This is a genomic window from Rhizobium sp. GW821-FHT14E12, assembly GCF_058803745.1.
Map to the genome: position 1 here is coordinate 1,617,325 of NZ_JBXAPH010000001.1, position 54,983 is coordinate 1,672,307.

Sequence of the window (54,983 nt, forward strand, 5' to 3'; positions counted from 1 at the left end):
GTGACATCGCCATGCGCCGTGACGCTTTCGGCGCTGATGGTTGAGCCGTCGGCACTGAGATCTCCGGCCGAGAGCAGAGTACCGACGGTGATATTACCCGAAGACGCCAACGAAACATCGCCGCTTGTCGTCTGGACGATGTTGTCATTGGCGGCCGCTGTTCTGGCGAAGTCGACGCCGGAAACAATAGTGCCGGCCTTGATGCTCGCGCCGGAGATGTCGACGTTACCGCCGCCAAGCACTTGACGAGTAACATCCACGCCTGGGGCAGCCGTGCCAGAAAGAGTGACGTCCTTCTGGCCGGTGATCGCATCGGCGGCGACCGACGCGCCACTGATATCAATGACGCCGGCTGCCTGTATGGTCGGCGCCGCGACGGCACCGTTCACTGACACAGTCAAATCCCCGGCGCGGCCGAGAACGATATTGCCACCCGAGGCATTGGTAGCGTCAAAATCGATGCCGGCGACGAGGGTCTGGGCAGACAGGCTCTGGCCGGTGATCAGTACATTGCCGGCGCCGAGGATCTGACCACTAACGGTGGTTGCGCCATCGAGCGTTACGGCGCCATGGGCAGTAACGTTGCCGGCGGTGATGGTTGCACCATCGGCGTTGAGGCTGCCGGCCGACAGCAACGTACCGGCCGTCAGGCTGCCCGCGGAGATCAGCGAAAGATTGCCGCTTGTCGTCAGGACAATGTTGCCGTTGGCCGTGGCTGTTCTTGCAAAATCGACGCCGGACACGACGGCGCCGGCCTTGATGTTGGAGCCGGAGATGCTGACGTCATTTGCACCGAGAATCTGACCGTCAACTGCGGTGGTCCCGGACAATGCAATATTCTTGTGGCCGAAAATGGTGCCGGCAGAGATATTCCCGGCCTTTACGTCGATGGAACCGGCTGCCTGGATGGTCGGCGCAGCGAGAGCGCCGTTGACCGATACCGTCAGGTCACCGGCGCGATTGCCTGCAATCGTCGTGGCCTGGCCGAGAACGATATTGCCCCCTGTCCCATTCGTCGCATCGAAATCGAGGCCGGCGACGACCGTCTTGGCCGACAGGCTCTGGCCGGTGATCAGGACATTGCCAGCGCCAAGGATTTGGCCACTGACATCCACGCGACCGCTTGCAGTCGTCGTGCTCGAGGCGCCCTTAAGCGTCAGATCACCATGCGACGAGACATTGCCGGCGGTGATCGTTACGCCACTGGCATCCAGATTGCTCGCAGACAGGAGTGTGCCCGCGCTGAGCAAGCCTGAGGCGGCGAGCCTCAGATTGCCGGTTGCCGTTGTCGTCGAGCCAAGGATAATGCGCCCTCCCGCCGCATCGGTGGCGGCGATGTCGACGCCGGAGACGATGGCGTCGGCCGCGATAGTTGGGCCGGAGACGCTGACATTACCGGCCCCGAGGATCTGGCCGGTAACGGTCGTGGCGCCGGAAAGCGCGATGTTCTTATGACCGGTGATGGTATCGGCGGTGATCGTCTGGCCGACGGCATTGATCGCACCGGCCGCAAGCACGGTTCCGGCTCGTATGCCACCGGCGCCATCATTGACAGTGAGATCGCCGCTACTCGCCACCACAATATTGCCGCCAGCCGCCTTGGTCGCTGCAAAGTCGACGCCGGACGCAAGAAGATCGGCACTGACACCATTGGCGTTGCCGTTGATGGTGATGTCGCCGGCACTGAGCAATTGGTTGGCGACACTGACGCCGCCAGCGATGCCGACATTGCCGTGACCTGTCAGAGTGTTTGCCTGTAGCAAAGCTGCCCGAGCATTCAGATCACCAGCCGACAGCAGCGTGCCGACGACGATATTGCCCGCCGTGGCGGTCAAATTGAGCGTGCCGGCTGGACCGACAGCGAGGGTGCCGCCGGCCGTGTTGGTGGCGGCGAAGTCGACGCCGGAGGCGATGGCGCCTGCCTGAATGGCAGTCCCGGAGATCAGGATGTTGCCAGCACCGAGCACTTGACCACTCACGTTGGTCGATGCGTTGACAGCGATCGCCCCGTGCGACGTGATATTGCTTGATGTCAGCGAGGCTGCGGTCACCGTCAGGTCACGGGCCGACTGGATGCTCCCAACCGTCATATTGCCGGTCGCACTGGTGCTGAGGCTTCCCGCCGACAGCAGATTGCCGGTGGCTATATTGCCACCCGTTGCTGTCAGGCTGAGATTCCCGGCGGAGCCCGCGACAATCGCAGGCGATTGCGCTGAGAGCACGACATTGCCATTGGGATCGGCGCTGGTGGCGGCGATATTGATGCCTGAGACGACCATGCCGGAAGAGATCGACCGGCCGGTGGCGCTGACATTGCCTTGCGCCAGTACGTTACCGACAACCGCGATACCCAGCCCGGCGCTGAGTGCGATGTTGCTATTGCTCAGCAGTAAAGCGGCCGAGATCGAGCCGGATGTTGCGATCAGATTGAGATCGCCGGTACTATGGGCAGCACCAGCAATCGCGATATCGCCGGAACTGGTAGAAAGCGTCGCCGCACCATTGCCCGCCGTCACGCTGCCGGCAGCAATCCCGCCGCCCGAACTCATCTGCACGCTCATGCCGCTGTTGACGTCACTGGCAACGCTGAGCAACCCACTACCGCTTGCAAGCACGACATCGCTGTCGGCCGCGACCGACTGCAGGGTGATACCCTGATCGGCCTGGACGGTGACCTTCTGTTTGGAGGTTACCTTGGCGGCTGTCACCTTTTGCTTCGAGGTGATGGTCACACCCTGGCTGCCCGAGGCATTACCGATCGAGATCTTGCCGTCTGCCGATAGCGACAGCTCGCCGGCGTTGGCGGCCATATCGCCGCTCATCTTGACGCCGGCGCCCTTCTCAGTAACGACGATCTTGATGCGGTCGGCCTGCATGGCGCCGAGAGCCGAGCCGTCGATGGCGTATTCCGGTGTGCCGGACGTGGCGGTCAACGCGGTCGCCTCGCCGGTGGCATAGTCATATTTGCTGGCGCCGCCGGTCAACCGCAGGGTCTTGCCGTAGATCGGCGCATTGACGTGAATATTGCGGGCAACGACATCGAACAGGTCGACGGCACCGGGAGCAGCCGCGAAGTTCCCACCCGCCCCTTCGAAGGTGACATCGCCGCCATTGACGGTGAAGCCGGTCAGGCTGCCATCAGATCCGATATTGGGAACGCCGGTCGTCAGCGTCGCATGCGGCGTATTGATGAAGCCGCAGCCTGCACATGAGATTCCGTTGGGGTTCGCTATGATGACGTCGGCGCGGCCACCAAAGACTTCGGTCGGACCGTTGAGCGCTGAGCGATTGCCGCTGGTGACTTCGTTGAGGATGACGGAGGCCGGGCTGGAATTATTAAGATTCGGGTTACCAGGCGTGGCGCCGCCGAGATTGGAGGTGCCAACTTCGCCTTTGAAGTTGTTGAGGATCAGGCCCTGCGTGCCGACATTAAAATTATCATATTTGTTGTGAGACAGGCCCGACGAATTCGGCGTGACGATGTCGATCAGCGGTACGCCGTTCGGTGCAGCACCGACGCCCGGCTGATTGGCGACAGGTGCGGTGGTGCTTGCGGAGACGGACTGGGCGTTGGCAATCGCCGGCTGCAATATCAGGAGGCTGCTCAGCGTCAGGGCAAGCACCTTGTGAGCAAGGCGCGCTAGCCGATGAACAAGGTTGCCTACCGGCGACTGCAAGGCGATCCGCTTTTTGAACGATCTGCCAGACCACTGCCCCGTATATTTGCCCACGATACGCTCGCCCTTCTGAGGTCGGGCTACGTCCGCGGCTCTCGCCGGAACATGTAGCCTACATCTCACCTCGCCCAGGCCGCGTCATGCGGCTCATATTATTGAATTTTCTTGATCGACTTGGTGGCGAACGTCAATCTCTACACGGATACAGAGAGCGAACTTGGGGATGTTCGCGTGAGTTTGGTAAAGACCGTGTGAATTTTACACCCATTGCTATCGGCAATACGGCGAGAACACGTATTGCGGATAGTTCGCCGCAAGCACTTCAAGTCTTGCGGCGCCGTGGTCGTGCAGCGAGCCGGCTAACAGCAGACGCGTCGACGCCTCCAGCTGCGATCACCGATCGACCGAGCATTATCTTCCGGCTCGTTGCACGCCTTCACTGCAATGTCGTTTGCGATGCTCACTATGGCCAAAGCCGATGCTCTTACCGCTCTCGACGCTATTTCTTTGTCAGCAACCACTGCTTGACCTTGCTTGTGAACGAGTCTGACAGTCGCTGCGCCATCACGTCGGGTGATCCGGAGGTTTGCATGGCGTTAACAGCCACGGCGACAATGACGCCGTACCCGCTGCCTCGCATGGAAAGATCTTCACCGTGGATGTTCTGGGCCTCAGCGATCAACTCGCCGGTCCGGGCATTTTCCAGCCTTACCGTTCCGTCGATGCTGCTATCGTGGCCACCAATGACGCGAGCCTTCTTGGTCGTGACATCGAAGACATGCAGAGTGACGACCAAGCGGCCCGGAACGGGTCCGCCCGGCAGGCCGACCAGATCCTTCGTCATAGTAGCTTTAAGAACGCGAGTAGCATCCGCAAGCTGTTGCGACGCGAGCTTCTGATCCCTCTCCGGGAATGCGGTCAGATCCGGCGTCGTCTCGATACGGATCTCCCGCACCGAGGTCTGCTGCAGCGCGGCTATTAACCGGGGGTCGGTTGTGACGCAGGACGCCACCGCGAATGCTGGAACCAGTATTGTACAGAGGCGAAACCCCATTGAGATTCGTTTGAAGATGCTTTGCATGATTATCCTATTCCCTAATAACCCAATCACCATTTTATTGATGTGCTGACGAACAGAAGCCCGGAGCCATGCCGGTCAACCGTGCCGCCCAATATGTCCGAATAGCCGATATCGAAATTTACGTGTCCGCCGGCAAGCTTGGCGCCAGCCGTCCAGCCAAGCATGTCGCCGCCATCGATGCGATAGCGCGCTTGGCGTGCGATCCGGCCGTAGTCGAGGCCGACATAGGGCCGGAACTCGCCGAAGATCCTCGCAAGCTCTGCGTTGTCGGCGAACGGCTGCGTACGCCAGACCAGGTCGTTGCGGACGAAGAAGCCGTTATTGCCGTAAAGCATGGTCTCGCGCGTGCCACGAACCGACGAATAGCCGCCAAGCGAGATCTGCTCGGCCCCGAACAGATTGTCGGGGGAATATTGTCCAGTGACGATCGAATTAACCTCGAAGCGCTGTTCGGCAAGCTCGAACGGCCGCGTCACGGTGATCGTGCCGCTGAACTTGGAGAAGCGAGGATCGGCGTCGCCTGCCCCGGCATCGCCAGGTGCAACGGCGTCGAAGAGATTAAGTCCCTGGCTGTAGGAGAGGTCGAAGACCCAAAGACCTCCCAGCATGCGGCGGGAATGGGAAATGCCGAGATCCCCGGCCGTATATTTGCGGCTGCCGACCTCTATTCTACTGCCGAGCAGGAAATTGTTGGTTTCCTTGTAGGTCAGGCCAGTGTTGAGGGTGGTGATCGAATCCTTGTCACGGAAGATCACCCGGTCGGCGCCGATACCGACCTGCTTGGAATTGCCTGATGTGTCCAGTGTCCCGAAATTACCCGGAACCGAACTGTCATAGCCGTACCAGGAGCCATTCAGCGAGTATGTCCAGTAGCCGTAGGGCACACTGACATTGCCGGAATAGCTGTTGCTCTTGCCGACGCCGTCGTTCCGCCAGGGGTAGTCCGGGCCGCTATGCTCGTAGGAAAAGTTCCATTGATCGTTGATACCGAACAGATTGTCATAGCCGACCGAGGCCGAGGACTTGGAATATCCCGTCTGTTCCTGGCCGAGATTGCTGTTGCCGAAGGAGAGATGCCAGGGGTGGTCCGGCTTGTTCTCGATGTTGAGGATCGATGTGCCGTCCGTCTTTCCCGGCAGCATCGCCGTCTTGGCGTTGTTGGACGACAGGCGGTTGATCTGGTCCAAACCCTGTTCGATATCGCGCAGATTGGTGATGTGACCCTTCATACCGGGAAAGGCAGTCGCCAGCACACCGGAACCGGGGGCCGGCTTGCCGTTGATGTAAATATCGGACAACGTGCCTTCGACGGCCACCAGGCGCAGCACCTTCGTTCCGGCGATATCCTGGGCCGGCACGTAGACGCGCGACGTGACAAAGCCCTTATCGAGGTAGAGGTGCGTCAGGTCGCGCAATAGCGAGTTGATCTCGCCAACGCCAACGCAACGGTTCGCATAAGGTGCAGTCACCGTGTCGATAGCGGTGGCCGAAAACTGCTTCACCCCCTCGACCTCGACATGGGTGATGGCGAAGCACGTACCAGCTTTCTGACCGCCAGATGCGGCCGGTTGCTGAGCCTCGGTCTGAGCCGGCTTCGGGGTCATCCGGCCCAAGGTCTCCAGGCGCTGCTGCTCGGCCGCTTGCGCCTGCCGGCGGGCGAAGTCGTCATTCGGCGTCTGGGCGGCTGCAGGCGATATCGCAAAAATTACCGCCAACAGTGCGCTGGCGGTCAGAACGATATTGTGGCGAGGGGCAGCTGGGCGCCGGGCTGACGTCATAAGCCTGTCTGCTTTCGCGTCAGTTGGAGGCAGACTTCTGCAGCGCATCCAGTGCCGCCGACAGACCCTTCAGTGAGAACTTGATGTTGACCTTCTGGCCATTCATCATCTGCACATGACCAACCCCATCCGCCGCCTTGGCAAGCGCTGAGATCGTCTTGGTGTCCAGCTTCTGCTGTGACCAGCAGCCGGCCTGGTTGCAGTTGCGGTAGGCAAGCTGAACCACAGATTTGTCGCCCGCATCGATGCTAAGTCCGGCCGGCAGGTACATATTGAGTGGCACGAGCGTCGTCAGCACGAGATCACTTGCCGCCGGCTTCCCGCCCTTTTGCGTGGGAGTTGCAGGCGCCTTGGCGATTGCCAGGGTCAGGATGTTGACGTCCTTCTCACCCTGTTTGACAGTCGCGATCTGCGCCACTTCGCAATTGGCGGTAGCCGAACCATCGGCTGCCTTGCCATCGACGCAGCGATAATACCAATCGTCAAACTTCTGCACGCGGGCCTGCGGAGCCGGCTGTTGCTGTTCGTTTGCTGTCGCATTGGTACTCTGCTGGGTACCTGCGCCCGCGGTCGCCCCCGACTGATCTTCAGCTATTGCCAGTGATGCGAACAACATTGAGGAGAGAAAAACTGCGGATGCCAGAGTCTTGACTGCAAACGTCGCATTGGCGGTCGTCATGAAAAACTTCCCAAAGTCAAAGCCGTATGCTTGCGCAAGGTAGCCCTTGCCCATTCGGCAGATCATCAAAATTCATGAAAAAACACCTCACGAGGTGTGGCCGATCATGGGCCTGATCGGCTCAATACCACCTTTCAAGAAAAATACAGCGAAAAGTAGCACTGCTATGGGTGATCTGCATGCTCGTTTTTGGAGGCGCGTGTAGATTATGCAACACCTGCGTTTATTAATTAAAATTGTCACCTTGAACGGATCAGAACCCGCGACCACTCCGTTGGCAACAGCCTAAAATCCCGTGTCTTCACCTTGATCGCATCCAGATGCAGATAAGGGCTATTCAGCCTCTTCAGCACCGTAACAGGCACCTTGTTCAATCGCCGCTTCGCGCCCTCATATCGGCCGTTCATGCCTTATCCGCAAGCTCCTGAAAGCGGCTACTCTGCTATGGAGCGGCTACGTCATTAGCCGGGTGGAGTGACGCGGCACAATGGCGGCCACTCAAACATCGTAATCAGGCACCCACGTTCGCTTGCCCTTCTGGAAGACAGGCTACTAAAATCGCACTACTAACGGCGGCAAACGAAGATTCGGCGGACACCCGAAGCCCCCCACGCACCGTGACAAACATGCTTGCGATTGAGTACTAATCTCTCATGCACCGTGGAGCGCGGTGCCGGTTTATCCCGCTGTTGGGGAGCAACTGCCACCAGAATTCTCACTCGTGGGCGACGCCGTTATGCCATCGGCCTTGTTCGCGAATGTGAGATCGACCGATTGTGGCGGCCTTGACCCAAGCGATGCGGTGAAGCTGCCGCGCAACGCTGCCAAGGACGGCATGGTTGATACGCGGCGCGGCAAGACCGGCGTTCCGGTATGGATACCGCTTCCCTCCCCGCTCGTCGAAATTATGGAGGCTGCACCAAAACATGACGCCGTGACGCTTTGCGCCAACAGTCGCGGCAAGCCATGGACCTATAGCGGTTTTTCTTCGAACTGGGACAAGCTGAAGGACAAGTATCTGGAGCAGGGAATTATCCAACCGGGCCTGACGCTGAAGGGCTTGCGGCATACCGTCGCCTCCATCCTCGCCGAACTTGGCTACAACGATCGGACCATAGCGGACATGCTCGGGCAGAAAACCGAGGTGATGGCGCGGCGCTATTCCAAGCGAGCCAACAGGACACGGAAAATGAAAGGCGTCGTCGCCGACTTCGAGCAGGAAGTGAACAGACGAAAAACGGAAGTTGTCAAACTCGGCAAATAAATCTGTCAAACTCGACTATTTAAGAAAGAATGCGAATATGGAAAAATATAAGCGCAGCAATGGCTTAGAGTGGTGCCCAGAGCCGGAATCGAACCAGCGACACGCGGATTTTCAATCCGCTGCTCTACCAACTGAGCTATCTGGGCATCCGTGCTTCGCGCAAATCAGAAGGCCTTGGAAGGCCCTGGGCGGTTGGTTCACCCCGGAAGCGAGCGGGGTTATAGCATCTTGTTCGTCCATGTCCAGCCGCAAATGACTCTTTTTTGACAGGAAATGGATTTTTGGCAATTTGCAAACAAAATGAATGGCTTCGCCGGGCCGAACATCGAAATGGCGGTGGGACTATTCCTCTTCGGGATAGTCCGCCTTGGTCTGATCCTCGGCAACGGGAATGGCATAGGAGCCGTTCAGCCATCGTGACAGATCGGCCGAGCGGCAGCGATCCGAGCAGAACGGGTAGTGCTCGCGCACCGAAGGCCGGCCGCACTCCACGCAAGGCCGCGTCTTGCGCAGCGGCTCGATCTTTGCGCCGACTTTGATCTTGTCGTCATCCGCCATGACAATCACCCTTCCTGCCAGGTGGCATGAACGTCGAAACCCTCTCCCGCCAGAAGCAGCATGGTTTCATAAAGTGGCAATCCGACGACATTGGTGTAGGAGCCAATCAGTTTCTGCACGAAGGAGCCGGCCAGCCCCTGGATGCCGTAGGCACCCGCCTTGCCGCGCCATTGGCCGGAGGCGAGGTACATGTCGATGTCCCTGGCCGACAGCCGCTTGAAGCGAACCTTGGTCTCGACGACCTTCTGACGCAGCTTGCGGTCCGGCGTGATCAGGCAGACGCCGGTATAGACGACATGGCTGCGGCCGGAGAGCAGGTGCAGCGCCGAAGACGCCTCGTCGACGAACTCCGCCTTCGGGAGAATCCGACGGCCAACGGCGACGACCGTGTCGGCGGCAAGGATATAGCTTCCCTGCCAGGCGACATCGCCCTTCACCGCGGCAAAGGCCGCCTCGCCCTTTTCCGCCGAAAGCCTGCGCGCCAGCGATCGCGGGTGCTCCGACTTCTTCGGAGCCTCATCGATATCCATCGGCATCAGGCGCGCTGCTTCGATCCCTGCCTGATGCAGGAGGTCGACGCGGCGCGGCGATCCGGAGGCCAGTATCAGCTTGTGTTTCAGCGCCATAAAACCTCGACCTGTCAGGCGGGAGACGGACAGCCGGCTCGAAAACGAGCAGCGACTACTTGAAACGGTAGGTGATGCGGCCCTTGGTCAGGTCGTAAGGGGTCATTTCCACCAGCACCTTGTCGCCGGCGAGAACGCGGATGCGGTTCTTGCGCATGCGGCCAGCAGTGTGGGCGATGATCTCGTGCTCGTTTTCCAGCTTCACACGGAAGGTCGCGTTCGGCAACAATTCGGTGACGACACCCGGAAATTCTAGGACTTCTTCTTTCGGCATTAAAGCTTCTTTTCCTGTAGGGTTGAGGCCGGCGCCCGTGGCAAAATGCGGGGTCGCCGGAAATTTGCGCGGAAACTACACAATCGACGCGGTTTTGTGAACCACGTTGATAAGGCTTTCTGCATTTGTTTCACGCGGCACCTTAAAGGGAGCCGCGATGTTCCACCAGCCTGCTTTCGATCAGGCCCTGAAGATAATCCCGGACATCGCGGTAGGCATCGAGAATCTGCTCGCGCGTATCGCCGATCGCCGAGGGGTCCATGGTCGGCCAATAGATGACCTCGATGGCATTGGCCCGCGTCAATTCCAGAGCCGCGTGATGCGCCTCGGGAGAGAGCGTGATGATGAGATCGAAGAAATCATCCTCCAGATCCTCCAGCGTCTGCGGCTGCCGACGTCCGAGCGACAGGCCGATCTCCTCGAGAACGACATCGACAAAGGAATTGCGTTCGCCGGCCCGCACGCCCGCCGAAGCGATATAGGTGCCCTGCGGCAGCATTCCGCGCGCAATCACTTCCGCCATCGGCGAACGGATGGCATTCAGCCCGCACATGAAGAGGATGGCGCCCGGCGCCTTTACGCTATGGTCGATGGCCTCTCGTTGCTCCATCGCCGTCACCCACGCCAATAGAGCACGCAGACGAGGGTAAAGAGCCGCCGCGCCGTGTCGAAATCCACGGTGATCTTGCCCTGCAGCCGCTCCATCAGCGTCCGCGACCCCTCATTGTGGATGCCGCGGCGACCCATGTCGATCGCCTCGATGCGGCTGGGGGTGGCCGAGCGGATCGCCTCGTAATAGCTTTCGCAGATCATGAAGTAATCCTTCACGATGCGGCGAAACGGCGTCAGCGACAGGATATGGGCGGCAACGACCGTCCCCTCCTCGGTGCGGATATCGAAAACCAGCTTCTGGTCGACCAGCGACAGGTTCAGCAGATAGGGTCCGCCGGCATGTCCCGCAGGCTCAAAGCTGTTTTCCTCGATCAGGTCGAAAATGGCGACGGCGCGCTCATGCTCGACATCAGGCGTCGAACGGCCGATCGTGTCGTCCAGGACCACATCGCTCAGCCGGAAGACGCCATCAACCATGCCTTACCCCTCGAGATTGAGGCGGATCGCAACCGACCGCGCATGAGCATCGAGCCCTTCTGCTTCCGCCAGCGCGATCGCCGCCGGACCAAGCGCACGAAGCTGCTCCGGCCCGAGCCGCAGAATCGAGGTGCGCTTGACGAAATCGAGCACCGACAGGCCGGACGAGAACCGGGCGGAGCGGGCCGTCGGCAGCACATGATTGGAGCCGCCAACATAATCGCCGATCACTTCCGGCGTATGACGGCCGATGAAGATGGCGCCGGCATTGCGGATGCCCGACAGCAGAGCATCGGGATGGTCGACCGCGAGCTCGACATGCTCGGCGGCGATGCGGTTGGCAAGCGGAACGGCTTGGCTCAGATCCGACACCAGAATGATGGCGCCGAAATCCCGCCAGCTTGCCGCCGCCGTCTTCGCCCGGCTCAGCCGCTTCAGCTGCCGCTCGACGGCGCCTTCGACGGCCTTGCCGAACTCGGCGTCATCGGTGATCAGGATCGACTGCGCGCCCTCGTCATGCTCGGCCTGCGCGAGCAGATCGGCGGCCAGCCAGTCCGGATCATTGTGCTTGTCGGCAATGACCAGCACCTCGGAGGGGCCGGCGATCATGTCGATGCCGACAGTGCCGAAGACATGGCGCTTGGCAGCGGCGACATAGGCATTGCCGGGGCCGGTGATCTTGTAGACCGGGGCAATCGTCTCCGTGCCATAGGCCAGCGCTGCAATCGCCTGCGCGCCGCCGATGCGGTAGATCTCTTCGACGCCGGCCATGCGGGCTGCGGCCAGCACCGCCGGATTGATCGAACCACCCATGGTCGGCACCGTGATGACGACACGCTCGACGCCGGCGACCTTGGCCGGCACGGCATTCATCAGCACCGAGCTTGGATAGCTCGCCGTGCCGCCGGGCACATAGAGACCGACGGCTTCGATCGCCGTCCAGCGCGAGCCGAGGCCGACGCCGAGATCATCCTCGTAGATATCGTCCTTCGGCAATTGCCGGCGATGATGCGATTCGATGCGGGTGGCCGCGACCTTCAGCGCGCCCAGCACTTCAGCGGGGACGGCGGCAACCGCCGCGTCGATCTCCGCTTCGGTGACGCGCATCGGCGTCGTGGCAAAATCGATGCCTTCGAATTTCCGGGAATAATCCGCCAGAGCCGCGTCGCCCCGCACCCTGACATCGTCGATGATGGCGCGCACGACGGCATTCACGTCCTCGGACACTTCCCGCTTGGTCGTGAGAAAAGCGGCGAACTGCTCCTCGAACCCTTCCGACGCCTGATCCAGCCAGATAGCCACGCTGATAATCCTTTTACATCGAGGCCGCCGCCGGCGGCCGAAACTCGTTTTCCGTCCGGCCTAGAGCGCTTCGTCCGGATGACTGGGCTTATTAGCCGTTTCCCACGCGCCGCCGATATCCGCAAGCTGAACTTCGATACATTCGACATCGAGCGCGATGGTCGCCTTGCCGGCAAGCGTCAGCTCGATGGTGCCGTCAGGCCCGTCGCCCTTCTGGTCGAAGCGGATGGCGAGCAGCGATAGCACCTCGTCGCGCCGGCGCCGGTCGACGCCGCTGGAGCGCACCGCCAGCACCCGCTTGAACACCAGCGCGGCGCGACGTCGCTCGAAGGTCTTGCTCTTCTGATCCAACAGGTCCCAGACGAAACGATTGGCCGCGAGCGAAAACTGCTTGAGCTTCGGCGCATAGGACATGTCGCCGACCTTGAAGACGCTATCCTGCATCTGCGCGGAAATGACGCCCAGGTCTTCTGTGTCGAGTGCCATTAGCTTGAGATTGGTCATGCGCCTGATATCCCTGATCGCCCACGGAATGCCGATAGCGGCATTTCCTCGTGATGGAAATAGGGTGCGGCCACGAAAGACGCAACCGGAGAAAACTAGCTTCTCCGGTCCGCTCACGGCAATAGCGAGGATTAGTCGCTGATACGCTCGACGATCGCGCCGCAACGCGTCAGCTTGTCTTCCAGCCGCTCGAAGCCACGATCGAGGTGATAGATGCGCGACACCAGCGTTTCGCCCTCGGCGGCAAGGCCGGCGATAACAAGCGAAACCGACGCGCGAAGGTCCGTCGCCATGACCGGCGCGCCCTTCAGCCGCTCGACGCCCTCGATCTTGGCCGTCTGGCCGGAAAGCGAGATTTTTGCGCCGAGGCGGGCGAGTTCCTGCACATGCATGAAGCGGTTTTCGAAGATGGTCTCGGTGATATGCGAGGTGCCGGTCGAGCGCGTCATCAGCGCCATGAACTGCGCCTGCAGGTCGGTCGGGAAGCCCGGGAAGGGATCGGTGACGACGTCGACCGGCTGGATGCCGCCGCCATTGCGGCGGATGCGGATGCCGTTATTGGTGGCCGAGATATCGGCACCGGCGCAGCGCAGGCTGTCCAGCGCCGTGTCGAGCAGCACCATGTCGGTGTTTTCCAGCGTGACATCGCCACCGGCCATGGCAACGGCCATGGCATAGGTGCCGGTCTCGATGCGATCCGGCAGGACGCGATGACGCGCGCCGGAGAGCGAGGTGACGCCTTCGATGGTGATCGTGCTGGTGCCGGCGCCGGAAATCTTGGCACCCATGGCGATCAGGCAGTTGGCGAGATCGACGACCTCAGGCTCGCGCGCCGCATTGCCGATGACCGTCGTGCCGCGGGCAAGGGTCGCCGCCATCATCATCACATGCGTCGCGCCGACCGAAACCTTCGGGAAATCATAGCGCGCGCCGATCAGGCCGCCCTTGGGCGCGGTGGCATTGATATAGCCGCCGTCGATTTCCATGTTGGCGCCGAGCGCCGTCAGGCCCTCGATGAACAGATCGACCGGACGCGTGCCGATGGCGCAGCCGCCGGGCAGCGACACGCGCGCCTGGCCTTCGCGGGCAAGCAGCGGCCCGATGACCCAGAAGCTGGCACGCATCTTGGCAACCAGCTCGTAAGGCGCGGTGGTGTCGACGATCGTGCGGCAGGTGAAATGGATGGTGCGGGAATAGGCGTCTTCCTGGCGCTCGCGCCGGCCGTTGACGGCAACGTCGACGCCGTGATTGCCGAGAATGCGCTGCAGCAGCTCGACATCGGCCAGATGCGGCACATTCTCGAGCGTCAGCGTATCGCTGGTCAGCAGCGAAGCGATCATCAAAGGCAGAGCCGCATTCTTGGCGCCGGAGATCGGAATGATACCGTTAAGCTCGTTGCCGCCGACAATCCTGATACGATCCATATATGATTACGGGCCGAGCCCGCCTTTCCTGAAGTTCCATGCCACCTGGGAAAAGGCGCTCTTTAGACGAAATAGATTAAAGCTTCAATTCGTTTGATGGCTGTTTGATGATGGGCGACATGAATCATTACGATTCGTCCATTTTTGCGGCGGAGTCTTTCTCCGGCACGGTATTTGCGGCCGGCAGCCCATCGGTCTCGTCCGCTTGGCCTGCGCGGCGCGCCCGCACCTGCTGCTTGCGGCGGCCAAGATTTTCGCGCAGCTTCTGCGCCGCCCGCTCCCGCCGCCGATCCGCCTCTGTAACCGGTGCCGCAACCACGCCCTCGCCCGCCTCGCCAGCCGGCAAACCGCCTTGCGAGATCGGCTTCTCATCCATTTTCGTCTTATCCGCACCCATGCACTTCCCATAGCCGAAATCCCCCGACTTCAAAAGGCCGACGCATTTTTTCCCGCGATCTTTTCACCGAAGTTGAATTTTGCGGCTTGCACTCGGCCCCGACCTATGGCAATAGCCGCCTCGCCCAATACGGCGCGCCAGACGCGCCACGGTTTGCTGCTATAGCTCAGGGGTAGAGCACTCCCTTGGTAAGGGAGAGGCCGAGAGTTCAAATCTCTCTAGCAGCACCAGTTTTCTTGGGTTTTTAGCGATCATCGAAGAGAACAAAGTGCATACTAATGCAAGGTTTTGCATAGTCGTGCGGCATAGAATTGGCACAACCTGCTCACTGATCGTTCGCGATCGCCGGCCTGAAAATCATACCGGCAGCTGGGAAGCACCACTTAGTCCCTCCTTATCATCAAGGATTGAATTTGTTTCTGCGCCTTACCGGCGTCGCATTTCATGGTGCAGGCCGATGCAAGAGTCATCGCTTTTACTGTCTGCCAGGAAAATAACCTAAGGTTTCCCGTTGACAGGAAACTACAACTCACTTGTGATGGCGCCTTCATTCGCGAGATGGGTCATGCGCATCATTCTAAATTCTGACGTTATATTTTCAAAGGATCTGCGCCGCACGGGTCTGCCTGGTCACGTCATCGAATTCCTTCAGAAATGCGCAGCCGCCAATATTGAAGTAGTTATTCCAGAGACAACGTTAATTGAGTTTGAAAAAGAGCAAGCCAAGGCACGCGCCACGAAAATTGCTGACATCGAAAAGGCTGCCGCACTTTTAAAATCAAACGGCATAAAAGTTGAAGAATTCAGTGCAAATGAGGTCGTTCCGGAGCCGAAATTAATATCTCTTTTGGACAAGATCGAGGACCTAAAATACACAACCGTAGAAGCATCCCTTGCTGAATATAAAACCGCTTTACGAAAGGCTTGCCTAAGAGAACCTCCCCATCCGCCAGACACTAAGTCCGACGAAATGCGAGATCTATTGATTTGGGAGACTTCTTTAGGTGTTGCTGCAAATTCTGGTGGAGCGATACTAGTTAGCAAAGACGAGGTGCATACGCACCATCGTGGTGATCAGGAAGCCACGGAACATGATCTTCTGCGAACAGGTGAATTCGATGTGGCTCTTGAGATGATGAATCTTGAGTCCACCTCGGGTGCGATCATCAGAAATTTGATGCGTACGCAGTGGGATGTTATTGTGAACAGTGAACTCCCCTTGGTTTCCGGCGCGAATATAGCCTCGATAAGAGATGCAGTTTTCACGACAGAGGACGACGGAAGAACTCACATAGAATGCATCGTCGCGATATTCACTGGTGACGGAAACAAAATAACTTGCGATGCAAAATTGGCTAGCTCTGGCGATATACTCCTAGAAATCGATTTAATAGATACGGGGTCTAAAGGCGCCTTCCGCTCCTCGTTTGTAGACGTCAAATCGGAAAATGATTACGAAGAGCGACTAAATTCGTTGAAAAGCATGTTGGATTGATCATGAATCTAGAGATTGGCAGTCAAAAATTCATAAATGTTACAATCCCTATTCTATGGGGAAAGCGTGCAATACTATTGGATCGAGAGAATAGATTGTCGATAATTGATCTGTCAGGATCAGTTGCTCGAGTAGAAATACTTGCAGGAAAGCCGGCACCAAGGGTGTCGTATGAGCCATCTGGGTCTGGTTATAAGGTCTTCGATAGTGACAAGGTTGCACTTTATGTCTTCGACCCAAATAGCCGATCGGTTGCAGGTGTGGAGTTGCGTCTGCCCGATATTCAAATTTCGAACCATGCTATCCGAGTTGGTGGAAGCACATTTTCAGCGAACATGATTGTCGGCTCAGCCGTCGGCATTTCAGTCACAGAAGACACGATATCTTTGGGTGTCGCTTCGCTGCCATCAGGATTGGCCAAACTCAAGATTTAGCTAGAATTAAATAGAAGCTTACAATACCTGAGCCCATACTGAGACGTAGCATTTCCGAGTAGGCATGATGGAGCTGACATGGACAGCAAGAATCCAGCCGTCGCCCATTCCCCACCCCCACCAATCAAACCTTCTCCGTCTTCTTCACCTTCACCTTCGGCTCCACGGGCGCATCCGGCGTCGGGGCCAGCAGCTTGCGCAGGGTCGCGATCTTGTCCTTCACCAGCGGGCGGAAGCGGGTGGCGCGGTAGGGCATGTCGGCGGCGCCGTAGCCTTCGGGGCCGTCGTCGTTGCCGCGGTGGATCTCCTCGAGCTTCACGCCGATGAAATTGCCGTCGACATAATGCGAATATTCGCCGACCCAGCGGATCGTGTAGATCGTCCCCTTGCGGATCAGCTGGTCGATGCTGACATGCTTGAACTTGTCATCGATACAGACGACCTTCTGGCCCACATGGAAATCGTAGCTCACTCTCATCTCCTTGAAGCGACGCTCCTGCATCGCCTGTCGTCAGGTCCAAGCATATTCGCATATGCACCGGCTGGTAAATGCAAAGAGCATTGCGGCGGCTGATTTATGGCGGCGCACGCGGCGGCGATCGATATTCCCTACAGAAAAAAGGCCCCGCCGGCGCAAGCCAGACGGGGCCTCTCGAACGATGGACGGGACGTTTCTTAGAACTTCACGCCGATGCCGACGGAAACGACGCTCTGGTCGAGGTCGGCCTTGATGCCCAGAACTTCCTTGTCGCCGAAGCCGTTGTAGCGGTATTCGAGGCGGCCGAAGATGTTGTTGGTGAAGGCATAGTCGACGCCACCGCCAACGGTCCAGCCGTTGAAGGTTTCGGTTTCCTTTTCGCCCAGCGCCTTGACGTAGCCGCGCGTGGCCGTCCAGCCGCCGGTTGCAAAGATAAGGGCGCGGTCGACGGCGTAGCCGACGCGGCCGCGAACGGAGCCAGCCACATCCGTGCCGACCTTCACGTTGGTGCCGAAGACATCGTAATTATTGCCGTTCCAGTTGTAGTTAATATCGCCTTCGATGCCGAATACGACATTGTTGATCTGGTAGTTCGCGCCGGCAAATCCACCAATAAAACCGCCGTTGAAATTGTCGGATGCGCTTGCGCCCGGAACGCTGAAGTCGCCCTTCAGCCAGCCGGCGCCACCGTTCAGACCAACGTAACCACCTGTCCAGGAAAAGCTTTCCACTGGAGGAGCGACCGGAGCAGCCTCAGCGGCAAGGTCAGCGGCGTGAGCAGAAACGGCAAATGTCGACGCAATCATCGCAACGGATGCGAACAGGGATTTCATGAGGATTCTCCTTACAATCTTCTTTGCCACACAGAATCGTAGCTGACGAGGCTACTACAACCTAAAGACAAACAATGCTGTGCTAAAATTGCCACATTTGTGACGCAATCTGCAATGGGCCGAGGCGTGGCAACGCAACTTAAAAAACAAACTGTGGAAACGGTCCTCAGCCGGCCACTTCGCGGCATATTTCATCGCCAGATTGCAAACACCCACTCCACCGTTTCCGACAAAAAAATTTTACACTCCCCTGTCGGCTCTGCTCCTCACCATCCGTCCTTGGAACATTCCAACCGACGAGAGGAGCATCCCATGTCCAAAATTGCCCCATGCCTGTGGTTCGCAAACGAGGCCGAGGAAGCGGCCAATTTCTATGTGTCGCTGTTTCCGGGCTCGCGCATCGACCATGTGCAGAAGAATGTCGTCGAAACGCCGTCCGGCCCGAAGGGTAGCGTGCTGGTGGTGAGCTTCACGCTCGCCGGCCAGCGCTTCATGGCGCTGAATGGCGGCAGGCGCTTCGACTATACCCACGCGATCTCGCTGGAGGTGGATTGCGACGACCAGGCCGAGGTGGACCGGCTCTGGGACGGGCTTGGCGCCGGTGGCGCCATCGAGCAATGCGGCTGGCTGAAGGACCGCTACGGCGTCTCCTGGCAGATCGTCCCGACAGTGGTCAAGCAGATGCTGGCCGACCCCGATCCGGCCAAGGCCGCCCGCGTGCTGCAGGCCATCATGGAGATGGTGAAGCTCGATATTGCCGGCCTGCAGGCGGCCTATCACGGATAGTTTGGGCAGATGTTGGCGTGTAGCTTCCGGACGATGCCGCTGGCGAGCAGGGCAATTGCATATGGGTATGCCAGCGCTGTAAGTTCCTTCTCCCTTCGGGGAGAAGGTGGCCCGAAGGGTCGGATGAGGGGGCTAACCGCTTTGGAACCATCGATTTTGTGCTCTCCGCACCCCCTCATCCGCCTGTCGGCACCTTCTCCCCGAGGGGAGAAGGAGTTGCGCGGCAACGATCTCATCTCTATGCGATTCCCCTACGCTGGCGGGCGGGAGCGCCCTGGCGGTATCCAAGATCGATCACCCTCAGGCCCGCTCCCGTCGCAGCCGCGCGATCGCCTGGAGCTGCATGGCCTTTTCGCCGAGCTGCATCAGCTCGATGCGGTTGCCTTCTGGATCGGCGATCCAGGCCTGGTAGTTGTGATCGACGCCGAGCTGCTTTTCGGAGGTGAGCGCGACACCCTTGGCGGTCAGCTCGGCAATCGCGCCGTCGATGTCGTCGACCTCAAGGCAGAGATGATTGAAGCCAACATTGGCAAACGGCGGCGCGCTGTCGCCAACTGCATCGGGAAACAGCTCGAGATATTGCGTATCGGTGATGCGCAGATAGACGATCCAGAGGCGGTCGTCCTGCTCCAGCCGGAACATCTCCTCGAAGCCGAGCTTGTTGACGTAGAAATCGAGCGACCGCTCGATATCCTTGACGCTGACGGCGACGTGGCCGATCGATTTCACATGCTTCACGCGCAATTCCTCCTCTTGTGTCTGTTTCCCTGACCGGAGCCATGGGGAGCAGAAGGCTGCAAGATCGTCAAGGCCGTTCGACCGCCGCGCACTGACAGCGAGACGCATCACCCGCCCCAAAACGCTCCACCGCGCCTGCCGCACACCCTCGTGCCGGTCAGATTGACGCATAGCGGCATTTATCGCTTGCCATTTCTTAACCGCGCACAGGCATCGCCCACCAACGCATATTGCGCCGCAGCATCGGCTGGACTACCGTCGCATAAACGCCCTAAGTAAGTGGAATTATTGGGTTATTTCAATAAAAGGTTGCGTCGCCGTGCCGGCGCTTGCGGATGTCGATGATGGGACTATTTTATCGGCTATTCAGCAGCAGGACGGCGAGATCCATGGAACAGTCCCGGCGTGCCCGCATCGATCTTCCGGCTCAAAATTACACAGCCATCTATGCGCTTAGCGACATCCATGGCTGCCACGATGAGCTGATCGAGGCCGAGAGGCGCATCGTCGCGGATGCCGCCCAAATTCCCGGCCGGAAGCTGCTGATGTTTCTTGGCGACTATGTCGATCGCGGCCCGCGATCGAGCGATGTGCTGCAACATTTGTGCGCCCCGCCGCCGCTGGGTTTCGACCGCTACAGTCTGCTGGGCAATCACGACGACGTCTTTCTGAAATTCCTCGACGATCCACACAGCAACCGCGATTGGCTGGAATATGGCTCGGGGCCGACGCTCGCCTCCTATGGCGTCGACATGGACTATTTGCTGAGGCAAGAAGGCCGGAGCGTCGAGGAACTCGGCGAGGCCGCCCTGCGGGCCATCCCGTCGGCGCATGTCAAATTGTTGCGGTCGCTGCCGGTCGCCGTCACCGTCGGCTCCATCATCTTCGTCCATGCCGGCATCCAGCCGTATATACCACTGACGGGACAGACCGATAATGACCTGATCTGGATCCGCGAACCCTTCCTCTCCCAGGGGCCGCAATTGCCGGTGCTGGTGGTGCATGGCCATACGCCGAGCCCGCGCCCGACCTTCGGCAGCGGCCGCATCGGCATCGACACCGCCGTTTCCATGGGCGGAACCCTGACCGTCCTCAAGATTGCCGACGGTCAGCCGACGATCCTCTAGGCGAGCATCAGGCAAGAAACAAAAAAGGGGTCCCGACATCGGCCGGGACCCCTTTTTGCTTTGATTGCGCCGGTTATTCCGCGGCCATGGCCGGCGGCAGATGGTCCACGGCGTCGTTGCTTTCCTGCGTCTTGTCGACCAGCGGCTCGGCCGATTTCTTCTTCGGCTCACGGCCGAAGAACAGTGCGTAACCCGCCGGCAGCACGAAGATGGTGAGCACGGTGGCAACCAGGATGCCGCCCATCATCGAGTAGGCGAGCGGCCCCCAGAAGACGCCGCGCGAGATCGGGATCAGCGCCAGAACCGCCGTCAGCGCCGTCAGCACGATCGGCCGGAAGCGTCGCACGGCCGCGCCGATGATCGCTTCCTTCCGGTCCATGCCCACCGCGATATCCTGGTCGATCTGGTCGACGAGGATGATCGAGTTGCGGATGATAATGCCGAGCAGTGCGATGACACCGAGGATCGCCACGAAGCCGAAGGGGGCGCCGCTGATCAAGAGGGCGCCCGCAGCACCGATGATGCCGAGCGGGCCGGTGGCCAACACCAGCATCGCCTTGCCGAAGTGTTGCAGCTGCGCCATCAGGAGCACGACGATGATGATGAGCATGATCGGCGCCTTGGCGGCGATCGAGGCCTGGCTTTCGGCGCTGTCTTCGGCGCCGCCCTGGATCTCGATCTTGTAGCCGGCCGGCAGGCTGTTCCGAAGGTCGGCCATGTCGTTATAGAGCTTGGCCGTGACATCGTTCGACTGCACGTTGTCGGGCAATGTCGCCCGCACCGTGATGGTCGGCAGGCGGTCGCGACGCCACTCAATGCCCTGCTCCATCACGGGCTCGATCTTGGCGACCTGCGACAGCGGCACGAAACCACCCCTATCGGTCGGGATATAGATCGAGTTGACCGAGGTCAGCAGATGACGGCTGGCAGCCGGCTCCCTGACGACGATGCCGACGGTCTCCTCGCCCTCGCGGTAGTTGTCGAGGGTGGCGCCGGACATGGTGGCCTGCAGCATCTGGCGGATGCGCTGCGAGGTAACGCCGAGCGCGCGGGCACGATCCTGATCGATCACCAGCTTCATCGCCGGCACCGGCTCGAGCCAGTCATCATGGATGGCGCCGAGCAGCGGGTTCTGTGTGAAGCGCTGCTTCACCTCGTCAGCAATATGGCGAACTTCCTGCCTGTCCGGACCCATGACGCGAAGCTGCACCGGCCAGCCGGTCGGCGGGCCGAGGAACAGGCGGTCGACCTTGCCGCGGACCGTGGGGAAATCGGCGGCAAGAATGCCGCGCAGCTTGGTGATCAGCCGTTCACGCGCGGGCTCGTCCTTCGCCATGACCAGCATCTGGGCATAGTTCGGATTGGTGAGCTGCTGGTCGAGCGGCAGGAAGAAGCGCGGGGCGCCCTGGCCGACATAGGTGGCGACGAAGCGCTTGTCCGGATCGTCGGCCACGCGCGCCTGCAGCGCCTGTGCCTGCCGTTCGACCTCCTTGATGCTGGTGCCTTCCGGCAGCCAGAGATCAACGAGGATTTCCGGGCGTGAAGACTGCGGGAAGAAGTTCTGCGGGATGAACTGGAAGGACCACAGGCTGCCGACGAAGGCGGCGATCGTCAGAAGCAATACGATAACGCGATGGCGCACCGCCCAGGCAACCGACGAGCGCAGGCGGCGATAGAAGCGCGTGTCGAAGACATCATGATGCTCGCCGACATGGTGGCGCTGCTTCAGGATCATGTAGCCGAGCCAGGGCGTGAAATAGACCGCGACGAACCACGAGATCACCAGCGCAATGCCGACGACGTAGAAGAGCGTGCGGACATATTCACCCGCTGTCGAGGCGGCGAAACCGACCGGAATGAAGCCGGCGGTGGTGATCAGCGTGCCGGTCAGCATCGGGAAGGCGGTCGAGGAATAGGCAAAGCTTGCCGCATCGAGCTTGGCGAGTCCCTCCTCCAGCTTGCGCTCCATCAGTTCGACAACGATCATGGCGTCGTCCACCAGCAGGCCAAGCGCGATGATGAGAGCGCCAAGCGAGATGCGCTGCAGGTCGATGCCGAGCTCGTACATGATGGCGAAGGTCGCCGCGAGCACGAGCGGAATGGCGATGGCGATCACCAGGCCGGAGCGCCAGCCGATCGACAGGAAGGAGACGATCAGAACGATCACCAGCGCCTCGCCGAGCGCATGCATGAACTCGCTGATCGCGTCAGTCACGACCTCAGGCTGGTTGGAAACCTGGTCCACCTGCACGCCGACCGGCAGCGAGGCAGTGAAGCGCTTATAGGTCTCCTCGACCGCCGCGCCGACGTCCGTCACCTTGTTGCCATTGGCCATGACGACGCCGAGCTGGACGCTCTCGTGACCGTTATAGAGGAACTTGGCCGTATAGGGATCCTGCAGCCCGGCGCTCACCGTGGCGATGTCGCCGAGACGCGTCACCTGGCCGCCGGCGGTCAGCCGGAGGTTCTTGATGTCCTCGATCTTGTTGACGTCACCCTCGACCGAGATACGCACGGAGCGCGTGCTGGTATCGACGGTGCCGGCCGGGTCGACATTGTTCTGACCGACAATGGCGTTCTGCAGCGCGGTCAGCGTCAGGCCGCGCTCGGCCAGCACCTTGGAGGAGACATCGATATAGATCTGCTCGGGTTGATCGCCGATAATCACGGCCTTCTCGACGCCCGGCGTTGCGAGCAGCATGTCGCGCGCCTGGATCGCGAATTTCTTCAACTCGGGATAGCTGTAGCCATTACCGCTGATCGAATGCAGGGTGATGTAGGTGTCGCCGAACTCATCGTTGAAATAGGGACCCAGCAGGCCGGACGGCAGCGTATTGGCGATGTCGCCGACCTTCTTGCGCACCTGATAGAAGGCATCCTTCACCTGTGCGGTGTTGGTGTCGCCCTTGATCTGGACGGTGGTGATGGCAAAGCCGGCGCGGGTATAGGATTTGACCCAATCGAGATGCGGCGTTTCCTGCAGCTTACGCTCGATCTTGTTGACCACCTGGTCTTCCATGTCCTGGAGCGAGGCGCCGGGCCAGACGGTCTGCACGACCATGACGCGGAAGGTGAAATCCGGGTCTTCCTTCTGGCCCATATGGGTCAGGCCGAACGCGCCGGCGATGATGATCAGCGCGAACAGGAAGCGCGCGATGCTCGGATGGGCAATCGCCCAACGCGACAGGTTGAAAGGCTTCTTCTCTTCCGAGGTGCTGTTGATAGTCATTGTCTCGCCCTCGATCCGCTTAGCGCACGATATCGGCAGCGGCCGTAGCGGCACTGCCATTGGTCGCGGCCGATACCTGCTGGGCATCCGGCACCTTGACCTTCATATTCTCGGTCATGAATTGCGTGCCGGCGGCAACGACAACATCACCGGCCTTGAGGCCATCGGCGATACGCACGCCGTCATCGGCAAAATCGGCGACCTTGACGTTGCGGGAATGCACAGTGCCGGCGCTGCGGTCGACCAACCAGACAATCTGCTGGCCATCCTTCTGGGCAAGCGCGCTCAGCGGAACGGAGACGTAAGGCTGGGTATTGCCGGCCTCTGCCTCGATCGTCGCGGTCATGCCGAGCAGCACGCGTTGATCGCCCGGCAGGCTGACACGCACCGCAAAAGTCCGAGACTGCGCATCGGCGCTGCCCGCGACTTCGCGCACCTTGCCGTCAAGCACCAGCGCATCGTCGGACCAGAAGCGCGCCTTGACGTCCTTGCCGACCTTGAATTGCGCGATATCCATTTCCGGCACGGCAATCAGCACTTCCTTCTCGCCATCGACAGCGACGGTAATGACGGGCGTGCCGGAACTGACGACCTGGCCGACATCGGCATTGACGGTCGTCACGATGCCGTTCATGTCCGAGGTCAGATCGCTATAGGCAACCTGGTTCTTCGCCTCAGTCAGCGCCGACACGGCGGAATCCCGCGTCGAGACGGCCTGGTCATAGGAAAGCTGGGCCTGTTCGAGCTGCGACTTCGAGCCGACGCTCTTGTCGAAGAGCTGCTGGGCGCGATTGCGGGCAAGCGCCGTCGTCTGCACCTGCTTTTCAGCCGAATCGAGATCCGCCTGCGAGCGGCGCACCGCCAGGGCATAATCCGTAGGGTCGATGCGGGCGAGCACGTCGCCGGGCTTCACCTTCTGGCCGATATCCACCTTGCGCTCGACGATCTTGCCGCTGACGCGGAAGCCGAGGTTCATATCCGTCCGCGCCTTGACAGAGCCGGAATAATCGAGCTTGCGCGTCGTATCCGCCTGCGCGATCTCGACCACCTTGACCGGCCGGACCACCGCCGCCGCCTCTTCCTTCTTCTCGTTGCAGCCAGAAAGCGTCAACCCAACAGCGGCAATAAATGCAGCGCCGGCTATGGATCGTATCGTGGTGGTCGTCAGCGAACGCATGTCGCTCTCCTTAGTCAAACGGAATGCAAGCACGGCCGATCATTCGGCACGCGGACTGCTATTTCTTCAGCGCCCTGATGGCGAATTCGATAAGGTCTTCGGGTTCGGCCCTGTTCGGTTTGCTAAGACTTTGCGCGACCATCTGCGGATGGCAGAGGATGGTCGTCGCCGCGCCGAAGCATTTCGATGCAACATAGGGGTCCTGTTCAAGAAATTCGCCGGCAGCGATACCCTCAGCGATGATCTCGGCTATCAAATCATGAATGCGATCGATAAACTTTTCGATGACGTGCCAGTCGTGCTCGATGGCGATGACCACCATCTCATGCACCTTCTGCTCGTCGAGCATGTTTTCGCAGGTCTGCTTGTATTGCGCATAGACATAGGCATGCAGCCGGTCGGAGGCGCTGATCGGGCGATGGCGGATTTCCAGCGCCATCTGGTAGCTGGCCTCAAGCATCCGACCGCAGACGGCGTGGCGGATATCCGTCTTGGAGGCGAAGAAACGATAGATATTCGCCGTGGACATGCCGAGGTCGCGAGCGATGTCGGCGACCGTCGTCTTGGCGTAGCCATAGTGGCGAAACAGCCTTTCGGCCGCATCGAGGATTTTCGTGATGTTTTCCTGACGCGCCGGGTCGGCGCTGACATCGGAAAGATCAAGCATGGTTTACTTTCGGTTTACGAGTGACGATTTTCAATTTTCGTCACTCGTAAACCGAAAGCGTTTACCTGTCAAGAAACCTTGCCCGCGACGAAGCGGTTAAAATAGCGGTGGTGATCAGATGTCAGGCACCCAGAATATGGGGGCGGAAACGTCGTACGCTCAGCAAGCCGACAATCAGGAATGCAATCAGCACCACCGCCTGGACGGCCAGAAGCGGCGGCTCGTTCCCCTGTGGCGCCAGCGCGTTCAGCGCGGGGATCTTCTGAAAGGACTGAACGATCAGCACAACGCAATTGAGGTAGTGCATGACCAGACTGCCGATGACGAAGACGAGCCGCCAGATGCCGGCCATCTGAAATTTATAGCGCGCAAGCGCCGTCGGAATGAAGATCAGAACCGAGACGATGCCGAATATGATGCCCGGCGTCACACCGTTGAAGGGAAAGAGAAACCCGGTCAGGCTCGTCAGCAAGATCGTGACCATGTAGACGAGCGTCGACCGCTCATGACGGTCGCCGGCGATCAATCCTTGCGCGACGATAATGCCGGCAACGATCGCGATCAGGCTGATGATGACGTGAATCCAGGTCAGTGTGGACATGTAAACAATCTCCCTCGCGCAGGACATTTCCGCGACAAACCTAGTTCGGCGCCATAATGAGGGATTGTAGATTTATGCGTGAAACCACGCCTTCCCGCCGCAAGACAAGGAAATGCCGCCGGGCCGCACGCACACAGCCTTGCGGATCCTGCTGTATAGCCAATACTTATGAGGCCGCCGGCTGTTTGAATTGGCGATGCGGCGATATCCCTTCTATTCATCCGACGAATGGCCGGATCGCGAGACGAAATATCGAGAGCGCTGTCAGTTATACGATTGATGAATAACCGGCCGTCATGACCGGCCCTTGTGTGGCTCTCGATAAGACTCACTCCCGTTCCCCTTATGAAATCCTCTGGAGGAGGAGCCTGCGCGCATCCGCAATTGACGCGGTTGAGCGAGAACCAAGCGCGGAACAAACAGGGAGGAAATCAGGCATGAGCACCAATTATGGCGATGTCCGTCGAGATACGGGCGTGGGAACGAACGTCACCGATAGACCGGCCCCGTGGTCGACCATAAAAGCAGGCTTGATTGGGGGCATCGCGGGCGGCGTTCTGATCTGGATATATGAGGCGATCGTCTGGGTCGGCATCCAGCAATTGATGCCGCTGGCGGGTATTCCCCGCAATGCCACGGGCCTTGTGTTCGGCAAGGGCGTGCAGGAATCCCTCGGGCTGACGGCCTATTTTCTCGGCACGGCAATCCATTTCTCGTTCGTTTTTGTCTGGGGTATCGCCTTCGCCTACATCTGGCCGTACTTCCGCCGTCGCGGTTATGAGGCGACCTTCGTGGCGCTCTTCTATGCTGTCCTGATCTGGATCGTGATGCATGCGGCAATCATGGTTGCCACAATGGATCATCCCAACTATTTCGATCCGATGGTCGTCATCGGCGGCTTTATGTCGCACTTCTTCTACACGGTGCCGCTGGCCCTGATCGTCAAACGACGCCTTGCAGCGGAAACCGGCTCCTAAGACCCCAATACCCGCTGATGTGCAACAATAGGTCACCCTTGCCATCACGGGTAACGTTCGACAGGCTCTTCGCGTGCGGAGAGCCTGTCGAATCATGGGATTCCGAGCCTAGGTGAGGCGAACCTCCAGCGAGATCGGCACTGAAGCCAGCGCCTTGGAGACAGGGCAACCGGCCTTGGCCTTGTTGGCAAGCTCGGTGAACTTGGCCTCGTCGGCACCGGGAACCTTGCCCGTCAGCGTCAGGTGGATCGCGCTGATCGCAAAACCGCCCTCAACGCTTTCGAGCGTGACCTTGGCCGTCGTCTCCATGCTCTCGGCGGTCAAGCCCGCCTCATTCAGGATCAGCGATAGAGCCATGGTGAAGCAGCCGGCATGGGCTGCACCGATCAGCTCCTCTGGATTCGTGCCCGCAACGCCTTCGAAGCGGCTGGCAAAGCCGTAGGGATAATGGTTGAGCGCGCCGCTCTGGGTCGAGATCTGGCCCTTGCCGTCCTTCAGACCGCCGGACCACTGGGCCGAACCTGTGCGATTGATCTGCATACCGTCCTCCTTGTCGTTGATTGAGCGTTGGGAAAAGGGGCCTTGCCCTCCCGGCAATGACCGATGGGAAACGGCCTTCTGGCAGCCCCAATCAGCAATATAGTGTTCTATCCGCCGATGACGACAGCGCGGTAACGGCGAGCCCACCGCTGCCTTGAAAAGACGCGCTGTTTTCTTCCCGGAAGATCCAAAATGGCGCATCCAGCCTTTCCAGTCGCGCAAGCTCGTTGACAAATCATCATACCAGGGAATTGCCTGTGTATGATGATTGTAGTAAGGTGGTTTCGACTGCGAGGAGCGGGGAAGAGATAGTTGGATTCGTTTGAACGACAAGAGCATCGCTTGGTCGATCGGCCGGAACGCCGCCCGCGCGTGCGCCGGAACGTGACGGCGGCGATTGCCGAGGACATCTGCTCCGAACGCTATCCCTCCGGCTCGGCCCTGCCGCGCGAAAACGATCTCTGCGAGCTCTATGGCGTTAGCCGCACCGTCATCCGCGAATCCCTGAAGATCCTCGAATCGAAAGGCTTGGTGCGCGGCAAGCCCCGCATCGGCACCACCGTCTGCGACAAGGATGATTGGAACATCCTCGATCAGGACGTGCTCGAATGGATGGGGCCGTATATTGCCGAATTCGATATTCTCGGCAGCATCCTCGAGGCGAGGCGTACCATCGAGCCTGTGGCCGCCGAATATGCCGCCGCGCGCGCCACCGCCCAGGAGATTGCCGATCTCGACCGGGCCTGGCGGCAAATGTGCGATGCCAGTGACGATCCGGAGCGCTTCACCGAAGCCGACGTGATGTTCCATACGGTGCTCCTCGGCGCCAGCCACAACCAGGTGTTCCGACGCCTGTCGAGCGCCATCCATGCCGGCCTCAAATATGCGCTGCACGCCTCCAATGTCGCCGCCGACAGCCGCGATGAGGCAATCGCCGTCCATGGTGAGCTGGTGGAGGCACTGCGCCTGCGCAACGGCACTGCCGCGCGCGACTGTACCCATCGCCTGCTCGACCTTGCCGCACGCGACCTTGCCGCCGGAAAGGCGACTGAGCGAGTGGAAAAAAGCAGAACCTGAAACCCCGAGATCCGCGGCCTTCCGCCGCCGATGTGACCAAAAGCCGAAACGGAAGCATTCCCATGAAAATCACCAAACTGACGACCTATATCGTGCCGCCGCGCTGGATGTTCCTGAAGATCGAAACTGACGAAGGTATCGTCGGCTGGGGTGAACCGGTCGTTGAAGGCCGCGCATTGACCGTTCAGGCCGCCGTGCACGAGCTGGAAGACTATCTGATCGGCAAGGACCCCTTCCTGATCGAAGACCATTGGAATGTCATGTATCGCGGCGGTTTCTATCGCGGCGGCGCTGTCCATATGAGCGCCATCGCCGGCATCGACCAGGCGCTGTGGGACATCAAGGGCAAGGCGCTGGGCCAGCCGATCCATTCGCTGCTCGGCGGCCAGGTGCGCGACAAAATCAAGGTCTATTCCTGGATCGGCGGCGACCGTCCTTCAGACGTCGCCAACAACGCCAAGGAGGTCGTTGCCCGCGGTTTCAAGGCGATCAAGCTCAACGGCTGCGAGGAAATGCAGATCGTCGACACCTATGACAAGGTGGAAAAGGCGATCGAGACCATCGCCACCATCCGCGAGGCGATCGGCCCCTATATCGGCATCGGTGTCGACTTCCACGGCCGCGTTCACCGGCCGATGGCCAAGGTTCTCGCCAAGGAGCTGGAGCCCTACAAGCTGCTGTTCATCGAAGAGCCGGTGCTCTCCGAGAACCGCGAAGCCTTGAAGGAAATCGCCAATCATTGCTCGACGCCGATTGCCTTGGGCGAACGCCTCTTTTCGCGCTGGGACTTCAAGCAGGTCCTGTCGGACGGCTATGTCGATATCCTGCAGCCCGACCTCAGCCATGCCGGCGGCATCACCGAATGCCGCAAGATTGCGGCGATGGCCGAAGCCTATGACGTGGCGCTGGCGCCGCATTGCCCGCTCGGCCCCATCGCGCTTGCCGCCTGCCTGCAGGTCGACGCCGTCAGCTACAACGCCTTCATTCAGGAACAGAGCCTCGGCATCCACTACAACAAGGGCAACGACATCCTCGACTACATCTCCAACAAGGAAGTCTTCCACTATGCCGACGGCTTCGTCTCGATCCCGCAAGGCCCCGGCCTCGGCATCGAAGTGGACGAAGCCTACGTCATCGAACGCGCCAAGGAAGGCCATCGCTGGCGCAACCCGGTCTGGCGTCATGAGGATGGCAGCGTAGCCGAGTGGTAGGTCGCTGATATTTTACGAGGAATGGGTGTCAGGGAGCGCGAATTTTGAACATGCCGCACCTCTGATACCCCCCTCGTCCTGCGGACCTTCGTGACATCTCCCCCAAAGGGAGATCGTTGGGAGGATGCCGATCGTCCTCGTTAAAACAAAGAATCCCCGCTTCAGCAGACTCAGTATCAATATGAGGCGAGAGGGCACCACGAGTTACCAATCTCCCTCCTTGTGGGGGAGATGTCACGCCAGTGACAGAGGGGGGTGTCGCACCCTCCGCGAACTCGAAAGCCAACCACCCCAATCCCCCCCCAAAATAAAATACGCCTGCGGTATCGGCGCAGATACCGCAGGCGCGTCATGCGTCTCACAAACCCCCAGGGAGACGCATTCCCGGAGCACGATCAAACGAAAGAGTGGAGTAACTTTCAGATCATGCCCAAGCTTGAAAGTCCGATGCTATTCCCGCTCGCCCGTGAAGTTCAGGAGGAGTTGGAAGATGTTGACGAAGTTCAGGTAGAGCGACAGGGCGCCGAAGACGGCGAGCTTCTGCGAGGTCTCCTGATCGTGGTTCTCGGCATACTGTTCCTTGATGTTCTGCGTATCCCAGGCGGTCAGGCCGACGAAGACCACGATGCCGATGATCGAGATGGCGAACTGCAGCGCACTGGAACCCAGGAAGATATTGACGACGCTTGCGATGATGACGCCGAACAGGCCCATCATCAGGAACGAGCCGATATTGGCAAGGTCACGCTTGGTCGTATAGCCGTAGAGGCTGGTCGCGCCGAACATGGTGGCGGCGATGAAGAAAGTCCGCGCGATGCTGGTGCCGGTGAAGACCAGGAACACCGATGCGAGCGACAGGCCCATGACGGCACAGAAGGCCCAGAACATCGTCTGCGCGGCACTCGCCGACATCGTCTGGATGCGGAACGAGAAGAACAGCACGAAGGCGAGCGGCGCCAGCATAACGACCCACTTCAGCGGCGACTGGAAGATCGGCACGTAGAGCGCCGGCGTCGTGCCGACGATCATCGCGACGATACCGGTCACCACAAGGCCAATGCCCATGTAGTTGTAGACGCGCAGCATGTGCTTGCGCAGGCCTTCGTCGAAGAGCGCCTGCGAGCCGGCAGCGGCGCCATAGCCGAAGCGCGGATTGGTCGGGTTCATAGTCGATCTCCTTTGATCAAAACTAATAAAGGGTGCGAGCGAGCTTTTCAGCCTCGCCATCGAGTTCGTTGGCCTTGCCGCCGCCGATCAGGGCGTAGGCGACTTCGCCGATCTGCCAATAGGCAGCCTGGACGTTGTCGCGCGTGACATGGCTGACCTTCTGGACGGCGAAGTTGCCCGGACGGATGGCAAACAGTGATAAGTGCCCGCCCTTGCCGGCATCGACCGTCATTTCAACGCTCGGACCGAATTCGGACGGATAGATTTGTGCATCGGTGACGCGCCAGCCCGCGGGCATGTCCGGAAGAACGATCGCCGTCGAGGCGCGGATCTCTTCCGGATTGTAGCCTGCCTGCCCGGGCTGCGATGTCATTGCCTCTCGCGTCGCGGTCGTCTGATAGGCGCGCACGGCATCGTCGACGAAAGCGGGCGCCGGAACCGAAGCATTGACCTCGCTCGCCGTGAAGGCGCCGAAGGATGTATGCGCCACCCAGCCGGCCGTCATCAGCATGGCAACGGCCGCAACCCGCTGAAAGGAGTTCAGCACGCGACCATAAGCGAGCCCGCGCTCCAGCCGCCGGGCGGCCTCGCGAGTTTCAACCTTCACCACCACGCTCTCGCCCGCCAGCGCCATGCGCAGCTCGCCCCGCATGCTGAGATCGGCCATGACCTTGGCGGCGATCGCCGGATGCTCGGACAGATAGGATTCCACCTCGACACGCCGGGCCACGGTCAGCTCGCCATCGACATAGGCGTCGAGATCGCTATCGATGATCGGATCAATTGTTTTCATTGCCGCCTCCGTCGATGAGCCGAAGATGCGAAATCTTGGGTGCCGTCTCCTCGAAATTCCGGAGGCTGGCGCGAGCCCTGGCGATGCGCGACATCAGCGTCCCCATGGGAATACCAAGCGCCGAGGCCGCTTCCTGATAGGAAAGATCCTCGATCGCCACCAGATGCAGCGCCTCGCGCTGCTCTTCCGGCAGATTGAAGAAGGCGTCGCGCACCTGGCTCAGGCGCACGACATGGTCCTGCGAGGCCGGCAGCGCAGGCTCGAACTCGACTGCCGCCTCTTCATGGCGACGGTTCAGCGAGCGCTTCTCGCGCAGACGGTCGATATGGGCATTGTGCAGGATCGACAAGAGCCAGGTGCGCAGGTTTGCGCCACGACGGAAACTTGCCTTGCGTTCATAGGCCTTGACCAGCGCATCATGCACCAGGTCTTCCGCCTCATCCGCATTGCGGACAAGCGAACGGGCGTATCGTCTCAGCGAACCGAGCTGCCCTAAAACGTCGAATGTCCGTTTGTTGCGTTCCATACCCCAATATACGGAAGCCGGGCCGATCTTATTCCATGGCCCGGCAAATATTTTTTGCACGCCCCTACATCAGCACGAAATCCCTGGGCTGCGGCATCGGCGGCAGGTCGGTTTCGCCGAGCGCTTCCCTGAGATTGATCTCGATCGTATCGGCAAGAGCACCAATCGCCAGCGCATTCGGGCGATTGCCGAACGGGTCTTCCAGCTCGTCGCCAAGCGCATCGAGGCCGAAGAAGGTGTAGGCGACCAGCACGGCCACGAAAGGCGACCCCCAGCCGAGCGTATCGACAAAGCCGAAGGGCAGCAGGAAGCAGAAGAGATAGGCGGTGCGATGCAGAAGCAATGTGTAGCCGAACGGCAGCGGCGTGTTGCGGATGCGCTCGCAAGCCGCCTGCACCGCTCCCATCTGAGCGACGCTGGCATCGAGCATCTGATACTGGATATCCGAAATCCCGCCCGCCGCTTTCAGTCGCGCCAGATCGGCCGACATCAGGCGCAGCAGGAGATCCGGTTTGTTCTGAGCCGCGCGATAGAAATCGACTTCGCTGGGCGCCAGGTGTTGCAGCACCTTGTTTTCGTCGCCGCCGGGCCGCAGATGACAGACCAGCGCCTGCGCAAAGGCCATCGTCAGGCGCAGCAAGTCTTTCCGGGCCTCACCGGCGGCCTCCAGTATCAATGTCTGCCGCGCAAAGCCGCGGCTGACCTGGATGAGCTGCCCCCAATCGCGCCGCCCTTCCCACCAGCGGTCGTAGCAGGCGTTGTTGCGGAAGCCGAGAAAGATCGAAAGCGCGATGCCGAGCAGCGCAAAGGGCGATCCGTTGAAGGAGAGGATGACATTCGGCCGCTCTTCATGCCCCCAGACGATCAGCGCCGACAGCAGGAAGATCACGACGATCTGCGGCAATATCCGCCGGATCACCGACCCGCGGAGAATGAAGAAAAGCTGGAAAAGGTTCGGCCGGTCGCGGACGATCATGGTGGGAAGCGCTCTCGATTGATGTCTGGCGTTGCCGAGCAATACACCAGACACCGGGAGAATAACGAGCATTTCCTGCAAGGCCGCCGTGACCGGCCCGCATTGCTAGCCGGTCTTCCTTAGTTCGCCGAGGCGTTCGCTGCGACCAGCACCGGATCGGAACGATAATCCCCCGGAAACAGGCGTTGCAGATTCTTGACCTTCGGCAGGTCGTTGACGACGATATAGGGATAATCGGGGTTCATCGTCAGGAAATTCTGGTGATAGCCCTCGGCCGCATAGAATTGCCGCTCCGGTTCGATCTTGGTGACGATTGCGGCGTCGAAGACCTTGGCGTGATTGAGCTGACCGATATAGGCCTTGGCGACATCGGCCTGTTCGGCACTCGTCGGGAAGATCGCCGAGCGGTATTGCGTGCCGCTGTCCGGCCCCTGATAATTCAGCTCCGTCGGGTCATGGGCGACCGAAAAATAGATCTGCAGGAGATGTCCGTAGCTGACCTTGTGCGGATCGAAGACGATACGCACGGATTCGGCATGGCCGGTATCGCCGCCGCTCACCGTTTCATAATGAGCAGTATCCTTCTTGCCGCCGGCATAGCCCGAGGTGGCGCTGATCACACCGTTGACATGCTGGAACACACCCTGCACGCCCCAGAAGCAGCCGCCGGCAAGAACGGTGGTTTCCGTGCTGCCCGAACCCGGCTTTTCGTCCACGGCCGGCGCCGGAATGACACGGGCGTCTTCAGCCGAAGCATGGCTTACGAACTGCAGCGCAACGCCGGCCAGCAACACGGCGCCCACAGCAAACGCCGCCGGGCGGGTAACACGCAACAGGGCCTTGCGGATCGTATCTTTCATGATGATCTCCTCTCGACCGCGAGTGTAAGTTCTCCGGTCAAAAGGGATACGGTAGGATAGCGGCTTTTGTTACACACGCCCGCGTGAAACACCGAAACGTGATGGTGTGCCAAGCCGGTCCCGTCCATATCGGCCGCTCAGTAATGTGGCGGCTTGGTGATGGCTGGCGCATCCATCGACTGCTCTTCCAGCGTCAGGAAACGCTCGGCCAGCCGGTCGAGCTTCAGCCTCGTCTGCTCGACCACTTTCCATTGCTCCGCCACCTGGTCGGACAACTCCTCGATGGTCTTTGCCTGGTAGGCAACCAGCTCTTCGAGCGTGGTGATGCGGCTTTGTTCGTCTGACATCTCTGTTCCTCTTTCGGCTGCGATCTATATCACTCGAACCACCGACGTATAGTGTCTCAATTAGGCATATGACAGGCACCGGCGCCATTTGACGAATATATGACAAAACTGGAAAACAGCTGAAAAGACCCGTTACCTAACTGACATCGGGGCCTTCTAAAGAGATCGGCAAGAAGCGCCGGTTTTGAAGGAAAAACCCTCCACAGGCGCTCTCTTTCAAGATTTCCGGAGACGCGCCTTGAAGATCATCCAGATCACCGACACGCATTTGAGCCCAAACAAGCCGCATTTCAACGGCAATTGGGAGCCGCTGGCGCGGTGGATCGAGGCAAGCGGTGCCGATCTCGTCGTCCACACCGGCGATCTCAGCGTCGACGGCGCCGACAAGGACGAAGATCTCACCTTTTCCATGGAGCTGATGCGTCAGGTCTCGGTGCCGATGCTGATCGTGCCCGGCAATCACGATGTCGGCCATCTGCCCGGCTCCTATCAGCCTGTCAATCCCGAGCGGCTGGAGCGCTGGCGCCGCCTTGTCGGTCCGGATTACTGGGCAAAGGACGTGGACGACTGGCGGCTGATCGGCCTCAACAGCCTGCTGATGGGTTTTGAGGATGCTGAAGAGCAGAAGCAATTCGACTGGCTACAGGAGATGCTGGAAAGCCGTGGCGACCGCCGCGTTGCCCTGTTCGCCCACAAGCCGCTGTTCGTCGATGCGCCGGACGAAGGCGACACGGGTTACTGGAGCGTGCGCCCGGCGCAGCGCCGCCGGCTCTATGATCTGATATCAGCCCATGACGTCGCCCTGCTCGGCAGCGGCCACCTGCATTGGACCTGGGAAGGCCGGTTCAATGATACGGCCCTCGTCTGGGCGCCGCCCGCCGCCTTCATCCTCGACACGATGGAGCGCGAGATGCCCGGCGAACGGCTTGTCGGCGCGGCGATCCATGAGCTCGGCGACAACGTCACCACCGAAATCGTCGCTGTCCCCGGCATGACCGCCTATTTCCTCGACGACGTCGTCATGGAAGTCTATCCGCAGGCAGCTCCCAAGGCGAAGGAGCCGACGGAATGAGCGCGCTCTCGCTTCGCGGCATCACCAAATCCTTTGGCGGCAATGCCATCCTGAAGGGCGTCAGTCTCGACGTCGAACCGGGTGAGTTCATCGCCCTCGTCGGCCCCTCCGGTTGCGGCAAGAGCACGCTGCTGCGCATCCTCGCCGGCCTCGATCATGCCGATACCGGTGAGATCCTTGTTGCCGGCAATGACATCTCGGGCGTTGCGGCCGCCGACCGCAACATCGCCATGGTCTTCCAGTCCTACGCGCTCTATCCGCATCTGACGGCATCCGAAAACATTGCCGTGCCGCTCGCCATGCGCCGCCTGACACGCGTCCAGCGCCTGCCTTTCATCGGCGCGCTGATCCCCGGCCAGCGCGCGACCCGCAGCGGCATCATCCGCGATGTCCGCGAGATGGCGACCTCACTGAAGATCGACCATCTGCTCGACCGCAAGCCCGGCCAGATGTCCGGCGGCCAGCGCCAGCGCGTGGCGCTCGCCCGCGCCATGGTACGCCGCCCGAGCGTCTTCCTGATGGACGAGCCGCTCTCCAATCTCGACGCCAACCTGCGCGTCCATGCCCGCGGCGAGATCGTCGATCTGCATCGCCGCGCCGGCGTTCCCACCGTCTATGTCACCCATGATCAGGCGGAAGCCCTGTCGATGGCCGACCGCGTCGCCGTGATGATCGGCGGGCAGTTGTTGCAGCTCGCCGCGCCGCAGACGATCTATGACGATCCGGCCCATGTCGAGGTCGCCCGCTTCGTCGGCCAACCGCGCATCAACCTGCTGCCCGCCCTCGCTGAAAACGGCACCGTCGCCTTCGGCGGCATCAGGCTGGCGCTGGAGGAAAGCACCTTTGCCGGCTCCGCCGTCACCCTCGGCATCCGCCCCGAATTCGTCCGCCTTTCCGATAACCGCCAGGACGCGCTCGCCGCCCATATCGAGCGGATGGAATTCCTCGGCTCGGAGGTGATCCTGCACGCCAAGCTCGACGCCATCGGCGAGAGCATCGTCGCCAAGCTGACGCCCGCCGACACATCAGGCCTCTCCGCCGGCATGGCGGTCGCTCTGACGCTTGCGCCGGAACAGGCCATGGTCTTCGCCGAAGACGGCCGCCGCCTGCGCACCACTCCCGTTGCGGTCGATGCTAACAGGGAGAAAGCCCATGGCTAGCATCGCCGCCACGGCTATCCCGATGCGATCGGCGGCAAAGCATGAGCGCAGCGAGACCCGCACCGCCCTTTTGCTGGCCCTGCCCGCCATCATCCTGATTGTGCTGTTCGTTCTCCTGCCGATCGTCGCCGTCATCTTTCTGGGATTCACCGACTTCCAGCTTGGCGACAAGGGGCTGCGCTTTGTCGCCTTCGAGAACTACGCCCATCTGCTGAAGGACCGCACCTTCCAGAAATCACTGTGGAACACGGCAGTCTATACGGCCATCGTCGCTCCCGCCTCTATCGTGCTCGGCCTCGGCGTTGCGCTGTTGATCGAGAGTGAAGGCATCGGCCGTAGCTTTTTCCGCACCGCCTATTTTCTGCCGGTCGCTTCGCTGATCGTCGCCATGGCAACGGTTTGGCAGTACCTCTTCCATCCGACCATCGGCCCGATCAACGCCCTGCTCGGCGAAATCGGCCTGCCGCGTCCGAACTGGCTCGCCTCCTCGTCGACCGTGCTCTACAGCCTGTCAATCATCGGCGTCTGGCAGACGGTCGGCTTCAACATGGTGCTGTTCCTCGCCGGCCTCACCGCCATCCCGCGCGAGCTTTATGCCGCCGCCGAAGTGGATGGCGCCAAATCGGCGCTCGACCGCTTCTGGCTGGTTACCTGGCCGATGCTCGGGCCGACGACGCTGTTTGTTACCACCATCAGCATCATCAACGCCGTCAAGGTCTTCGATACCGTCAAGACGCTGACCGAAGGCGGCCCGAACCATGCCTCGGAAGTGCTGCTCTTCACCATCTACCAGGAAGGCTTCGTCTATATGCAGGTCGGCTACGCCTCGGCGATGACGACCGTCTTCCTCGCCATTCTGGTGGTGCTGGCCTTCCTGCAATATCGCGTCCAGGACCGGCAGGTGCATTACACATGACCTCTACAGGCTTCACTCCCGGCCGCATCCTGCGCCTTTCGCTGCTGATCCTCGGCTCGCTCGTCTTCCTGGCGCCCTACATCTTCATGATCTCGACGGCCGGCAAGGCGCAGGACGATATCTTCACCTCCGCCCTGAAGCTGATCCCGACGCATTTCTTCTATGTCGAGAACATCACCAAGGCGCTGAGCAAGGTGCCGATGGGCACGCTGCTGCTCAACGGCGTTGTCGTCTGCGGCCTGATCTTCTTCTTCCAGGTGCTGATCGCCATTCCCTGCGCCTACGCCATGGCGAAGCTGAAGTTCCCTGCCGCGCGGCTGATGATGGTGCTGATCATGCTCGGCCTCTTGATCCCGATCCACGCCACCGCCCTGCCGCTCTATGTCGCCTTCAACAGCCTGTCGCTGCTGAACAGCTACACCGCTCTGGTGGCGCCCTTCTCGATCTCGGTCTTTGCGATCTTCATGTTCCTGCAATTCTTCCGCGCCATGCCGGATGATCTGATCCATGCGGCCCGCCTCGATGGCATGTCGGAGCTCGGCATCGTCGCCCGCGTCATCGTGCCCAACGCCTGGCCGGCCGTCACCGCCTTCGCGATCTTCTCGGTCGTGGCGCATTGGAACGATTTCTACTGGCCGCTGATCGTCATCAGCAACCAGAACTACGCCACGCCGCCGCTGGGCCTCATGTATTTCCGCGCGGCCGAGGCCGGCGACGACTACGGCGCGCTCATGGCTGCCACGCTGATCATCACCCTTCCCCTCGTCGCCGCATTCCTTCTGGCACAGAAGCGCTTCGTCGAGGGCATCACCATGACCGGTCTTAAAGGCTGACCGGTTCGAAACAGGAGAACGAGCGATGAAGCATATCACCCAGATTCTCGCCGCCGCGGCCATTTCGATGGTCGTGTCGGTCCCGGCCTATGCCGAGACGACCTTGACGGTTCACTATCCAATGCCCGGCTTCTTCAAGAACGTGATGGACACGATCTCGAAGAAGTTCATGGAAGAAAATCCGGATATCAAGATCCAGTTCGCCGCACCTTCGGCCACCTATGAGGAAGGCATCCAGACCATCCTGCGCCAGGCCGGCACGAGCGAAATGCCCGATGTCACCTTCATCGGCCTCAACCGCCTGCGGATGATCGACGAGCGCAATGTCGCCGTCGACCTCGGACCGCTCGTCCAGAAGGACGGCAACATGGCCGCCCAGGGCTTCTCCGACACCATCCTCAAGCTCGCCCAGGTCAAGGGCAAGCAGGTCGGTCTCGCTTTTGCGACCTCGAACCCGATCATGTATTACAATGCCGATCTGATGAAGGCCGCCGGCGGTGACCCGGAAAATCCGCCGAAGACCTGGGATGAGGTCATCGCGCTCGCCGGCAAGATCAAGGCACTCGGCAACGGCGTCGACGGCATGGACTTCCGCTGGCAGGGCGACGACTGGATGTTCTCCGCCCTCCTCTTCGGCGCCGGCGGCAAGATGCTGAGCGACGATGAAAGCAAGGTCGCCTTCAACGGCCCCGAGGGCCAGAAGGCCGTCGAGCTGATCCAGCGCTTCGTCAAGGAAGGCGGTATGCCGGTCTTCACCAAGTCGGCCGGCGAACAGGCGTTCGCTGCCGGCAAGGTCGGCTTCGAATTCCAGACCACCGGCGCGCTTGTCAACACGGTCAAGAATGTCGGCGCCAAGTTCGACCTGCGCACCGCCAAGATCCCGCTGATCGACCCGGTCAACGGCCGCCTGCCGACCGGCGGCAATGCCGTCGTCATCCTGACCCATGATCCGGTCAAGGAAGAAGCTGCCTGGAAATTCGCCAAGTTCGCCGCCGGCCCCTACGGCGCCTCCGTGGTCGTTCCCGGCACCGGCTATGTCCCGAACAACGAGCTCGCCGCCAAGTCGGCCGAGTATCTCGGCGACTTCTACAAGAAGAACCCGCTGTTCCAGGCCGGCCTCAGCCAGATGCCGGTGATGATCCCCTGGTACGCCTTCCCCGGCGCCAATGGCGTCAAGGTCACCCAGACGATCGTCGACAACCTGTCGCGCATCGTCGACGGCTCGGCCGAGCCGAAGGAAGCACTCGATGACGCCGCTGCCGACGTCGAAGGCATGCTGCCGCGCAGCTAAGGCTTGATTGACCACCAGACGCGCCGCCTCTTTTCCCCGAGGCGGCGTTTCCATGTCCGCGAATACGTCAGGACGAGGTGTTGAGATTGCGGACCGTCCCGCCCGGCCGCAGCCTGTAGGGTACGCTCAAGTGGCGTGGCGGTGCTGCATTTTCCGCCATGTCGAGCAGCAGCGAGGCCGCCGCCGCCCCCATGGTCGCATCCGGTATATCCACCGTGGTCAGCGACACTTCCATCAGCTGGCCGAGGGAGATTCCGTCGAAACCGGCCACGGAGATATCCCGTGGGATCGAAAGCCCCTGACGTCGCAACGCTCCCATCACACCGAAGGCCAGGAGATCGTTGGAGGCTATGATCGCGGTCGGCCTCAGGCTTGATGTAATATCCACCAGATCGAGCTGCTCCAGGCCGTCGGTGAAGGAAATCTCCAGGGCATCGAAGGGCGGATGGCCGGCGGCCTCCATCGCCTTGACATGGCCGAGATAGCGGAGCCTCGCCCGATCCGAGGCGGAGAAATGTCCGGCGATGAACAGGATGCGGCGATGTCCCTGGCGCAGGAGATGATCCGTCAGGTCCCGGCCGGCACCGAAATTGTCGGTCGCGACAGCGGCGGTAAAGCGGGCCGTCGGCAGATTGCCGAGCAGCACGGTCGGCGGCAGCGCGGAGGAAAGAGCGGGGCTGTGTTCGGGATCGCAGACTGTAAGGATGAGGCCGGTTGGCTGTTGCTGCAGCAACGAGGCGACTGCATCCACCTCCTGCGCCGGATCGTAGTTCGACTGCGCGATCAGCACGCTATGGCCGGCATGCAACGCCCGGTGCTGGATGCTGGAAAGCGAAGCGGCAAAGACCGGATTGGTGATGCTGGGGATGAGCACGCCGATCGCCGGCCGGCGGCGGGCAAAGGTGCTGGCGCGACCGCTGGCGCGATAGCCAAGCTCGGCCGCCGCCCGGCGCACGCGGCGCACCATCTCGTCGCTGACCGGACCATTATGATTCAGCACCCGGCTCGCGGTCGCGATCGAACAGCCGGCACGAAAAGCGACTTGCTGGAGCGTCGACATGATCTCATGCATCTCCGGCTTCAGGTCCGCCGACAAATGCCGGCGGCCATGGGAATGGCGGGGATTTATAGCAGTTCGATGACAGTTATTTGAATGGGGGCGCGATCAACACTCCCTTTATGATCGGCGCTGGCATGATTGCTTTATTAGCAATAGTATATTTATATCATATTTTAACGCGACTGACGGCTTTCGCTTTGCACTATCTAGGATAGTGGCGCGAAAATTGGTAATCGTCAGTGGCATCGGTCCCTAGGGGCCGGCTATTGTTGGCTTGGGGCGTGGCAACGATGCTGCAAGATGCGCAGTCCAAGGACTATTTCAGGCTGAGCGCGCCGGCGCGCTCGCTTCGCGCTCTCCTCTGCAAAAACGGCATTGACATAGACTGTCCCGAGGCACCCGCTTTCGTGCTTGGCCTGCGGGGTCAGGAGCCAGCGCTAGACCGGGTCACGCTTGATGAATGCGTCGTTCCGGTCATTCCCTTTCCTCACGGCATGATCGCGCTTGCCCGCCTGATCCTCGACCCGCCTGCGGAGGCAGATGACAAGGAGACGATCAACCTCTATCTGTCACGCCACAGCTTCGACCGGATTGCCGAACTTTCGCTTACGCCCGGCTGCGCTGCGGGCGATACCGTCCTCGAAAACCTGCTATCCCGCCTGATCCCAGCTATCGAACAATCGGACGGCGCAAACCCTTTGCTGCTCGATCCCATCGGCAGGGCCTTCAATGCACATATCGCGGAGAGCTATGGCCGTGTGCCGACGGCGCGATCGGCTGTTATCGGCGGCTTGACGCCATGGCAGCTGCGCCGTGCCCGCGATACGATCAATGCCCGGCTGGATCGCGATGTATCCCTGGCGCAACTGGCCAGTAACTGCGGCCTTTCCACCAGCCATTTTGCCCGCGCCTTCGCGCGCAGCACCGGCATCCCGCCGCATCGCTGGCTGATGCAGCGCCGTGTCGACCGCGCCAAGGAGCTGATGCGCAAGGGAACGCCGCTTGCTGAAATCGCACTGATGTGCGGCTTCTCGGATCAAAGCCATTTGACGCGCGTCTTCTCGCAATCGGTCGGCCTCACGCCGGGACGCTGGCGGGAATCGCAGAGCCCCGCCGCCTTCGACATGACATCGATCGTATTGGGCGAAGCGTGACCCGCGACATCTAGGCTCTTGATCTTCGCTGCACCGCAGCAGATCCTCAATTAGACCACGAAGACGAATGATGCTGTCATCAAGCGATGCCATCATTGCCCTGCTGTGATCCGCAGATCCGACCCTTTGAAAGGATGCTCTCATGTCTGAAGCAGAAGCACGGACGCCTGCCACCTCCCCCGAAAACACTGAACGGCTGTTCTTCCTCGACATCAATGACGGCCGAATTCTCTCCTCCGCCATCGACGGCACCGACCTCCAGCTGATCATCCAGCGGCCCGGCCGCAGCCCGGACGGCATTTTTGTCGACAGCGAAAACGGCTGGCTCTACTGGACGGAAATGGGCACCGACTACAATGCCCATGACGGCTCGATCGAGCGCATCAATCTCGACGGCCGCAACCATGTCACGCTGATTCCGCCCGGCAGCACACTGGTGACGCCGAAGCAGATCCAGATCGATTACGGCAACGGCAAGCTCTACTGGTGCGACCGAGAAGGCATGCGGGTGATGCGCGCCAATATCGACGGCTCCGACATCGAGACGCTGGTGCAGAACGGCGACAGCCCGCAAGACAGCGCCGATATCGAACGCTGGTGCGTCGGCATCGCGCTCGATCTGCCGCTCGGGCAGATCTACTGGACGCAGAAGGGTCCGCCGGACGCCGGCCTCGGCCGCATCTTCCGCGCCGGCATCAACATTCCCAAAGGCGAGACGGCAACGAACCGCAGCGATATCGAAGTCCTGCTCGACAAGCTGCCGGAACCGATCGACCTCGAACTCGATCTCGCCACCCGCACCATCTACTGGACCGACCGCGGCAACCTTCCACGCGGGAATACCGTCAACCGCGCCGAGATGGACGATCTCGCGACAACCTCCGAAGTCGTCCTAGAAGGCCTCGACGAAGGCATCGGCCTGTCGCTCGACCTGCCGAACAACCGCATGTTCTTCACCGATATCGGCGGCAATCTCTACTCGGCCAGCCTCGACGGCTCGGGCGAGCGCGAGCTTCTACATCACGCGGGCTCATTTACGGGGATTGTCTACGCGGAAATCTAACCAACCGGCGACACCAAACCCATACCGTAGGCACGCAAAGGAGCGTGCCTACGACCCATCTTCTTCCGCAATCATCTGCTCCAGGTTCTGATTGAGCCGCCGCATCAGTTGCAGCAGCGTTTGAACCTCGTCGTCGTTGAACCCCGCCAGAACTCTCTCCCGTCCCTCGTCCAGAGCGTCGCGGGCAGCGGGAAGCTTCGCCAGGGCCGCCTCGGTCAAGGACACGAGGCTGCTGCGCCCATCCGCGGGGTCGGGCGTGCGCCGGATCAAACCATCGCGCTCCATGCGGGCCAACATCTGCGCCATCGACGGCTGCTCGATCTTGGCGAATTTCGCCAATTCCTTCTGCGACATCCGCGCTCCGTTGCGGAGCAGATAGAGCACCGGCAGCTGCCCGATATTGAAGCCCAACGCCTTCACCCGACGCTCGCCGAGCCGCGCAAAGCTGCGCGACGCCGTGTTGATGAGCGGTGCCGGATTCTCGAACAAGTCCCAATCGGTCATATTTTCTTCACTTGAATAGGTACCTATATTAATCTATATAGGTACCTATCTACAGAAAGAAGAGAATTTTGTCCATGACATCTTATCCCCGCATCGCCATCATCGGCGCAGGCCCCGCCGGCCTGACACTCGCCCGCATCCTTCATTGCGGCGGACTGACGACCACCGTGTTCGAACGCGAGGAGCATGCACTCGTCCGGGCGCAGGGCGGAACGCTCGACCTCCACGTCGAATCCGGCCAGCTGGCGCTGCGTAACGCCGGTCTCCATGAAGAATTCCTGCAGATCGCACGCTATGAGGACCAGGGAAGCCGGCTCTACGACAAGGACGGCACCCTTCTGTTTGCCGATGACGAGGCCGATGAATCCGACAGGCCGGAGGTGGACCGCACGGCGCTGCGCGAAATCTTGCTCGCCTCCCTGCCCGCGGAAATCATCCACTGGAACCACGGCCTGCGCGAGGTGCGCCCTCGGGAAGACGGCGCATATGATCTGGTCTTCAAAGACGGAACGGCCGGTCCCTTCGACCTCGTCGTCGGCGCCGACGGCAGTTGGTCCAAGGTAAGACCGCTGGTCTCCCACTATCGCCCGCAATATAGCGGCATCAGCTTCATCGAATTCGGCATCGACAACGTCGACGCCAGCCATCCCGAGCTCGCTGCCCTTGTCGGCCATGGCAAGATTGGCGTCGAGGCTGACGGCAGAGGCATGATCGTGCAGCGCAACGGCAACGCCCACATCAAAGGCTACGCGATTTTCCGCGTGCCCGCCGACTGGGCCGACAAAGCTTTTGACTTTGCGTCGCCGGCGACAGCCCGCGCGCAGCTGGCCGCAGAGTTCGAAGGCTGGGCGCCGAAGATCCTCGCCCTCATCCACGCGAGCAACGACCATATCGTTTCGCGGCCCATCTATGCGCTGCCGGTCGGGCATCGCTGGCAGAATCGTATCGGAATAACGCTTCTGGGCGACGCCGCACATGTGATGTCGCCCTTTGGTGGAGAAGGCGTGAATGCCGCCATGCTGGACGCAGCGGAACTTGGCGGCCAGCTTTTGAAAGGTGACGATTGGCGGAATGCCGTCAGAGCCTATGAAGCAGAGATGTTCGAACGCGTCATCGAGCCGGCCGAACATGCGGCGGAGGCCGTCGCCACCGAGCTGTCCCATCTCGGAGCGGAACTGTCGCTCCAGCACTATAAGGCGCATCTCCAAGCTCGCCACGGCGCAGCGGCATAACATCAATTGGAAGCAGAAAACGGGCCAAAATGGCCCGTTTCCAAAGGGTGGCAATCTCCCCAATCGCTATTGGGGATTGAGGTCTCGCTCAATAGCCCCCGCGCACGCCATCCAGCAGATGCGGCAGGCCCTTGACCCCCTCATCCCGCAATTCCACCGGCAGCAAGCCGTCCGGAATATCCTGATAGGACACCGGGCGCAGGAAGCGGCGGATGGCAAGCGTGCCGACCGAGGTGGTGCGGCTGTCCGATGTCGCCGGGAATGGGCCGCCATGCACCATGGCGTGGCTGACTTCGACGCCAGTCGGCCAGCCATTGGCGAGAATGCGCCCGGCCTTGCGTTCCAGCACCGGCAGCAGCTTGGCGGCAATGGCGTGGTCGCCGGCATCGAGCTGCAGGGTCGCGGTGAGCTGGCCCTCGAGCTTTTCGGCAACCGCGATCATCTGGTCGATATCCTTGCAGCGCACCAGCAGGCTCGCGGCGCCGAAGATCTCGTGACCGAGCCGCTCATCGGCGAGGAATTGCTCGACATCGGTTTCGAAGAAGATGCCGGGGCTACGGTTGACACCCTCGGCAGGCGCGCCGTGAGCAACGGTCTTTACAGCCTCATGGCCGGCAAGAGCTGCAACGCCATTGTCGAAAGCCGCATGGATGCCCGGCGTCAGCATCGGCGCCGGCGCGCGGCCGGTCAGTGCGCCGCTGGCTGCATCGACGAAACGATCGAGATCGGGGCCGTCGATGGCGAAGACCAGGCCGGGATTGGTACAGAACTGGCCGGCGCCGAGCGTCAGCGAATCGATGAAGCCTGTGCCGATCGCCTCAGCACGGGCGGCAAGCGCTGCCGGAAACAGGAAGACCGGGTTGACGCTGCTCATCTCGGCATAGACCGGGATCGGCTCCGGCCGTGCGGCTGCGATGGCGCCAAGCGCCAGGCCACCGCCACGCGAGCCGGTGAAGCCGACAGCCTTGATATGCAGATTGCGCACCAGCGCGGCACCGGTCTCGTTGGCGCCGGTCAACAGTGAGAAAGTACCTTCCGGCAGGCCGCAGGCGGCAACGGCAGCGCGGATGGCGCGGCCGACCAGCTCACCAGTGCCCGGATGGGCAAGATGACCCTTGACGACAACCGGGCAACCAGCTGCAAGCGCCGAAGCGGTATCGCCACCGGCAACGGAGAAGGCGAGCGGAAAATTGCTGGCGCCGAAGACGGCGACGGGACCGAGCGCGATCTGGCGCAGGCGCAGATCCGGGCGCGGCAGCGGCTTGCGTTCCGGCAATGCCGGATCGACACGCAGGTCGAGCCATTCGCCGGAACGAACCACTTGCGCGAACAGCCGGAGCTGGCCGACGGTGCGAGCGCGCTCGCCCTGCAGGCGGGCGACCGGCAAGCCGGTCTCTTCCGTGGCGCGCTCGATCAGCGCATCGCCGATCTCCAGAATGTTCGCCGCGATCGTCTCCAGGAACGTCGCGCGCGCCTCCGGGCTGGTGGCGCGATAGATATCGAACGCCTGGGCGGCCAGCTCGCAGGCGCGGGCAACCTCCGCCTCGCTGGCAATCGCGAAGGCTGGCTCCAGATTTACGCCGGTCGCCGGGTTGATGGCGCGCACGGACTTGTTTTCGCCGGTCGACTCCGCGCCGATCAGCAGATCGCCGCTAATCACAAAAGACTGTGTCATGGGTATTCCTTGATGATGCCGGGGCGCTGGGAGGTGCGCCCGTCAGGAGCAGATAGCAGGATGAAATGACAGATGTAAGATGATAATCGTCATCTAAATATCAAGCCTTATCCCGAGGATAAGACGATGACGGCCTTATGCGCCGGCCCTGCCCGGGGATCAAGGCTGAAGAGGGCAGGAAAACGAGCATGCCATCCCTATATGGTATTGCGGCGGAGTTCGTGCCAATTTACCGGCCATCCGAACGACTGATTGCGGCCAAGTCCCCATGTCCATTGCGCTTCTCGCCGATCCCATCGTCCAGTTCTGCATCCTGGTGGTCATCGGCACATTTGTCAGCCGCTTCCTGCTTCGTCACCGGCGCGCCGGACGCCTGATCGGGCAGATCGCCTTTTTCGTCAGCCTCACAGCACTTCTGCTCTATCACGGCATCGTGCCTTATGAGCAGAGCCCGCCGCAGGAAACGGTGACGCTGCGCGTCTTCACCGGCTTCGCCAAGATCGTCTGGTGGGTCAACGGCGCCTGGGTGCTGGTCGCCTTCGTCCGGCTGTTCCTGATCTTCGAGCGCAAGCCCCGTGAAGGCCGGCTGCTGCAGGACGTGGTCGTCGGCATCATCTATCTCGGTGCCATCCTCTCGGTGGTCGCCGATGTCTTCAGCGTCCCGATCGGCACATTGATCGCGACGTCCGGCGTCTTCGCCATTATTCTAGGCCTAGCGCTGCAAAGCACGCTGAGCGATGTCTTCTCCGGCCTGGCGCTCAATCTCGGCCGGCCCTACTCCATCGGCGATTGGGTGGTGCTCGACAACGATATCCAGGGCCGCGTCGTCGAGACCAACTGGCGGGCCACCCATCTGCTCAACGGCACCAACGACCTCGTCGTCATTCCGAACAGCACCCTTGCCAAGACGCGGATCACCAATCTCTCCAGCCCGGACGAAAGCCACGGCGTCACCATCACCGTGCGCGTCCAGCCGACCACGCAGCCGAACGTCATCGCCGAGGTGATGCGCAACGTGCTGATCAGTTGTAACGCTATCCTAAAGACGCCCGAACCCAGCGTGATGGTCAATTCGATCGACGCACAGGCCGTGGAACTGCAACTGACCTTCCGCATCCGCGACATATCGCAGACCACCGCCGCCAAAAACGAAATCTACGATCTCATCTACCGCCATTCGAAAGCCGGCGGCCTGAAGCTCGCCGGCCCTCCCGGTGCGATCGTGATGCCGTCGGAAGAGCGCGCCGAGGCGGCGGCGAGCATCGCCCAGCATCCGGGCACGCCCTGGCGGCTGCTCAACAATATCCCGCTGTTCTCGTCGCTGACCGAAGACGAGAAGGAACACCTCGCATCGCATATGCAGCGCCATACCTATCGCAAGGACACCGTCATCGCCGAGCAGGGAACCCGGCTGCGGGCGCTGACGATCGTCCGCTCCGGCGTTGTCAGCATCACCCGCAAGGAGGCGCAGCGGCAAATCGAGCTGACGCGGCTCGCCCCCGGCGACTATTTCGGCGAAGCCGGCCTGCTGATGGACACCGGCGAAGTCGGCACGATCCGCGCGCTGACCTTCGTCGTCACCTACGAAATCGGCGAGGATTGCCTGGCGCCCCTGCTACACGACCGCCCCTCCCTCGCCGAGGAATTGGGAGCCATTCTCTCAAAGCGCATCGAGGCCGAGCATCATCTCTTCGGCGCCAGCAACATACTGGTCAACGGCGCTCCCGTCAGCTCGCTGAGTGCCCGCATCAAGCATTTGTTTCAGATACAGCACGATTAGGACCTGCCGTTACCCGTTCACGCCGCCTCAGTTCGCTGAGGTGCACGGAAGAGATTGCGACCGACGGCGAGCGCCGCGTTCAGGTGAGATGCCACATCCTGCGCCTCCGATCCGAGCAGAAGCTCGGATGTGACAACGCGCGCGCCGCAGTAACCGAAGATCCCGTGGTCGATCTGCGTCTTCATCGCACCGAAATAGCCGTGCCGCGCATAGGTGCGCAGGCTGGCGCCGCCGATGGCGACCAGATGAACCTTGAGGTGGCGAAGCTTCTTCTCCGATTTTCCGTCCGGACCTTCGTCATAGGCCCATCCGTTGGTGAACACCCGATCGATCCACCCTTTCAGAAGCCCCGGCATCGACCACCAGTAGACGGGGTAGACCAGCACGAGGGCATCGGCGCGATCGATTCTCGTCTGTTCGGCGGCAACATCGGCGGCGGGCGGCGCGTGCCTCAGATGGAGAGCGATATCGGCGGCGGTGAATCGCGGATCAAAACCCTCCGCCGCAAGATCGGCGATTTCGAAAGTATTGCCTTCGCCGGCCAGGGACACACCCTCGGCAATATGCGCCGCGACACTGTGGCTGAGCGACGCCTGATCGGGATGCGCGACAACGATAAGCGCGTGCATGGCAAAAACTCCTGCGAACGGATTGCGAGCTGGGGAAACATCTTATATACTTTTAGTAAGTTACTTTTGGTATATAGACATGTCAAGCACTCAAGACCTGAAACAGGCTTCCAACTCGCCACCGCGCCGCCGGTTGACGAGAGAGGAGCGGCATCGCCAGCTTCTGGCCGTTGCATGGCAGGTGATCCGCGACGAGGGTACGGAAGCCCTGACACTCGGCCGCCTTGCCGAGCAGGCCAACATTACCAAACCCGTGGTCTATGATCATTTCAGCACGCGGCCGGGCCTGCTTGCCGCCCTTTACCAGGATTTCGACGCGCGGCAGACGACGGCCATGGACGCCGCATTGCAGGCAGCCAAGCCGACCCTGACCGACAGGGCATCGGTCATTGCGACCGCCTATGTCGATTGCGTACTGCTTCAGGGGCGTGAGATACCCGGCGTGATCGCTGCATTGGCCGGCTCACCGGAACTCGAAAAGATCAAGCGTGACTACGAGACGGTATTCATCGAGAAATGCCGGATCGCCCTCGCCCCGTTTGCAAAGACCGGCACCATCGCTTCCGCCGGTCTATGGGCGATGCTCGGCGCCGCCGAGGCCCTGTCCTATGCCGCGGCGACCGGGGACATTACCGCTGCGGAAGCACAGGCCGAACTCTTCGAAACCATCATCGCCATGGTTGCCAGGAACGTCTGACGGCAGCATGCATCCGCTCTAATTCGATTGCGTCGTGGGAGGTGTCGACGGTTTCGTCGTGAAGAATGCTTCGGCATCCCCAGTGAACTGCTCGCGCGACGTCGGTCGCGTGTAGAACATATGCCCGCCGCGATAGAGCTTCAACGCTACCCGATCGGCAAAGGCCGGCGGCATGTGGTCGAGCACATATTTGTTGACGCCGAAGGGAATGATGATGTCGCTGTAGCCCTGTGCCACCAGCAGCCGGGAGGATGGCACCAGCGACAACATCTCCTTGATATCGTCCGTCGCGCTGGCACTCAGGCGCGAGCCGCCTTTGCGGCCGCCCCAGTTCCATTGCTCGTTCACGGAGCTCGACAGCAGCGTATAGGTCATGTCGGTATGGAAGCCGAGTTCGTCGCGCGCATAGCTCGAAAAAGCACCACCATAGGCGCGCACGAAACCGTCCAGGATCGGATCGCCGCCATGCTCCGCATCCGACTGGGGATAGGGATCGGGCGCCAGGAACGAGGCGTCGTACATACTAGCCACATCGGCGCCGGTGCCATCGGAGTGTTTCTGGTAGACCCCGCCAAGAAAGCCCTGGTTGCGAGCAACGACATCTTCGGGAATGCCGGTCAGCTTGGCAACGCGCCCATAGAAGGCGCGGCCGGCATCACCGGTCGGCGGCGGGCCTGCCAGTGCCGGCAGATATTCGTTCAGCGCAAATGTCTCGGCGTCGCGAACCCCGTGCTCGCTAAAGGCATTCTGCCGCTCCAGTTCGGCGGCGGCCAGCGACGGCAATTCAAGCGCCGCGCCGAACGGCAGATCATTCGCCCCAAAGACCAGCCGCCCCTCGATCAGAGGCGACAGCATGACGATGCCGGAAAGCAGGATGCCCTGCTCGCGCCGCAGGCTGGTGGCGACCTTCGCCGAACGGAACCCGCCATAGCTTTCGCCGAGAATATATTTTGGCGAGGCGGCCCGCCCATTGTGGGCGACGTACAGCGCAATCGCCTTGGCAAGACTGTCGGCATCCGAACGCACATCGTAGAAATCACTGGCGTCATCCGGCTTGACCGTGCGGCTCCAGCCGGTGCCGATCGGATCGATCAGGACGAGATCGGTAAAATTCAGCCAGCTCTTGGGATTGTCGACCAGCTTGGCATTGGCGCCATCGCGGGCGTCCGGACCAAAATCGAGGATACGCGGGCCGACGAGGCCGAGGCTCAGGAAGGCAGAGGCAGCACCCGGCCCGCCATTGAAGACGAAGGTGATCGGCCTGTTGGCGTCCCGATCCTTGGCGACATAGGCAGTGTAGAAGATCGCCGCGGTGCGCGCGCCATCCTGGCCAAAAAGATCGAGCGTTCCGGCCGTCGCCTTATAGGGAATACTCTTGCCGTCGGCATTCAGCACATGATCGCTGACCGCGTCGGCCGGCAACAGGGAAAGAACGCTGCCGCCACCCCCGCCGCCAGTGTGGCCCGGCTCCGGCGGTGCGGCAAAGGCGAGCGTCGAGATAAGGGAAAATACCAGCGCAAGGCCCGGAACCATCTGACGAAAAGACATAAGAATGCATCCTCCATCGACCCCGCGCATCGACGCCGTTGCCCCGGATACTATTCCATCGATAGCAAAAGCGGGAACTCAAGAGATGTTGATCGCTGCCCCGCCTGTCGCATCCCTTTGAAAGGGAATTGCTATTGAGTGCCGGCCGGCCCTTTGCCAAAGTACCGGCCCCGGGGAAAACGCTCACGAGCCTGGATCGCAAGGAATTCGACAATGAAGCAGGATATTGAAATCAATACCGCCGATGGCGTCGCCAAGGCGTCGATCTTCCGCCCCGACAATGATGCATCCGCCGAGCGCGGCGTCATTTTCTACATGGATGCCATGGGTCCGCGCGCGTCGCTCTTTGGCATGGCTCAGCGGCTTGCCGATTCCGGTTACACCGTGCTCTTGCCCGACCTCTTCTATCGCTTCGGCGACTATGGCCCGTTCAATGGTACAGCCTTTGGTGACCCGACCTCGCGCGAGGTAATCATGACGATGCTGCGTGGCACGACGCAGGAGATGACCAAGCGCGACAGCGCTGCCTTCCTCGATACTCTGACAACTGCCGGCGCCAAGGGTCCGGTCGGCGCCGTCGGCTATTGCATGGGTGGCGGACGCGCGCTGACGGCTGCAGCCACCTATGCCGACCGTATCGCGGCGGCGGCAAGCTTCCACGGCGGCAATCTCGCCAGCGACACCGAAGACAGCCCGCATCGTCTTGCCGCCGACATCAAGGCGCGCGTCTATATCGGCGTCGCCGGCGTCGACAACAGTTTTCCGCCGGAACAATCCGCTCGCCTGGCCGAAGCGCTACGGATCGGCGGGGTCGACCATGCGATCGAGAACTATGTCGGCATGGGCCACGGCTGGACCGTCCCCGACCACGGCGTCTACGACGAAACGGGCGCGGAACGGCATTGGAAACGCCTGCTGAACCTGTTCGACGAAACCCTGTCCTGAAAGATCAGCTGACCTCAAACAAAAACACCCACTCTCGAACAGTGAGAGTGGGTGTTTTTATGGATTGGGCTTTGTCTGGCAAAACGAGCGAGCGTTCAGAACTTGATCATATCGATCCTAGTCAGCGTCGTCTTCTGCGAGACGCCGGGTGCGTTGACCATGTGCCAGGCGACATATTGCTCGGCGTAAAGCTCGGTGGACGACATGCCATCCACCGGCAAGATGATGTTCATACCATTTAGCGCCGCATCCGTGGCAGTATCGAGAACCGCGCCTTCCGACGCCGTACCCGTGACGATCACCGTCTGGATCCCCTTGTCGGCGAGGATATCGCGGAGATTGGTGCCGATGAACTTGTCCGGGCCGGATTTCACGATCGGGTCACTCGCCAGCGGCGCCAGATCCGTCGCGATATCCTGCGGCTCACCCTTGCCGGCGAGGCTATAGACGACGAACACATCCTTGGCGCGCGCCTCATCCAGCATCGACTTGACCTTCGGCACGGAGGCAAGGCAGCGCGGCTTGGTATTCTGGTTGCACGGTCCCTTGGTCGGATCCTGTGCTCCGTTGAAATCGAGGATGAGCAACGCCGTCGTCTTGAGATCGATCGTCACCGGCTTCAACTCCGGCGCCGCCGGCGGCTTCACCTTCTGCCAATCGTCGATGATCGTCTGGACAGAGGCCGCGGAAGCGCCGAGGGGGCTCAGGACTACGCCGAGAGCAATGAAACCCATGCCGAAAGCAAAGCCCGAATTCCGCATCACCCTGCCTATATCTCTCATGACGTCCCTCTCCAATTCTCAAGATCTCATTGGCCAGACTACCCGCTCTGGATAGGTGAAAACGCGCGCTATGATAACGAAACTCTTTGTGATCCCCAAAATGGCCGGAGCAACGCCAGACGCACAAGCTTGCCGCGAAATTTCTGCAAGACAATCCACCGTTGACAAATACCGGCCGCACCATAATCTCCCCTCAAGCGTTTGCGATCGCCACCATTCTTTCGGAGATGAAGATCATGCTGGCGAAATGCATGAGACGGTTGGTTCTGGCATGCCTCGCCCTTGGCATTGCGGCACATATGGCCGCCGCCGGTCAGACGCTTGACCTTATCGCCCAGAAAGGAACCATCCGGGTCGGCTATATCACCGACGAGGCACCTTTCTCCTTCAAGAACAAGGACGGCATTCCTACGGGATACACCATCGATCTCTGCGGCAAGATCGCCGATGCGGTGACGCAGAAGCTTCCGCAGGTGAAGCCGGACTATGTCGAAATCACCCTTGCCGACGGCTTCGACGCGGTGAAAAACGGCCAGATCGACCTCCTCTGCGGCGCCATCACCATCAATCTTGCCAGGCGCGAAACCGTCGATTTCTCCCAACCGATTTTCCTGACCGGCGCAAGCGCGCTGTTGCGCAAGGATTCGCCCGAATACCTGCAAATCCTCTTCCTCGACAAACGCCCGACCCGAGCTGCCGACACGAAATCGCCATCCAAAAGCATCATCGGCGTCCACGCGGACACCACCACCGGCGCAACGCTGCGCGAGGCTCTCGGCCCCGATGTCCCGCAAACGCGCGTCGTCGATTTCGCCACCCATCAGGACGGGCTGAACGCGCTCGAGAACCACAAGATCGACGCCTATTTCGCCGACCGCGCCCTGCTCATCAGCCTCGCCGCGCACGCACGCAATCCCTCGGCGCTGGCCATCGGCAACCGCCTGTTCACCCACGAACCCTACGGGATCGCGCTAAGGCGCGACGATTCCGCCTTCAGGCTCCTCGTAGACCGAACACTCACCGAGTTTTACCAATCCGACGATTTCCCGAAGCTTCTGAAGACTTATTTGGGGGATGAAGGACTTGTTCTGCACAGCGAAATCATGACGCAGTCGATTCCGGATTAGAGCGGAACGCACTTGTATTTCCATTTATGTCAAACGTCAAAAAGCCCGCTGGTTCTACCAAGCGGGCTTTGTTTGGATGATTTTGAAGTCTTCGCGCAGCGATAGTGATCTTTGGTGGGAAGGTTTTGGTTTCGGGGTCAGGATTTGAACCTGCGGCCTTGAGGTTATGGTCGGCAGGACGACGCGCTAGCATCGCCAGCAAAGCGGCATGCTTTGCGCCAGCGATAGGGTCTTGGCGATGGATTGCCTCTGAACGCCGAACGGCCTGTGGGCAAGGGGCTATCGGATAATGGTTTTATGGAAGGTTGGTTCGGGGTCAGGATTTGTTGTTTTCTGTCCCACTGCGTCGGCTTTCGCCTCCTTGCGGGCCCCTGAGGAGGCGTTAAATCCTCGACCCGTTACCAACAAAAAAGCCCGCTTGAAGCGGGCTGTTTTATTGGTTGCGGGGGCAGGATTTGAACCTGCGGCCTTCAGGTTATGAGCCTGACGAGCTACCGGGCTGCTCCACCCCGCGCCATCGTAAACCGCGGAGCGGTTTATCGCTTGTTTCCTTGGCACCGTATTTCGGGGCCGAGGGAGTAACTGCTTCCTTTGGAAAGCACAAAGGCCGCTTTTAGCGGCCTATTGTAACACGGCTTTGGCCGTTTTGATCAGAGAAGATTTGAGCGCATAAACCGCTTTAAGCAGTTTAGCGTGAAGTTGCGATTTGCAGACCTGGCAGCGACCTACTCTCCCGCGTCTTAAGACGAAGTACCATGGGCGCAGGGGCGTTTCACGGCCGTGTTCGGAAAGGGAACGGGTGCGGCCACCCCGCCATAACCAC

General features: G+C 60.6%; 53 protein-coding genes, 3 tRNA genes and 1 rRNA gene (1 of these 57 running past the window's edge). 21 read left to right on the top strand and 36 right to left on the bottom strand.

What is annotated here, in order from left to right:
- The 4 genes from AC1RO0_RS07900 to AC1RO0_RS07915 all read right to left on the bottom strand — a co-directional run.
- Window positions 1-3,677, bottom strand: the start of a protein-coding gene (locus tag AC1RO0_RS07900; RefSeq protein WP_498592303.1) for a two-partner secretion domain-containing protein. It extends 10,717 nt beyond the left edge of the window; the window shows 3,677 of its 14,394 coding nt (coding positions 1-3,677); its start codon is at window positions 3,675-3,677; its stop codon lies beyond the left edge, outside the window.
- A 499-nt stretch (window positions 3,678-4,176) separates the two neighbouring features.
- Window positions 4,177-4,758, bottom strand: a complete 582-nt coding sequence (locus AC1RO0_RS07905) for a hypothetical protein (protein ID WP_498592304.1) — start codon at window positions 4,756-4,758, stop codon at window positions 4,177-4,179.
- 26 nt (window positions 4,759-4,784) lie between these two features.
- Complete coding sequence (locus AC1RO0_RS07910) at window positions 4,785-6,536, bottom strand: ShlB/FhaC/HecB family hemolysin secretion/activation protein (protein WP_498592305.1); 1,752 nt, start codon at window positions 6,534-6,536, stop codon at window positions 4,785-4,787.
- Between the two features lie 19 nt (window positions 6,537-6,555).
- The gene (locus AC1RO0_RS07915) at window positions 6,556-7,215 is read right to left on the bottom strand and encodes an invasion associated locus B family protein (protein ID WP_498592306.1); all 660 of its coding nucleotides are present in this window, start codon (window positions 7,213-7,215) and stop codon (window positions 6,556-6,558) included.
- A 670-nt stretch (window positions 7,216-7,885) separates the two neighbouring features.
- Between AC1RO0_RS07915 and AC1RO0_RS07920 the strand changes: the two genes are divergently transcribed.
- Window positions 7,886-8,479 carry a tyrosine-type recombinase/integrase gene (locus AC1RO0_RS07920; protein WP_498592307.1) on the top strand — a complete coding sequence of 198 codons (594 nt, stop codon included), beginning with the start codon at window positions 7,886-7,888 and terminating at the stop codon, window positions 8,477-8,479.
- Window positions 8,480-8,549: 70 nt separating this feature from the next.
- Here the strand turns inward: AC1RO0_RS07920 and AC1RO0_RS07925 are convergent.
- From AC1RO0_RS07925 to AC1RO0_RS07970, 10 genes are all read right to left on the bottom strand, one after another.
- Window positions 8,550-8,625, bottom strand: a tRNA-Phe gene (locus AC1RO0_RS07925).
- A 196-nt stretch (window positions 8,626-8,821) separates the two neighbouring features.
- Window positions 8,822-9,037 (bottom strand): DNA gyrase inhibitor YacG, encoded by a 216-nt coding sequence (gene yacG / locus AC1RO0_RS07930; RefSeq protein ID WP_498592308.1) that lies wholly within the window; start codon window positions 9,035-9,037, stop codon window positions 8,822-8,824.
- Window positions 9,038-9,042: 5 nt separating this feature from the next.
- Entirely contained in the window at window positions 9,043-9,663 is a 621-nt protein-coding gene (locus tag AC1RO0_RS07935) for a Maf-like protein (protein ID WP_034521380.1), read from the bottom strand.
- Window positions 9,664-9,718: 55 nt separating this feature from the next.
- Window positions 9,719-9,937: a translation initiation factor IF-1 gene (gene infA / locus AC1RO0_RS07940; protein WP_004117876.1), complete on the bottom strand. Its 219-nt coding sequence runs from the start codon at window positions 9,935-9,937 to the stop codon at window positions 9,719-9,721.
- Between the two features lie 142 nt (window positions 9,938-10,079).
- Window positions 10,080-10,547 carry an arsenate-mycothiol transferase ArsC gene (locus tag AC1RO0_RS07945; RefSeq protein WP_498592309.1) on the bottom strand — a complete coding sequence of 156 codons (468 nt, stop codon included), beginning with the start codon at window positions 10,545-10,547 and terminating at the stop codon, window positions 10,080-10,082.
- 5 nt (window positions 10,548-10,552) lie between these two features.
- Window positions 10,553-11,026, bottom strand: coding sequence for a UPF0262 family protein (locus tag AC1RO0_RS07950; RefSeq protein ID WP_498592310.1), 474 nt, complete (start codon window positions 11,024-11,026; stop codon window positions 10,553-10,555).
- Between the two features lie 3 nt (window positions 11,027-11,029).
- Window positions 11,030-12,328, bottom strand: a complete 1,299-nt coding sequence (hisD, locus tag AC1RO0_RS07955; RefSeq protein ID WP_498592311.1) for a histidinol dehydrogenase — start codon at window positions 12,326-12,328, stop codon at window positions 11,030-11,032.
- Window positions 12,329-12,388: 60 nt separating this feature from the next.
- Window positions 12,389-12,832 carry a DUF2948 family protein gene (locus AC1RO0_RS07960; protein ID WP_498592312.1) on the bottom strand — a complete coding sequence of 148 codons (444 nt, stop codon included), beginning with the start codon at window positions 12,830-12,832 and terminating at the stop codon, window positions 12,389-12,391.
- A gap of 131 nt (window positions 12,833-12,963) precedes the next feature.
- Window positions 12,964-14,256, bottom strand: coding sequence for a UDP-N-acetylglucosamine 1-carboxyvinyltransferase (gene murA, locus AC1RO0_RS07965; protein WP_498592313.1), 1,293 nt, complete (start codon window positions 14,254-14,256; stop codon window positions 12,964-12,966).
- A 127-nt stretch (window positions 14,257-14,383) separates the two neighbouring features.
- On the bottom strand, window positions 14,384-14,653 hold the full coding sequence (locus AC1RO0_RS07970) for a hypothetical protein (RefSeq protein WP_498592314.1): 270 nt from the start codon (window positions 14,651-14,653) through the stop codon (window positions 14,384-14,386).
- Between the two features lie 155 nt (window positions 14,654-14,808).
- Between AC1RO0_RS07970 and AC1RO0_RS07975 the strand changes: the two genes are divergently transcribed.
- The 3 genes from AC1RO0_RS07975 (at window position 14,809) to AC1RO0_RS07985 (ending at window position 16,582) form a co-directional block, all read left to right on the top strand.
- Window positions 14,809-14,883 (top strand) — tRNA-Thr (locus AC1RO0_RS07975).
- A gap of 335 nt (window positions 14,884-15,218) precedes the next feature.
- A complete protein-coding gene (locus AC1RO0_RS07980) occupies window positions 15,219-16,148 on the top strand; it encodes a PIN domain-containing protein (RefSeq protein WP_498592315.1) in 930 nt (309 codons plus the stop codon).
- A gap of 2 nt (window positions 16,149-16,150) precedes the next feature.
- Entirely contained in the window at window positions 16,151-16,582 is a 432-nt protein-coding gene (locus tag AC1RO0_RS07985) for a hypothetical protein (protein WP_498592316.1), read from the top strand.
- A gap of 124 nt (window positions 16,583-16,706) precedes the next feature.
- Here the strand turns inward: AC1RO0_RS07985 and AC1RO0_RS07990 are convergent, their stop codons facing one another.
- The gene (locus tag AC1RO0_RS07990) at window positions 16,707-17,054 is read right to left on the bottom strand and encodes a hypothetical protein (protein WP_007699162.1); all 348 of its coding nucleotides are present in this window, start codon (window positions 17,052-17,054) and stop codon (window positions 16,707-16,709) included.
- A gap of 203 nt (window positions 17,055-17,257) precedes the next feature.
- The gene (locus AC1RO0_RS07995) at window positions 17,258-17,893 is read right to left on the bottom strand and encodes an outer membrane protein (RefSeq protein WP_498592317.1); all 636 of its coding nucleotides are present in this window, start codon (window positions 17,891-17,893) and stop codon (window positions 17,258-17,260) included.
- A gap of 312 nt (window positions 17,894-18,205) precedes the next feature.
- On the opposite strand from AC1RO0_RS07995, the gene AC1RO0_RS08000 reads away from it, so the two are divergent.
- Window positions 18,206-18,679 carry a VOC family protein gene (locus tag AC1RO0_RS08000; RefSeq protein ID WP_498592318.1) on the top strand — a complete coding sequence of 158 codons (474 nt, stop codon included), beginning with the start codon at window positions 18,206-18,208 and terminating at the stop codon, window positions 18,677-18,679.
- A 300-nt stretch (window positions 18,680-18,979) separates the two neighbouring features.
- Here the strand turns inward: AC1RO0_RS08000 and AC1RO0_RS08005 are convergent, their stop codons facing one another.
- Window positions 18,980-19,417 (bottom strand): VOC family protein, encoded by a 438-nt coding sequence (locus AC1RO0_RS08005; RefSeq protein WP_498592319.1) that lies wholly within the window; start codon window positions 19,415-19,417, stop codon window positions 18,980-18,982.
- A gap of 389 nt (window positions 19,418-19,806) precedes the next feature.
- On the opposite strand from AC1RO0_RS08005, the gene AC1RO0_RS08010 reads away from it, so the two are divergent.
- Window positions 19,807-20,544, top strand: a complete 738-nt coding sequence (locus AC1RO0_RS08010) for a metallophosphoesterase family protein (protein WP_498592320.1) — start codon at window positions 19,807-19,809, stop codon at window positions 20,542-20,544.
- Window positions 20,545-20,617: 73 nt separating this feature from the next.
- On the opposite strand, the gene AC1RO0_RS08015 is transcribed toward AC1RO0_RS08010, so the two are convergent.
- From AC1RO0_RS08015 to AC1RO0_RS08030, 4 genes are all read right to left on the bottom strand, one after another.
- The gene (locus AC1RO0_RS08015; RefSeq protein WP_498592321.1) at window positions 20,618-23,773 is read right to left on the bottom strand and encodes an efflux RND transporter permease subunit; all 3,156 of its coding nucleotides are present in this window, start codon (window positions 23,771-23,773) and stop codon (window positions 20,618-20,620) included.
- A gap of 19 nt (window positions 23,774-23,792) precedes the next feature.
- Window positions 23,793-24,950 (bottom strand): efflux RND transporter periplasmic adaptor subunit, encoded by a 1,158-nt coding sequence (locus tag AC1RO0_RS08020; RefSeq protein ID WP_498592322.1) that lies wholly within the window; start codon window positions 24,948-24,950, stop codon window positions 23,793-23,795.
- A 58-nt stretch (window positions 24,951-25,008) separates the two neighbouring features.
- Entirely contained in the window at window positions 25,009-25,617 is a 609-nt protein-coding gene (locus tag AC1RO0_RS08025; protein WP_498592323.1) for a TetR/AcrR family transcriptional regulator, read from the bottom strand.
- 121 nt (window positions 25,618-25,738) lie between these two features.
- Window positions 25,739-26,218, bottom strand: coding sequence for a hypothetical protein (locus AC1RO0_RS08030; RefSeq protein ID WP_498592324.1), 480 nt, complete (start codon window positions 26,216-26,218; stop codon window positions 25,739-25,741).
- A gap of 437 nt (window positions 26,219-26,655) precedes the next feature.
- On the opposite strand from AC1RO0_RS08030, the gene AC1RO0_RS08035 reads away from it, so the two are divergent.
- Window positions 26,656-27,195 (top strand): hypothetical protein, encoded by a 540-nt coding sequence (locus AC1RO0_RS08035; RefSeq protein WP_498592325.1) that lies wholly within the window; start codon window positions 26,656-26,658, stop codon window positions 27,193-27,195.
- A gap of 108 nt (window positions 27,196-27,303) precedes the next feature.
- Here AC1RO0_RS08035 and AC1RO0_RS08040 read toward each other — a convergent pair whose 3' ends face one another.
- A complete protein-coding gene (locus AC1RO0_RS08040; RefSeq protein WP_498592326.1) occupies window positions 27,304-27,735 on the bottom strand; it encodes an OsmC family protein in 432 nt (143 codons plus the stop codon).
- A 312-nt stretch (window positions 27,736-28,047) separates the two neighbouring features.
- On the opposite strand from AC1RO0_RS08040, the gene AC1RO0_RS08045 reads away from it, so the two are divergent.
- Entirely contained in the window at window positions 28,048-28,812 is a 765-nt protein-coding gene (locus AC1RO0_RS08045) for a FadR/GntR family transcriptional regulator (protein ID WP_498592327.1), read from the top strand.
- A gap of 62 nt (window positions 28,813-28,874) precedes the next feature.
- On the top strand, window positions 28,875-30,023 hold the full coding sequence (dgoD, locus tag AC1RO0_RS08050; protein ID WP_498592328.1) for a galactonate dehydratase: 1,149 nt from the start codon (window positions 28,875-28,877) through the stop codon (window positions 30,021-30,023).
- Between the two features lie 450 nt (window positions 30,024-30,473).
- Here dgoD and AC1RO0_RS08055 read toward each other — a convergent pair whose 3' ends face one another.
- The 6 genes from AC1RO0_RS08055 to AC1RO0_RS08080 form a co-directional block, all read right to left on the bottom strand.
- Entirely contained in the window at window positions 30,474-31,190 is a 717-nt protein-coding gene (locus tag AC1RO0_RS08055; protein WP_012652482.1) for a Bax inhibitor-1/YccA family protein, read from the bottom strand.
- Between the two features lie 22 nt (window positions 31,191-31,212).
- On the bottom strand, window positions 31,213-31,983 hold the full coding sequence (locus AC1RO0_RS08060; protein WP_498592329.1) for an anti-sigma factor family protein: 771 nt from the start codon (window positions 31,981-31,983) through the stop codon (window positions 31,213-31,215).
- On the bottom strand, window positions 31,970-32,509 hold the full coding sequence (locus AC1RO0_RS08065; protein WP_498592330.1) for a sigma-70 family RNA polymerase sigma factor: 540 nt from the start codon (window positions 32,507-32,509) through the stop codon (window positions 31,970-31,972). Before AC1RO0_RS08065 ends, AC1RO0_RS08060 begins: the two co-directional genes overlap by 14 nt.
- A gap of 64 nt (window positions 32,510-32,573) precedes the next feature.
- Entirely contained in the window at window positions 32,574-33,485 is a 912-nt protein-coding gene (locus tag AC1RO0_RS08070; protein ID WP_498592401.1) for a bestrophin family protein, read from the bottom strand.
- Window positions 33,486-33,604: 119 nt separating this feature from the next.
- Entirely contained in the window at window positions 33,605-34,345 is a 741-nt protein-coding gene (gene msrA, locus AC1RO0_RS08075; RefSeq protein WP_498592331.1) for a peptide-methionine (S)-S-oxide reductase MsrA, read from the bottom strand.
- A 137-nt stretch (window positions 34,346-34,482) separates the two neighbouring features.
- Window positions 34,483-34,692 (bottom strand): SlyX family protein, encoded by a 210-nt coding sequence (locus tag AC1RO0_RS08080; protein WP_047457379.1) that lies wholly within the window; start codon window positions 34,690-34,692, stop codon window positions 34,483-34,485.
- A gap of 238 nt (window positions 34,693-34,930) precedes the next feature.
- Here AC1RO0_RS08080 and AC1RO0_RS08085 point away from each other — a divergent pair, with 238 nt between their 5' ends.
- From AC1RO0_RS08085 to AC1RO0_RS08105, 5 genes are read left to right on the top strand one after another with little or no spacing between them, the layout of a single operon-like run.
- Entirely contained in the window at window positions 34,931-35,764 is an 834-nt protein-coding gene (locus tag AC1RO0_RS08085; protein WP_498592332.1) for a metallophosphoesterase family protein, read from the top strand.
- Complete coding sequence (locus AC1RO0_RS08090; RefSeq protein WP_498592333.1) at window positions 35,761-36,924, top strand: ABC transporter ATP-binding protein; 1,164 nt, start codon at window positions 35,761-35,763, stop codon at window positions 36,922-36,924. The genes AC1RO0_RS08085 and AC1RO0_RS08090 overlap by 4 nt, the downstream gene beginning before the upstream one ends.
- Window positions 36,917-37,840, top strand: a complete 924-nt coding sequence (locus tag AC1RO0_RS08095; RefSeq protein ID WP_498592334.1) for a carbohydrate ABC transporter permease — start codon at window positions 36,917-36,919, stop codon at window positions 37,838-37,840. The genes AC1RO0_RS08090 and AC1RO0_RS08095 overlap by 8 nt, the downstream gene beginning before the upstream one ends.
- Window positions 37,837-38,673: a carbohydrate ABC transporter permease gene (locus AC1RO0_RS08100; RefSeq protein WP_498592335.1), complete on the top strand. Its 837-nt coding sequence runs from the start codon at window positions 37,837-37,839 to the stop codon at window positions 38,671-38,673. The genes AC1RO0_RS08095 and AC1RO0_RS08100 overlap by 4 nt, the downstream gene beginning before the upstream one ends.
- Before the next feature lie 25 nt (window positions 38,674-38,698).
- Window positions 38,699-39,964 (top strand): ABC transporter substrate-binding protein, encoded by a 1,266-nt coding sequence (locus AC1RO0_RS08105; protein WP_498592336.1) that lies wholly within the window; start codon window positions 38,699-38,701, stop codon window positions 39,962-39,964.
- Window positions 39,965-40,031: 67 nt separating this feature from the next.
- Here AC1RO0_RS08105 and AC1RO0_RS08110 read toward each other — a convergent pair whose 3' ends face one another.
- Window positions 40,032-41,024, bottom strand: a complete 993-nt coding sequence (locus tag AC1RO0_RS08110) for a LacI family DNA-binding transcriptional regulator (RefSeq protein ID WP_498592337.1) — start codon at window positions 41,022-41,024, stop codon at window positions 40,032-40,034.
- A 290-nt stretch (window positions 41,025-41,314) separates the two neighbouring features.
- On the opposite strand from AC1RO0_RS08110, the gene AC1RO0_RS08115 reads away from it, so the two are divergent.
- Together AC1RO0_RS08115 and AC1RO0_RS08120 are read left to right on the top strand one after the other, a co-directional pair.
- Complete coding sequence (locus AC1RO0_RS08115) at window positions 41,315-42,178, top strand: helix-turn-helix domain-containing protein (protein WP_498592338.1); 864 nt, start codon at window positions 41,315-41,317, stop codon at window positions 42,176-42,178.
- Between the two features lie 142 nt (window positions 42,179-42,320).
- Window positions 42,321-43,241, top strand: coding sequence for a YncE family protein (locus AC1RO0_RS08120; RefSeq protein ID WP_498592339.1), 921 nt, complete (start codon window positions 42,321-42,323; stop codon window positions 43,239-43,241).
- A 48-nt stretch (window positions 43,242-43,289) separates the two neighbouring features.
- Here AC1RO0_RS08120 and AC1RO0_RS08125 read toward each other — a convergent pair whose 3' ends face one another.
- Window positions 43,290-43,745 (bottom strand): MarR family winged helix-turn-helix transcriptional regulator, encoded by a 456-nt coding sequence (locus tag AC1RO0_RS08125; RefSeq protein ID WP_498592340.1) that lies wholly within the window; start codon window positions 43,743-43,745, stop codon window positions 43,290-43,292.
- A gap of 74 nt (window positions 43,746-43,819) precedes the next feature.
- Between AC1RO0_RS08125 and AC1RO0_RS08130 the strand changes: the two genes are divergently transcribed.
- On the top strand, window positions 43,820-44,977 hold the full coding sequence (locus AC1RO0_RS08130; protein ID WP_498592341.1) for an FAD-dependent oxidoreductase: 1,158 nt from the start codon (window positions 43,820-43,822) through the stop codon (window positions 44,975-44,977).
- 88 nt (window positions 44,978-45,065) lie between these two features.
- Here the strand turns inward: AC1RO0_RS08130 and AC1RO0_RS08135 are convergent, their stop codons facing one another.
- Entirely contained in the window at window positions 45,066-46,652 is a 1,587-nt protein-coding gene (locus tag AC1RO0_RS08135; RefSeq protein WP_498592342.1) for an aldehyde dehydrogenase (NADP(+)), read from the bottom strand.
- Between the two features lie 268 nt (window positions 46,653-46,920).
- Between AC1RO0_RS08135 and AC1RO0_RS08140 the strand changes: the two genes are divergently transcribed.
- On the top strand, window positions 46,921-48,432 hold the full coding sequence (locus AC1RO0_RS08140; protein WP_498592343.1) for a mechanosensitive ion channel family protein: 1,512 nt from the start codon (window positions 46,921-46,923) through the stop codon (window positions 48,430-48,432).
- A gap of 17 nt (window positions 48,433-48,449) precedes the next feature.
- Here AC1RO0_RS08140 and AC1RO0_RS08145 read toward each other — a convergent pair whose 3' ends face one another.
- A complete protein-coding gene (locus AC1RO0_RS08145; RefSeq protein ID WP_498592344.1) occupies window positions 48,450-49,061 on the bottom strand; it encodes an NAD(P)H-dependent oxidoreductase in 612 nt (203 codons plus the stop codon).
- A 79-nt stretch (window positions 49,062-49,140) separates the two neighbouring features.
- Between AC1RO0_RS08145 and AC1RO0_RS08150 the strand changes: the two genes are divergently transcribed.
- Window positions 49,141-49,758 (top strand): TetR family transcriptional regulator, encoded by a 618-nt coding sequence (locus AC1RO0_RS08150; protein WP_498592345.1) that lies wholly within the window; start codon window positions 49,141-49,143, stop codon window positions 49,756-49,758.
- Between the two features lie 18 nt (window positions 49,759-49,776).
- On the opposite strand, the gene AC1RO0_RS08155 is transcribed toward AC1RO0_RS08150, so the two are convergent.
- Window positions 49,777-51,306 (bottom strand): S10 family peptidase, encoded by a 1,530-nt coding sequence (locus AC1RO0_RS08155; RefSeq protein WP_498592346.1) that lies wholly within the window; start codon window positions 51,304-51,306, stop codon window positions 49,777-49,779.
- 213 nt (window positions 51,307-51,519) lie between these two features.
- Between AC1RO0_RS08155 and AC1RO0_RS08160 the strand changes: the two genes are divergently transcribed.
- On the top strand, window positions 51,520-52,251 hold the full coding sequence (locus AC1RO0_RS08160; RefSeq protein WP_498592347.1) for a dienelactone hydrolase family protein: 732 nt from the start codon (window positions 51,520-51,522) through the stop codon (window positions 52,249-52,251).
- A gap of 95 nt (window positions 52,252-52,346) precedes the next feature.
- On the opposite strand, the gene AC1RO0_RS08165 is transcribed toward AC1RO0_RS08160, so the two are convergent.
- The gene (locus AC1RO0_RS08165; RefSeq protein ID WP_498592348.1) at window positions 52,347-53,033 is read right to left on the bottom strand and encodes a cysteine hydrolase family protein; all 687 of its coding nucleotides are present in this window, start codon (window positions 53,031-53,033) and stop codon (window positions 52,347-52,349) included.
- Window positions 53,034-53,269: 236 nt separating this feature from the next.
- Between AC1RO0_RS08165 and AC1RO0_RS08170 the strand changes: the two genes are divergently transcribed.
- Window positions 53,270-54,160, top strand: coding sequence for an amino acid ABC transporter substrate-binding protein (locus AC1RO0_RS08170; protein WP_498592402.1), 891 nt, complete (start codon window positions 53,270-53,272; stop codon window positions 54,158-54,160).
- 437 nt (window positions 54,161-54,597) lie between these two features.
- Here the strand turns inward: AC1RO0_RS08170 and AC1RO0_RS08175 are convergent.
- Together AC1RO0_RS08175 and rrf are read right to left on the bottom strand one after the other, a co-directional pair.
- Window positions 54,598-54,674: transfer RNA gene (locus tag AC1RO0_RS08175), tRNA-Met, on the bottom strand.
- A 198-nt stretch (window positions 54,675-54,872) separates the two neighbouring features.
- Window positions 54,873-54,983 (bottom strand): 5S ribosomal RNA (rrf, locus tag AC1RO0_RS08180); the annotation flags it as partial.

What these genes read in the sequence shown, in the direction of transcription:
- AC1RO0_RS07905 (WP_498592304.1), bottom strand. Translation starts at nt 4,758, where the DNA reads ATGCAAAGCATCTTCAAACGAATCTCAATGGGGTTTCGCCTCTGTACA.
- AC1RO0_RS07910 (WP_498592305.1), bottom strand. Translation starts at nt 6,536, where the DNA reads ATGACGTCAGCCCGGCGCCCAGCTGCCCCTCGCCACAATATCGTTCTG.
- AC1RO0_RS07915 (WP_498592306.1), bottom strand. Translation starts at nt 7,215, where the DNA reads ATGACGACCGCCAATGCGACGTTTGCAGTCAAGACTCTGGCATCCGCA.
- yacG (WP_498592308.1), bottom strand. Translation starts at nt 9,037, where the DNA reads ATGGCGGATGACGACAAGATCAAAGTCGGCGCAAAGATCGAGCCGCTG.
- AC1RO0_RS07935 (WP_034521380.1), bottom strand. Translation starts at nt 9,663, where the DNA reads ATGGCGCTGAAACACAAGCTGATACTGGCCTCCGGATCGCCGCGCCGC.
- infA (WP_004117876.1), bottom strand. Translation starts at nt 9,937, where the DNA reads ATGCCGAAAGAAGAAGTCCTAGAATTTCCGGGTGTCGTCACCGAATTG.
- AC1RO0_RS07945 (WP_498592309.1), bottom strand. Translation starts at nt 10,547, where the DNA reads ATGGAGCAACGAGAGGCCATCGACCATAGCGTAAAGGCGCCGGGCGCC.
- AC1RO0_RS07950 (WP_498592310.1), bottom strand. Translation starts at nt 11,026, where the DNA reads ATGGTTGATGGCGTCTTCCGGCTGAGCGATGTGGTCCTGGACGACACG.
- AC1RO0_RS07960 (WP_498592312.1), bottom strand. Translation starts at nt 12,832, where the DNA reads ATGACCAATCTCAAGCTAATGGCACTCGACACAGAAGACCTGGGCGTC.
- murA (WP_498592313.1), bottom strand. Translation starts at nt 14,256, where the DNA reads ATGGATCGTATCAGGATTGTCGGCGGCAACGAGCTTAACGGTATCATT.
- AC1RO0_RS07970 (WP_498592314.1), bottom strand. Translation starts at nt 14,653, where the DNA reads ATGGGTGCGGATAAGACGAAAATGGATGAGAAGCCGATCTCGCAAGGC.
- AC1RO0_RS07980 (WP_498592315.1), top strand. Translation starts at nt 15,219, where the DNA reads ATGCGCATCATTCTAAATTCTGACGTTATATTTTCAAAGGATCTGCGC.
- AC1RO0_RS07985 (WP_498592316.1), top strand. Translation starts at nt 16,151, where the DNA reads ATGAATCTAGAGATTGGCAGTCAAAAATTCATAAATGTTACAATCCCT.
- AC1RO0_RS07995 (WP_498592317.1), bottom strand. Translation starts at nt 17,893, where the DNA reads ATGAAATCCCTGTTCGCATCCGTTGCGATGATTGCGTCGACATTTGCC.
- AC1RO0_RS08000 (WP_498592318.1), top strand. Translation starts at nt 18,206, where the DNA reads ATGTCCAAAATTGCCCCATGCCTGTGGTTCGCAAACGAGGCCGAGGAA.
- AC1RO0_RS08010 (WP_498592320.1), top strand. Translation starts at nt 19,807, where the DNA reads ATGGAACAGTCCCGGCGTGCCCGCATCGATCTTCCGGCTCAAAATTAC.
- AC1RO0_RS08015 (WP_498592321.1), bottom strand. Translation starts at nt 23,773, where the DNA reads ATGACTATCAACAGCACCTCGGAAGAGAAGAAGCCTTTCAACCTGTCG.
- AC1RO0_RS08020 (WP_498592322.1), bottom strand. Translation starts at nt 24,950, where the DNA reads ATGCGTTCGCTGACGACCACCACGATACGATCCATAGCCGGCGCTGCA.
- AC1RO0_RS08025 (WP_498592323.1), bottom strand. Translation starts at nt 25,617, where the DNA reads ATGCTTGATCTTTCCGATGTCAGCGCCGACCCGGCGCGTCAGGAAAAC.
- AC1RO0_RS08030 (WP_498592324.1), bottom strand. Translation starts at nt 26,218, where the DNA reads ATGTCCACACTGACCTGGATTCACGTCATCATCAGCCTGATCGCGATC.
- AC1RO0_RS08035 (WP_498592325.1), top strand. Translation starts at nt 26,656, where the DNA reads ATGAGCACCAATTATGGCGATGTCCGTCGAGATACGGGCGTGGGAACG.
- AC1RO0_RS08040 (WP_498592326.1), bottom strand. Translation starts at nt 27,735, where the DNA reads ATGCAGATCAATCGCACAGGTTCGGCCCAGTGGTCCGGCGGTCTGAAG.
- dgoD (WP_498592328.1), top strand. Translation starts at nt 28,875, where the DNA reads ATGAAAATCACCAAACTGACGACCTATATCGTGCCGCCGCGCTGGATG.
- AC1RO0_RS08055 (WP_012652482.1), bottom strand. Translation starts at nt 31,190, where the DNA reads ATGAACCCGACCAATCCGCGCTTCGGCTATGGCGCCGCTGCCGGCTCG.
- AC1RO0_RS08060 (WP_498592329.1), bottom strand. Translation starts at nt 31,983, where the DNA reads ATGAAAACAATTGATCCGATCATCGATAGCGATCTCGACGCCTATGTC.
- AC1RO0_RS08065 (WP_498592330.1), bottom strand. Translation starts at nt 32,509, where the DNA reads ATGGAACGCAACAAACGGACATTCGACGTTTTAGGGCAGCTCGGTTCG.
- AC1RO0_RS08070 (WP_498592401.1), bottom strand. Translation starts at nt 33,485, where the DNA reads ATGATCGTCCGCGACCGGCCGAACCTTTTCCAGCTTTTCTTCATTCTC.
- msrA (WP_498592331.1), bottom strand. Translation starts at nt 34,345, where the DNA reads ATGAAAGATACGATCCGCAAGGCCCTGTTGCGTGTTACCCGCCCGGCG.
- AC1RO0_RS08080 (WP_047457379.1), bottom strand. Translation starts at nt 34,692, where the DNA reads ATGTCAGACGAACAAAGCCGCATCACCACGCTCGAAGAGCTGGTTGCC.
- AC1RO0_RS08090 (WP_498592333.1), top strand. Translation starts at nt 35,761, where the DNA reads ATGAGCGCGCTCTCGCTTCGCGGCATCACCAAATCCTTTGGCGGCAAT.
- AC1RO0_RS08095 (WP_498592334.1), top strand. Translation starts at nt 36,917, where the DNA reads ATGGCTAGCATCGCCGCCACGGCTATCCCGATGCGATCGGCGGCAAAG.
- AC1RO0_RS08100 (WP_498592335.1), top strand. Translation starts at nt 37,837, where the DNA reads ATGACCTCTACAGGCTTCACTCCCGGCCGCATCCTGCGCCTTTCGCTG.
- AC1RO0_RS08105 (WP_498592336.1), top strand. Translation starts at nt 38,699, where the DNA reads ATGAAGCATATCACCCAGATTCTCGCCGCCGCGGCCATTTCGATGGTC.
- AC1RO0_RS08110 (WP_498592337.1), bottom strand. Translation starts at nt 41,024, where the DNA reads ATGTCGACGCTCCAGCAAGTCGCTTTTCGTGCCGGCTGTTCGATCGCG.
- AC1RO0_RS08115 (WP_498592338.1), top strand. Translation starts at nt 41,315, where the DNA reads ATGCTGCAAGATGCGCAGTCCAAGGACTATTTCAGGCTGAGCGCGCCG.
- AC1RO0_RS08120 (WP_498592339.1), top strand. Translation starts at nt 42,321, where the DNA reads ATGTCTGAAGCAGAAGCACGGACGCCTGCCACCTCCCCCGAAAACACT.
- AC1RO0_RS08125 (WP_498592340.1), bottom strand. Translation starts at nt 43,745, where the DNA reads ATGACCGATTGGGACTTGTTCGAGAATCCGGCACCGCTCATCAACACG.
- AC1RO0_RS08130 (WP_498592341.1), top strand. Translation starts at nt 43,820, where the DNA reads ATGACATCTTATCCCCGCATCGCCATCATCGGCGCAGGCCCCGCCGGC.
- AC1RO0_RS08135 (WP_498592342.1), bottom strand. Translation starts at nt 46,652, where the DNA reads ATGACACAGTCTTTTGTGATTAGCGGCGATCTGCTGATCGGCGCGGAG.
- AC1RO0_RS08140 (WP_498592343.1), top strand. Translation starts at nt 46,921, where the DNA reads ATGTCCATTGCGCTTCTCGCCGATCCCATCGTCCAGTTCTGCATCCTG.
- AC1RO0_RS08145 (WP_498592344.1), bottom strand. Translation starts at nt 49,061, where the DNA reads ATGCACGCGCTTATCGTTGTCGCGCATCCCGATCAGGCGTCGCTCAGC.
- AC1RO0_RS08150 (WP_498592345.1), top strand. Translation starts at nt 49,141, where the DNA reads ATGTCAAGCACTCAAGACCTGAAACAGGCTTCCAACTCGCCACCGCGC.
- AC1RO0_RS08155 (WP_498592346.1), bottom strand. Translation starts at nt 51,306, where the DNA reads ATGTCTTTTCGTCAGATGGTTCCGGGCCTTGCGCTGGTATTTTCCCTT.
- AC1RO0_RS08160 (WP_498592347.1), top strand. Translation starts at nt 51,520, where the DNA reads ATGAAGCAGGATATTGAAATCAATACCGCCGATGGCGTCGCCAAGGCG.
- AC1RO0_RS08165 (WP_498592348.1), bottom strand. Translation starts at nt 53,033, where the DNA reads ATGAGAGATATAGGCAGGGTGATGCGGAATTCGGGCTTTGCTTTCGGC.
- AC1RO0_RS08170 (WP_498592402.1), top strand. Translation starts at nt 53,270, where the DNA reads ATGCTGGCGAAATGCATGAGACGGTTGGTTCTGGCATGCCTCGCCCTT.